Annotated in this window: 39 protein-coding genes and 8 pseudogenes (1 of these 47 cut by a window edge); 32 read left to right on the forward strand and 15 right to left on the reverse strand. The window is 57.7% G+C overall.

Annotated features, from left to right (window positions below; translation table 11 throughout):
* The 7 genes from AC0L2V_RS18290 to AC0L2V_RS18320 form a co-directional block, all read left to right on the forward strand.
* A protein-coding gene (locus AC0L2V_RS18290; RefSeq protein WP_473520805.1) for an isopenicillin N synthase family dioxygenase crosses the window boundary here: on the forward strand, nt 1–624 show its 3' portion. 306 nt of this gene lie to the left of the window's left edge; 624 of the gene's 930 nt are visible here — the last part of the coding sequence; the start codon falls outside the window, past its left edge; the stop codon is at nt 622–624.
* A gap of 271 nt (nt 625–895) precedes the next feature.
* Nucleotides 896–1,315, forward strand: a complete 420-nt coding sequence (locus AC0L2V_RS18295) for a DUF2267 domain-containing protein (protein ID WP_473520806.1) — start codon at nt 896–898, stop codon at nt 1,313–1,315.
* Between the two features lie 161 nt (nt 1,316–1,476).
* Nucleotides 1,477–2,973: an aldehyde dehydrogenase family protein gene (locus tag AC0L2V_RS18300; RefSeq protein WP_473520807.1), complete on the forward strand. Its 1,497-nt coding sequence runs from the start codon at nt 1,477–1,479 to the stop codon at nt 2,971–2,973.
* Nucleotides 2,974–3,640: 667 nt separating this feature from the next.
* The gene (locus AC0L2V_RS18305) at nt 3,641–4,930 is read left to right on the forward strand and encodes an ATP-grasp domain-containing protein (protein WP_473520808.1); all 1,290 of its coding nucleotides are present in this window, start codon (nt 3,641–3,643) and stop codon (nt 4,928–4,930) included.
* Nucleotides 4,931–5,806: 876 nt separating this feature from the next.
* Complete coding sequence (locus AC0L2V_RS18310) at nt 5,807–7,087, forward strand: NAD(P)/FAD-dependent oxidoreductase (protein WP_473520809.1); 1,281 nt, start codon at nt 5,807–5,809, stop codon at nt 7,085–7,087.
* 56 nt (nt 7,088–7,143) lie between these two features.
* Nucleotides 7,144–8,829 carry a GMC family oxidoreductase gene (locus AC0L2V_RS18315; RefSeq protein ID WP_473520810.1) on the forward strand — a complete coding sequence of 562 codons (1,686 nt, stop codon included), beginning with the start codon at nt 7,144–7,146 and terminating at the stop codon, nt 8,827–8,829.
* 350 nt (nt 8,830–9,179) lie between these two features.
* Nucleotides 9,180–10,343 (forward strand): M20 aminoacylase family protein, encoded by a 1,164-nt coding sequence (locus AC0L2V_RS18320; RefSeq protein WP_473520811.1) that lies wholly within the window; start codon nt 9,180–9,182, stop codon nt 10,341–10,343.
* A 482-nt stretch (nt 10,344–10,825) separates the two neighbouring features.
* Here the strand turns inward: AC0L2V_RS18320 and AC0L2V_RS18325 are convergent, their stop codons facing one another.
* Nucleotides 10,826–13,315: a GcvT family protein gene (locus AC0L2V_RS18325; protein WP_473520812.1), complete on the reverse strand. Its 2,490-nt coding sequence runs from the start codon at nt 13,313–13,315 to the stop codon at nt 10,826–10,828.
* Nucleotides 13,316–14,249: 934 nt separating this feature from the next.
* On the opposite strand from AC0L2V_RS18325, the pseudogene AC0L2V_RS18330 reads away from it, so the two are divergent.
* The 10 genes and pseudogenes from AC0L2V_RS18330 to AC0L2V_RS18375 all read left to right on the forward strand — a co-directional run.
* A pseudogene (locus AC0L2V_RS18330) lies at nt 14,250–14,309 on the forward strand (hypothetical protein); the annotation flags it as partial.
* A 49-nt stretch (nt 14,310–14,358) separates the two neighbouring features.
* Nucleotides 14,359–15,363 (forward strand): M24 family metallopeptidase, encoded by a 1,005-nt coding sequence (locus AC0L2V_RS18335; RefSeq protein WP_473520813.1) that lies wholly within the window; start codon nt 14,359–14,361, stop codon nt 15,361–15,363.
* A 45-nt stretch (nt 15,364–15,408) separates the two neighbouring features.
* Entirely contained in the window at nt 15,409–15,774 is a 366-nt protein-coding gene (locus AC0L2V_RS18340; protein ID WP_473520814.1) for a hypothetical protein, read from the forward strand.
* Nucleotides 15,756–16,007, forward strand: a complete 252-nt coding sequence (locus AC0L2V_RS18345; protein ID WP_473520815.1) for a transporter substrate-binding domain-containing protein — start codon at nt 15,756–15,758, stop codon at nt 16,005–16,007. The genes AC0L2V_RS18340 and AC0L2V_RS18345 overlap by 19 nt, the downstream gene beginning before the upstream one ends.
* The gene (locus tag AC0L2V_RS18350) at nt 15,946–16,839 is read left to right on the forward strand and encodes an ABC transporter permease subunit (RefSeq protein WP_473520816.1); all 894 of its coding nucleotides are present in this window, start codon (nt 15,946–15,948) and stop codon (nt 16,837–16,839) included. The genes AC0L2V_RS18345 and AC0L2V_RS18350 overlap by 62 nt, the downstream gene beginning before the upstream one ends.
* Nucleotides 16,799–17,056: a hypothetical protein gene (locus AC0L2V_RS18355; RefSeq protein WP_473520817.1), complete on the forward strand. Its 258-nt coding sequence runs from the start codon at nt 16,799–16,801 to the stop codon at nt 17,054–17,056. The genes AC0L2V_RS18350 and AC0L2V_RS18355 overlap by 41 nt, the downstream gene beginning before the upstream one ends.
* A 141-nt stretch (nt 17,057–17,197) precedes the next feature.
* Nucleotides 17,198–17,725, forward strand: a complete 528-nt coding sequence (locus tag AC0L2V_RS18360) for an amino acid ABC transporter permease (protein WP_473520818.1) — start codon at nt 17,198–17,200, stop codon at nt 17,723–17,725.
* Nucleotides 17,722–18,532, forward strand: a pseudogene (gene ehuA / locus AC0L2V_RS18365) (ectoine/hydroxyectoine ABC transporter ATP-binding protein EhuA). Before AC0L2V_RS18360 ends, ehuA begins: the two are co-directional and overlap by 4 nt.
* 478 nt (nt 18,533–19,010) lie before the next feature.
* A pseudogene (locus AC0L2V_RS18370) lies at nt 19,011–19,385 on the forward strand (helix-turn-helix domain-containing protein); the annotation flags it as partial.
* Between the two features lie 175 nt (nt 19,386–19,560).
* Complete coding sequence (locus AC0L2V_RS18375; RefSeq protein WP_473520858.1) at nt 19,561–19,719, forward strand: hypothetical protein; 159 nt, start codon at nt 19,561–19,563, stop codon at nt 19,717–19,719.
* 245 nt (nt 19,720–19,964) lie between these two features.
* On the opposite strand, the gene AC0L2V_RS18380 is transcribed toward AC0L2V_RS18375, so the two are convergent.
* From AC0L2V_RS18380 to AC0L2V_RS18395, 4 genes are all read right to left on the reverse strand, one after another.
* A complete protein-coding gene (locus AC0L2V_RS18380) occupies nt 19,965–21,143 on the reverse strand; it encodes a M24 family metallopeptidase (RefSeq protein ID WP_473520819.1) in 1,179 nt (392 codons plus the stop codon).
* A gap of 139 nt (nt 21,144–21,282) precedes the next feature.
* Nucleotides 21,283–22,464: a GlxA family transcriptional regulator gene (locus AC0L2V_RS18385; RefSeq protein ID WP_473520820.1), complete on the reverse strand. Its 1,182-nt coding sequence runs from the start codon at nt 22,462–22,464 to the stop codon at nt 21,283–21,285.
* Nucleotides 22,465–22,494: 30 nt separating this feature from the next.
* The gene (locus AC0L2V_RS18390) at nt 22,495–23,898 is read right to left on the reverse strand and encodes an aminotransferase (protein ID WP_473520821.1); all 1,404 of its coding nucleotides are present in this window, start codon (nt 23,896–23,898) and stop codon (nt 22,495–22,497) included.
* A 12-nt stretch (nt 23,899–23,910) separates the two neighbouring features.
* Nucleotides 23,911–25,389, reverse strand: a complete 1,479-nt coding sequence (locus AC0L2V_RS18395) for an NAD-dependent succinate-semialdehyde dehydrogenase (RefSeq protein WP_473520822.1) — start codon at nt 25,387–25,389, stop codon at nt 23,911–23,913.
* Nucleotides 25,390–26,050: 661 nt separating this feature from the next.
* On the opposite strand from AC0L2V_RS18395, the gene AC0L2V_RS18400 reads away from it, so the two are divergent.
* The 6 genes from AC0L2V_RS18400 to AC0L2V_RS18425 all read left to right on the forward strand — a co-directional run bounded on the left by AC0L2V_RS18400 (nt 26,051) and on the right by AC0L2V_RS18425 (nt 36,318).
* Entirely contained in the window at nt 26,051–27,013 is a 963-nt protein-coding gene (locus AC0L2V_RS18400) for an HpcH/HpaI aldolase/citrate lyase family protein (protein WP_473520823.1), read from the forward strand.
* A 17-nt stretch (nt 27,014–27,030) separates the two neighbouring features.
* Nucleotides 27,031–28,215, forward strand: coding sequence for a malate--CoA ligase subunit beta (locus AC0L2V_RS18405; RefSeq protein ID WP_473520824.1), 1,185 nt, complete (start codon nt 27,031–27,033; stop codon nt 28,213–28,215).
* A gap of 12 nt (nt 28,216–28,227) precedes the next feature.
* A complete protein-coding gene (gene sucD, locus AC0L2V_RS18410) occupies nt 28,228–29,127 on the forward strand; it encodes a succinate--CoA ligase subunit alpha (RefSeq protein ID WP_473520825.1) in 900 nt (299 codons plus the stop codon).
* 732 nt (nt 29,128–29,859) lie between these two features.
* Nucleotides 29,860–31,041, forward strand: a complete 1,182-nt coding sequence (locus tag AC0L2V_RS18415) for a M24 family metallopeptidase (RefSeq protein WP_473520826.1) — start codon at nt 29,860–29,862, stop codon at nt 31,039–31,041.
* A gap of 1,151 nt (nt 31,042–32,192) precedes the next feature.
* Complete coding sequence (locus AC0L2V_RS18420; RefSeq protein WP_473520827.1) at nt 32,193–34,667, forward strand: GcvT family protein; 2,475 nt, start codon at nt 32,193–32,195, stop codon at nt 34,665–34,667.
* Between the two features lie 205 nt (nt 34,668–34,872).
* A complete protein-coding gene (locus AC0L2V_RS18425; RefSeq protein WP_473520828.1) occupies nt 34,873–36,318 on the forward strand; it encodes an aspartate ammonia-lyase in 1,446 nt (481 codons plus the stop codon).
* Between the two features lie 270 nt (nt 36,319–36,588).
* Here the strand turns inward: AC0L2V_RS18425 and purF are convergent, their stop codons facing one another.
* From purF to AC0L2V_RS18440, 3 genes are all read right to left on the reverse strand, one after another.
* A complete protein-coding gene (gene purF, locus AC0L2V_RS18430; RefSeq protein WP_473520829.1) occupies nt 36,589–38,058 on the reverse strand; it encodes an amidophosphoribosyltransferase in 1,470 nt (489 codons plus the stop codon).
* 274 nt (nt 38,059–38,332) lie between these two features.
* Nucleotides 38,333–39,478, reverse strand: a complete 1,146-nt coding sequence (locus tag AC0L2V_RS18435; protein WP_473520830.1) for a M20 family metallopeptidase — start codon at nt 39,476–39,478, stop codon at nt 38,333–38,335.
* Nucleotides 39,479–39,516: 38 nt separating this feature from the next.
* Complete coding sequence (locus AC0L2V_RS18440; protein ID WP_473520831.1) at nt 39,517–40,710, reverse strand: aminotransferase class V-fold PLP-dependent enzyme; 1,194 nt, start codon at nt 40,708–40,710, stop codon at nt 39,517–39,519.
* Nucleotides 40,711–40,991: 281 nt separating this feature from the next.
* Between AC0L2V_RS18440 and AC0L2V_RS18445 the strand changes: the two genes are divergently transcribed.
* A complete protein-coding gene (locus tag AC0L2V_RS18445) occupies nt 40,992–41,453 on the forward strand; it encodes an Lrp/AsnC family transcriptional regulator (protein ID WP_473520832.1) in 462 nt (153 codons plus the stop codon).
* A 489-nt stretch (nt 41,454–41,942) separates the two neighbouring features.
* Here the strand turns inward: AC0L2V_RS18445 and AC0L2V_RS18450 are convergent.
* A pseudogene (locus AC0L2V_RS18450) lies at nt 41,943–42,201 on the reverse strand (integrase core domain-containing protein); the annotation flags it as partial.
* Between the two features lie 1,793 nt (nt 42,202–43,994).
* Between AC0L2V_RS18450 and AC0L2V_RS18455 the strand changes: the two are divergent.
* The 4 genes from AC0L2V_RS18455 (at nt 43,995) to AC0L2V_RS18470 (ending at nt 49,675) form a co-directional block, all read left to right on the forward strand.
* A complete protein-coding gene (locus tag AC0L2V_RS18455; RefSeq protein ID WP_473520833.1) occupies nt 43,995–44,558 on the forward strand; it encodes a GNAT family N-acetyltransferase in 564 nt (187 codons plus the stop codon).
* A 246-nt stretch (nt 44,559–44,804) separates the two neighbouring features.
* Nucleotides 44,805–46,388 (forward strand): ABC transporter substrate-binding protein, encoded by a 1,584-nt coding sequence (locus tag AC0L2V_RS18460; protein ID WP_473520834.1) that lies wholly within the window; start codon nt 44,805–44,807, stop codon nt 46,386–46,388.
* A 934-nt stretch (nt 46,389–47,322) separates the two neighbouring features.
* Nucleotides 47,323–48,084, forward strand: coding sequence for an SDR family NAD(P)-dependent oxidoreductase (locus tag AC0L2V_RS18465; protein ID WP_473520835.1), 762 nt, complete (start codon nt 47,323–47,325; stop codon nt 48,082–48,084).
* A 211-nt stretch (nt 48,085–48,295) separates the two neighbouring features.
* Nucleotides 48,296–49,675, forward strand: coding sequence for an MmgE/PrpD family protein (locus tag AC0L2V_RS18470; RefSeq protein ID WP_473520836.1), 1,380 nt, complete (start codon nt 48,296–48,298; stop codon nt 49,673–49,675).
* A 14-nt stretch (nt 49,676–49,689) separates the two neighbouring features.
* Here the strand turns inward: AC0L2V_RS18470 and AC0L2V_RS18475 are convergent.
* The 3 pseudogenes from AC0L2V_RS18475 to AC0L2V_RS18485 form a co-directional block, all read right to left on the reverse strand.
* Nucleotides 49,690–49,902 (reverse strand): annotated as a pseudogene (locus AC0L2V_RS18475) (IS256 family transposase); the annotation flags it as partial.
* A 152-nt stretch (nt 49,903–50,054) separates the two neighbouring features.
* Nucleotides 50,055–50,165, reverse strand: a pseudogene (locus tag AC0L2V_RS18480) (transposase); the annotation flags it as partial.
* A gap of 92 nt (nt 50,166–50,257) precedes the next feature.
* A pseudogene (locus AC0L2V_RS18485) lies at nt 50,258–50,449 on the reverse strand (transposase); the annotation flags it as partial.
* Between the two features lie 50 nt (nt 50,450–50,499).
* On the opposite strand from AC0L2V_RS18485, the gene AC0L2V_RS18490 reads away from it, so the two are divergent.
* Nucleotides 50,500–50,859: an integrase core domain-containing protein gene (locus AC0L2V_RS18490; RefSeq protein WP_473520837.1), complete on the forward strand. Its 360-nt coding sequence runs from the start codon at nt 50,500–50,502 to the stop codon at nt 50,857–50,859.
* Nucleotides 50,860–50,882: 23 nt separating this feature from the next.
* Here the strand turns inward: AC0L2V_RS18490 and AC0L2V_RS18495 are convergent, their stop codons facing one another.
* From AC0L2V_RS18495 to AC0L2V_RS18505, 3 genes and pseudogenes are all read right to left on the reverse strand, one after another.
* The gene (locus AC0L2V_RS18495; RefSeq protein ID WP_473520838.1) at nt 50,883–52,052 is read right to left on the reverse strand and encodes a M24 family metallopeptidase; all 1,170 of its coding nucleotides are present in this window, start codon (nt 52,050–52,052) and stop codon (nt 50,883–50,885) included.
* A 486-nt stretch (nt 52,053–52,538) separates the two neighbouring features.
* Nucleotides 52,539–53,414 carry a TauD/TfdA dioxygenase family protein gene (locus tag AC0L2V_RS18500; protein ID WP_473520839.1) on the reverse strand — a complete coding sequence of 292 codons (876 nt, stop codon included), beginning with the start codon at nt 53,412–53,414 and terminating at the stop codon, nt 52,539–52,541.
* 382 nt (nt 53,415–53,796) lie between these two features.
* A pseudogene (locus AC0L2V_RS18505) lies at nt 53,797–53,932 on the reverse strand (IS630 family transposase); the annotation flags it as partial.
* 49 nt (nt 53,933–53,981) lie between these two features.
* On the opposite strand from AC0L2V_RS18505, the gene AC0L2V_RS18510 reads away from it, so the two are divergent.
* The 3 genes from AC0L2V_RS18510 to AC0L2V_RS18520 all read left to right on the forward strand — a co-directional run bounded on the left by AC0L2V_RS18510 (nt 53,982) and on the right by AC0L2V_RS18520 (nt 57,361).
* On the forward strand, nt 53,982–54,152 hold the full coding sequence (locus AC0L2V_RS18510) for a transposase (RefSeq protein ID WP_473520855.1): 171 nt from the start codon (nt 53,982–53,984) through the stop codon (nt 54,150–54,152).
* Nucleotides 54,153–54,512: 360 nt separating this feature from the next.
* A complete protein-coding gene (locus tag AC0L2V_RS18515; RefSeq protein WP_473520840.1) occupies nt 54,513–55,913 on the forward strand; it encodes an MmgE/PrpD family protein in 1,401 nt (466 codons plus the stop codon).
* A 53-nt stretch (nt 55,914–55,966) separates the two neighbouring features.
* Nucleotides 55,967–57,361 carry an MmgE/PrpD family protein gene (locus tag AC0L2V_RS18520; protein WP_473520841.1) on the forward strand — a complete coding sequence of 465 codons (1,395 nt, stop codon included), beginning with the start codon at nt 55,967–55,969 and terminating at the stop codon, nt 57,359–57,361.
* Nucleotides 57,362–57,671: the final 310 nt, after the last annotated feature.

Consider the following 57,671-nt stretch of genomic DNA (forward strand, 5'->3'; position numbering starts at 1 on the left):
TTCGATCTCGGAATCGACAACGAAGGCGACCGCCGTCCGTTTGGCGGGAGCACGCTGTTTCCAGATGAGGCTTTGGCTCCTGGTTTCGCGCGAAGCCTGCTTGCCTTGCAGGCTACCGTGCTCCGCGAAGTCGTCCCGCAGCTCGGAACCGCGCTTGCCGACTTGATCGGTTTGGAACAGGGCTGGTTCCAACGGTATTTCAGCCCGCCGACTCTCGAGCAACGCGTAATTCGGTATCCAGCTCGCGGCGGCACGTGCGCCAAGCACACCGATGGTGGCTTCTTCACGCTGCTGCTACAGGAGGAACTCCCCACCCGGTCGTTGCAGGTGTGGTTGCGCGGGCGCTGGATGCCAGTGCCGAGCCTGCCCGACAGTCTCGTAGTCAATTTGGGCGATATGCTTCAGGCCTTGAGCGACGACCGGTTCAAGAGTACGCCGCATCAGGTCGTGCACAACGGTCTGACCGACCGAATTTCGCTTCCCTTCTTTATCTATCCGGACGTCGACGCGCGCCTGACTTCGCGGGAAGGGCGCCACGCCTTCAGTGTCGCGGAAATGATGCTGCGCAATTACGAGTCAGTCGAAACCGGGAATGGCGCCGGACGGGCGCGAGAATTGCAGTAAGTGTCCGGTGCTCTCAGGCTGCGTAAACTCATGGCGACTACCTCGGGGTGAGACACTGGGAGAACTCACGCAAATTTTGTCCGTTCCGCGTCGCGCGTATAGCGCGGCTGTAGTGCGCCTCCTCGGCCATCGGCCTTCAGGGACTCGAATAAGCTTCCGGGCGGAAGCCGTCTTTTGCACCTTGCTTGCATCGCTCAGTCCCGTGACGAGATGGTCTGGTTCAAAGCCGAGAGCGACTTTGATCCAAGAACCTGGAAGGACAGGAACGTAGATGGACGTGATCCACAATCTCGACTACGCGTTGCAGGCAACCCAGAATTGGGTCAGCGATTTGGCGTGGAGACTTCGTTGGCATGATCGCGAGCGGGTCTTCCGAGCCTTGATTGCGACGCTGCACGCCTTGCGCGACTGCTTGGGCCGCGATGAAGCCGTGTACATTGGTGCGCAGCTGCCAGCTTTACTGCGCGGCTTTTACTACGAGGGTTGGCATCCCGGCCGCCGCGCCATACCCAAAAAACGGAATTCGTTTCTCGACCGCATCCACGACGGCGTCCACCGCGACCGGGCAGTGGATCCGGAAGAGGTTGCCCGCTCGGTCCTAAGCCAATTGTCGGACCGGTTGTCTGCAGCAGAGATCGACGAAGCCAAGGCGGCCACTCCAAGAGCGCTGCGTGACCTCTGGCCAGTCTGAGAAACGTCTGCGCCAGGAACGTGGACATGGAACCATTGCTGACAGCCTTTCCACGAAACGGCTCGATCCATTCGCAATCCTGCCTAGGCAAAATTCGGTTTCCTTGGGCGACATCTACGTCCGCAGTAGTGCACTTATGTGAGATTTCCATAGGAACTAAAATGGCTCCTACCGAAGTGATCAAGAATTTCATCGATGGGGAGTGGAGAGATTGTTCGTCCGGCAAACGGATCGAGGTTGATGACCCTTCAAACGGGGAGACGATAGCGGTTATCGCAGCGGCAGGACCTGAAGAAGTGCATCTCGCCGTTGCTGCCGCTGACCGCGTCTTCCGCGACCGCGTTTTGATTAACATGCACCCATACGACCGTGGCCGCATGCTTTTCCGCGTCGCGGATGCACTTGAGGCACGCAGCGACGAGGTCGCGATCGTCAACTGCATGGAGACTGGGAAGGCGTTGGACCTTGCCAATGGCGAGGTTCGCACGGCCGTCAGATACCTGCGGTACTACGCTGGCTTGGCGGATAAGCTCGAAGGTCGCTCTATTCCGCGGGGGGCGGATCTTGTCGACTACACGGTCAGAAGCCCCTTCGGAGTGTCAGCCCAGATCGTTCCTTGGAACGGCCCCCTCGAATTGACGGCCCGTTCGCTAGCTTGCGCCATTGCAACTGGTAACTCAGTGGTAGTGAAGTCTCCCGAACTGGCTCCTTTATCAGGCATCGAACTTGCTCGTGCCTGTGAGACTGCGAGCCTGCCTGCCGGAGCCGTGAATGTGCTCACTGGGTACGGCCAGACTGCAGGTCAGGCGCTGATCGATCATCCGGATGTTCGCCACATCGTCTTTACGGGTTCCATGGCAACCGGGCGAACGGTGCTCAAGGCCGCAGCGGAGCGCATCGTACCCTGCATCATGGAACTGGGCGGCAAATCAGCCGCTGTCGTTTATTCCGATGCCGATCTCGATGCCCTCGTGGAAGCGGTGCGTATCGGAACGTATCTAAATGCTGGCCAGAATTGCAACAACCTAACAAGATTGCTTGTAGAACGTTCAATCGCTGATGAAACGGTAGAAAGAGTGAAGGCTTGCGTCGAAGGACTCTCAATTGGGCCAGGACGCGAAAACTGCGACATCACCCCGCTGATCTCTCAAAAGCAGAGAGAGGGAGTCGAGAGAGCCTGCCAGATGGCCCTGTCGCAAGGGGCACGGCTTGTGACCGGTGGAGCTGCACTTTCGGAGCGAAGCGGCTATTTCATGGCGCCGACTGTATTTGCCGACGTCGCGCCTGATAGGAGTCTTTTCCAGAAAGAAGTATTCGGTCCGGTTCTTGCTGTTACTGCTTTCGATGAGCCGGCAAAAGGGATCGAACTGGCCAACGATACGGATCAAGGTTTGGCAGCGGGCGTTTTCACCCGGGATATCGACCGGGCTCTTTGGAGCGCGGATCGCCTCTGGGCTGGCCAAGTGTACGTGAATGGTTGGTACGTCGGCGGCGTAGAAACGCCGTTCGGCGGAGTGAAGCGGTCTGGCTACGGCAGGGAGAAAGGTCAGGAAGCACTTGATGGCTACGTGCAAACCAGAAATATTGGAATCCGGATCTCACAACAGCAGACCGTCATTGCCAGTCGCCCACCCCCCGTTGGGAAGTCTCGCGGGTGAGCTGGGCCATCAGGCCGGCTGGGAGCTTTCACACGGCAGCGTCGCGCCACAGCGGTTTGCGCTTTAGGCCGCAGACTCATAAGCCCGCAACCATACGCGAACTGAAGCGAGTTTGATCGCTGCGAGAAGTTTCGCGGATCGCGGTCCTATTGGGTCGCTACTCTGAAATGTTTGACCTTGTTGAAGTAGCGCTCGACGAGGTTGACTGTTTGTAGACCCATGCGCTGAAGGGAGAAGCTGCGGGTTCGGTTCTTCTTCGGCGGGATGTTGGCCCAGGCTCCTTTCTCTGCGGCGATGCCGCGAATGGCGTCGCTGTCGTAAGCACGGTCGGCGAGCAGGATCGCATCGGCTGGACGGCGTCGAGCATGGCGAGGGCGGGCTTGCCGTCATGCGCCTGTCCGGACGAGATCGATTGGGGCCCTTCGGCATCGACAAGCGCATGGATCTCGGTGGTGAGCCCGCCGCGGGAATGTCCCATGCAACTATCGTCATCGCCCCCAGGCGACCAAAATTGTAATAGATCATTTACACGACTTAACAAAACCTTCGCGAAATCAGATCTCTGAGAATGGTAGCTTGCCCACAAGGCTGACGGCAGGCCGAATAGCAAGTCGACGCCTGGTTACCTCTCAGGCCGTCGCACAGCATATTGCGGAGGTCGACGGTAATGGCAAAAAAAGCTCTCATTCTGGTGGAAGGCAATAGGAGTATTGGCCGGCTATACGTTAGAGCGGCCAAGCGTCTTGGTCTTCATCCCATTACATTCTCAGCTGATCCAACCCAGTACGACTATCTTACGGCGGACGGTACAGAGGCAATCAGTGTCGATACCGACGATCTCGATGCTCTGATCTGCGAATGTTCCCGGCTGCGCGCAACCTATGACATTGCTGGCATCACTGGCTTTACAGGTCTTGATGAGTTGGCCTACGCCACGGTAGGTAAGCTATGCCGGTCCTTCGATCTGCCAGGACCGAACCCCAGAGCCATTGAACGGTGCTGCGACAAGTTCACTCAACGTCAGCTCCTCGCAGAGGCCGGCGTTCCAATGCCGGCTTATCGCTTAGCAGCCAATGCCGCGGACGTCGAAAGCTGTGCCGCGGAGATTAACCTCCCGGTCATTCTTAAGCCTGCCGTGGGCAGCGGCAGCAGCGGTGTCCTACTGTGCCGCAACGTTGATGAACTAACTAAACATACGACCCATCTGTTGGGTGGGAAGCACAAATGGCGGTCTTCGCCGAGAATACTGGTGGAAGAATTCGCCCAGGGCCCCTATTACTGGGCTGATATAATGGGAGATGAGGTCATTGGAATTGGCGGCGCTGATTTCGGCAGCCCACCGCATTTTGTTCATCGTGGGTGCACCTATCCAGCCGTGCTTACTGACGACGAGCAGCAGCGTGTCGCCGAAGTGTCGCTGACCTGTTTGCAAGCTCTCGACCTTGGCTGGGGACCATCGAACATTGGATTCCGCTGGACAATGCGTGGCCCAGTCGTCATTGAGGTCAATCCGCGTCTTGCTGGCGCGCCCGGTCCTCAAATGGTTAAGTTAGCTTATGGTGTAGATCTCGTCACCGAGCACATCAAAGTTGTTATCGGCGAAGAATGGGACTTGCGAAGAACCCGTTCGCATGTTGCGGGCGCGCGGTTCCTCCTCCCTGAAGGTGATGGCATCCTCGACTGGATTGATGGCGAGAGTCGAGCGGCTGCCGTGGAAGGTGTCGCCGAGGTCAAACTGCATGTTCAACCCAAGACCCCTATCATCAGGGAAGGCGACTACCGAGATACGATGGGACACGTCATCGCCGCTTCCCCGAGCCGCCCTCAGACCGGCGCGATACTTCGGCATGCGGTGGCCTTGATTGATTGGTCGATCAAGTCGGTTTCTGCCCCTGGCGAACAGGAACAACCCGTGGCCGCCTTAACGCCGACGGCGTGCGGTGAGGGTGACAGATAAAGGTGTCTTTCGCCGAGTGTCGGTGCAGTCGAGAGCAGTAGACGGGAGCACCTCGTCAACTGGCCGTCCGTGAGCAATCCCGTCCAGCCTGATTTTGCGAGTTGGGGCGCCTTGGGAGCGCAAACCGAGCGGTATGGTTGCAGCTTTTGAATGACGTGCCGGGCACGGTGTTCGGCCGCGAACTCGCGCGCCATATCCGCGGCGATCGGCCGCTCGACAGATGTTCTTGCTCGTGTCTTCGGCGCGGAGCGCGCCATCAGAGAAGGCTACTATGAGCTAGGTGCGCAAATCGCGGATCGCCGACGTGCTGTTCTTCGGGGGGCGGGGCAAAAGGCTCGCGACCGCGGCCAAGCGCAACTACGGGACAAACGCACTATGCGAACTGGGGAAAGCGTCATTGTAGTTGCAGCCGCGCCTGCTCGATTGCAGGAGTTAATTTCGTATATGGCCGCATTTACGGGGATTGCCTCAGCTGTTCGGGGATGGCGGCTCGCCCGCATCACGCCTCACGTTCCGGGAGCAGAGGCCGCTAGCTGCCGGCGTCATTGCCTCCTGAGCGCGTCGTCAGAATTACTGCGCGCGTGTCTCGCCGGTTTTAGGCGCATCTCGCCGCGCAAAGCCGATTTCCTGCGTGCAGGCGAGACAATTTGCGTTATTCGCGTACTTACATGCGCTACAGTACCAAGCGCCTTTGAGCGGTTCGATCTTCTTCTTGTAAGCTTGTAACCCGCCGTGATGCGGCTGGTGTTGCAAAGAATAACACAACTACGCCTCCTCCCAAGGCGCACCTGCCCGGCAGCGAGCTCGGTCTCCTGCCGGGCTTGGTGAGTGTCTGCGCATAGAGGCAGCGTTGAGCCCTTAATGAGAACGGAAAGAATGCTGAACGATCGACGGTCGCATGGGCTATGGGAGCGGACAGCTCCGCCGCCGCCTGCAACGGAGAAGCTGGTAGGCGACGTCGTCGCGGATGTGGCGATCGTCGGTGCCGGCTACACTGGGCTCTCCACTGGGCTGCACCTTGCCGAGCGGGGCTTGAACGCTGTGGTGATCGAGTCTGCCGAGATTGGTTTTGGCGCCGCCGGGCGCAGCACCGGGTTGGTAAATGCCGGCCTCTGGGTGATGCCATCGACCCTCAAGGAAACGCTCGGCCCAGTCTATGGTGGCCGTTTGCTTGATTTGCTGCGCGATTCCCCACGCACCGTCTTCGAGATCGTCGACAAACACGAGATGCCGTGCGAGCTGAAGCGGGCCGGCACGATCCACTGCGGAGCCGATAAGAAGGGCGTCGCCCAAATCGAAGAGCGAGCGCGGCAGTGGCAGGCGCTCGACGCCCCGGTTCACATCCTTGATGCCGGCGAGACGCGTGCCAAGACAGGCAGCTCGGCCTTCGCCGCAGGTCTCCTCGACCTCCGTGCAGGGACGATCCAGCCGCTCGCCTATGTGCGCGGCCTGGCTGGCGCGGCGATTGCCGCCGGCGCGACCGTTTTCACCGCGAGCCCGGTCGAGCGCATCGAGCGCGAGGGCGGCGTCTGGCGGCTTGCCACGCAAAGTGGAAACGTCCGGGCCAAGTGGGCCGTTGTTTCGACTGACACCTACACCTCACGCATTCTTCCCGAGCTGCGCCGCGAACAAGTGGTGCTGCCGTTCTTCCATGTTGCGACTGCGCCGCTAAGTCACAGAATTCGCCACACGATCCTGCCCGAAGGGCACGGCGCGTGGGATACCCGGACCGTGCTGACAGCTTTTCGCACAGACAATGCCGGCCGCGTCATCGTCGGCAGCGTCGGCGCGCTCCGCGGTACCGGAATCGCGATCCATCGTAACTGGGCGAGGCGGCGTATCCGGGCGCTCTTCCCGCAGATCGGTGACGTGGAGTTGGAGCACGAGTGGTATGGTCGGATCGGCATGACGAACGACCATCTGCCTCGCCTTCACCTCCCGGCGGAGAACATGATCGCACTGACGGGTTTCAACGGGCGAGGCATCGCGCCGGGCACAGTGTTCGGCCGCGAGCTCGCACGCCATGTCAGCGGCGAGCTGCCGCTCGACGGGATGTTCCTGCCCGTATCTTCGGCGCGGAGCGCGCCCTTTCGAGCAATCAGAGAAGGCTACTATGAGCTAGGTGCGCAGATCGCGCATTTGCCGCCGGGGCGCTGATCCGATGAGCTCTCGGCTGTAGAGGTTGGCTTGCGAGCGCAGATGGGGAGGAATTGTTGCTGTTTGACTATATAATTGTAGGTGGTGGCTCATCCGGCTGCGTCATGGCGAACAGATTGTCGGCTAAAGGCAGTTACGTCTTGCTCATTGAGGCTGGGCCTGACTTTCCCCCGAACGAAATTCCTGATGACATTGTCGACGGTAACCCCACGCGCGCTTACTACAATCAGCGGTATCAATGGCCATCGCTTACTGCAGCTGTGGTGCGAAATAGCAACAGACGTGTGCACTATGAGCAGGCTCGTGTAGTGGGTGGAGGCTCAAGTATCAATGCTCAGGTCGCTAACCGGGGTGGGCCTGCAGATTATGATGAGTGGGCGTCTGGGGGGGCAACGGGCTGGAACTGGGAAGGCGTCCTGCCATATTTCCGCCGACTCGAATGCGATCTGGATTTTCGCGACCACTTTCATGGCAACAGCGGGCCGCTGCCGATTAGCCGTGCCGATAAAGGAGAGTGGTCTGGGTTCGTCAACGCGGTGTCGACGGCTCTCGAAGATGAGAACATCCCCTTCCGGCCAGACTTTAATGGTGAGTTCCGGGACGGCCACTCGGTTGTCCCACTCACAAACATCAATCGTCGCCGTGTATCAGCTGCGATGGCGTATTTACCAGAGAGCGTCCGCGCTCGGCCAAATCTCAGAATTTTGTCAGAGACTACGGTCGTAAGGCTAACCATTGCAGGGCGTCAAATAACCGGCGTGGATATTGAGAGTAAGACGGGTCGCCAATCCTACAATGCTACAGTGGTCGTCCTCTGTGCTGGTGCTATTCACTCGCCCGCGATACTGATGCGATCCGGTATTGGTCCGCGAAAAGTTTTGTCAGGGGTCGGCATTCAAGTCGTGGCGGATGTCGAAGGGGTCGGAAAAAATCTGCAGGAGCATGCCGGGGTCGCCATCTCGGCGTACTTGAAACCGGCGGATCGCATGATCCCGACCGCGACCGGATATATCCAGATGCATGCCCGGTATTCATCCGGTCACAACGGCTGCCCACCTACCGATATGGCCATCTCGGTTCTGGCGAAATCTGCCTGGCATCCTGTTGGCAAACGCTTGGGGACGCTCAATTTCTGGGTTAACCGCGTCTATTCGACAGGAACTGTCTCGCTCAAGAGTTCCTCTCATCTTGTTGAGCCAGAGGTGAATTTCGACATGTTGAGCGACGAACGCGACGCTAAGCGATTAAAAAACGCGTTTCGATTCGTTGCGAGACTGATTGGCCACAAGGCTTTGACGCATACGGCGCTTGACCCCTTTCCTTCTACCTGGACTGGACGAGCAAAGCGAATCGGCAAGTACAACCGTTTAAATTACGGTCTCACCTCCTTTCTCGCGGCCCTTATGGATAGTTCCTCTTCGCTTCGGCGAAGCCTGATCAAGTTCGCCATCACTGATGGGTGCAGCATCGCCGACCTTCTCAATAGTGACGAACTGCTCGATCGTTTTGTGCGACAAAACGTTTTTGGAAACTTTCATCCCACTTCAACTTGCAGGATGGGATCTGCTCATGATCCGAACAGCGTGACCGATCCGAGTGGCCGCGTTCATGGACTATCGGGTTTAAGAGTCGCCGATGCTTCAGTGATGCCATTCTGCCCACGCGCAAACACGAACATCCCAACGATTATGGTTGCCGAGAAAATGTCTGACGCCATACTTCGTGACTGCGGGAAGCAATGAAGTTGTCGTGTGTCAAGCAGGTAATCAAGTTCCAGCGGCCGCAAAGCACCTCGGCAACTTCAGCGCGCTATCAATCTGGCTAGTCGGAACCTGTCAAGTAGCCAAATACTAGCCGACGGCCGATTATGTAGATGTCCGTCACTCACGTGAAATGCGAGGAGTTGGACCCCATCTCGAAGCGAGATGGGGTCAATACACACAATGCATTTGACTGTGGAGGTTCAAGCCTGGAAGCGTTCCAGCGACAGAACACGCGACGCGGAACCGTGCATCTAGAGTGCCGAGCCCGGGTGCGCGGAGGAGGCGGGCAGATCCGAAGCGCGGGTCTGCTCCTGGTGCAGGAGACAAGAATGCGCAGCGTCGATGATTTCCGGAATATTCATGAGGAGGCTATCGCTTGGCGCCGTCACCTCCACCAGAATCCGGAACTCGGATACAACGTGCACAACACCGCCCGCTTCGTCGCTGAAAAGCTTGCTTCCTTCGGGATAAACCATATCGAGACTGGCATAGCCGAAACCGGTGTCGTTGCGGTTATTCAAGGCGCCGGCGGGGATGGACCGACGATTGGCCTGCGCGCGGATATGGACGCACTGCCGATCATCGAGGCTACGGGCAAGCCCTGGACGTCTCAGATCGGGGGGAAGATGCACGCCTGCGGTCATGACGGCCATACCGCCATGCTGCTGGGGGCCGCTAAGCATCTCTCCGCCACTCGGAACTTCAAAGGTTCGGTTGCACTCATTTTCCAGCCCGCCGAGGAAGACGGGCAGGGTGCCGGCCGAATGGTGCAAGAAGGCTTGATGGACAGGTTCAATATCTCCCAAGTCTTCGGTATGCACAACATGCCAGGCATTGACGTGGGCAGGTTCGGTATTCGCGACGGATCGATCATGGCGGCCCTCGACGAGTTTGACATTACTGTCACGGGCCGGGGCGGACACGCTGCAACGCCTCATTTAACCATAGATCCAGTGGTAGTCGGAGCACAGATTATCACGGCGCTCCAGACCTTGGTTTCCCGGAACCTCGATCCGACGGAAGCGCTCGTTGTGTCCGTGCCGAAATTCACCGGAAGTGAATCCTACCACATCATACCTGAGTCCGTGACGCTGGGCGGAACGGTTAGGAGCCTGTCGCCAGAATTGCGTGATTTTGCTGAAACGCAAATCAAGGTCTGCGCTGAAAATATCGCGGCAGCTTTCGGGGCTAAAGTGGAATATCGGCATAGGCGTCTCGAGCCGTTGACGTTCAACCATACTGCGGCGACCGAATTGGCCGCCGCAGCCGCGCGCGCTCTTGTAGGGCGAGAGGCGGTCAACGAGCAGGTCAAGCCGGTGATGGTCTCGGAGGACTTCTCTTACATGTTGCAGGCGCGACCTGGCGCGTTCCTGTTCCTCGGCAACGGACCTACCGCGGGCCTGCACAATCCGACCTACGATTTCGATGACAATGCACTCCCTTACGGGATCGGCTACTGGGTCAACTTGGTGGAAGGCGGCTTGGCCGGTTAGCGCTGCTTAGTCTCGTCCAGCGCGATCATCAGATAGCTACGCAGCGTTGTTAGCTTAGCTTACTGGCCGCCATCGTGAGGCATGACAATCCAGCTCCGTCCTCAAACTGAGCAATCTGGGTGCCGTGCAAAATTCCAGAAAGTGGCCAGTTGCCGCCATGCACCTGGCCGAGGCATGGTCAGCGAGCGACCCGAAACCGGATCATGGTTCGCGAGACGAGCCCGTGAGCTGCCGTTCGACCTATGCAAGCCAGAGCACACTGCTGCCGTTCGGGCCGGTGAGTACTTTACTTTGGCGGTAACGTACGTCGTGTCCGGCCTATCCGGATCCGCTGTCGGCCAACGTTAAGCTGGCCTGTAGCACAACAACGTCCGTGCCGAGAGGCGCGTGCAGGCATCTTTATCCGCGACCCGATGCAACGCGCGCCAGTCGACCAGAAGCGCAGCTAAGTCGTCCAAGATTGCGCAGTCTTAGTCTGAGGCCTAGAGGAGCTCCTTTGCAACCAGCTCCTCCACAGCACGCCACTCGCCTCTCACGCGGCTGCGTCCGGCGTCATAGAATGGCCGCAGAGAAGCTATGGCGGAATAGCGTTCACCAGCGATCTCGATTTCGAATGACCCTCCGGACAGCCAATCAGCTGTCACCCCTCCTTCCGCCGTGAGATACCCCATGCCGATACCACAGCCCACAGTGTGGCCAAATCCGGCTGAGCGAAGGTAACCGACAAGGCTGCTGTTACGCCAGACAGGCTCTGTTCCGAACATCAACGATTTGGCATTTGGGGCAGCGAACTGGACCAGCCGCCGGCGCAGAGGTTTGCCCCGCTGGGCCTCCAGTGCAGCGCGTCCAATGAAATTGTCAGGCTTGTCCCAGGCGACGGTAAACCCCAGTCCCGATTCCAATGGGGTGTCCTCATCACCGACGTCTGCACCCCAGTCACGGTAGCCCGCTTCCAGGCGCAGCGTGTTGAGAGCAACATATCCGGCGTGGCCTAGGCCGAGATCGGCACCGGCGGCCACCAGAGCGTCGTAGACCCCAAGTGCTTGTTCGGTCGGGATGTGAAGTTCCCACCCCAACTCGCCGACAAAAGTCATCCGGAACGCGAGCGCGAGGCTGTAGCCGACCTCGATTTCACGAGCCGTTGCGAAGGGAAAAGCCTCGTTAGAAAAATCCGCAGGACTGACGCGCTGCAGTAACTCACGCGATCGTGGACCCATCACGGACAGGGTGGTGTATCCGGATGAGACATCTGCAACCGAGACGTGGCCGGCTCCCTTGGCATGCAATCGCAGCCAGGAGAGGTCACGGGTCCGTTGGATAGCCGCTGTTACGACAAGAAATTCCTCCTCACCTAACCGTGCGATGGTGACGTCAGACTCCATACCGCCTCGCTCATTGAGCCAGGGCGTATAGACGACGCGGCCGACCGCCACGTCCACGTCGTTCGTGGATAAGCGCTGTAGCAGCGCAAGGGCATTTGACCCCTGTACCAAAACATGCGCAAAGGAGGTTTGGTCGAAGAGAGTGACCCCGGCGCGGGTGGCCCTATGCTCCGCGCCGCTCCGCTCGAACCATTCGTCCCGGCCGAAAGTTGCATGGTTTTCTTTCGACGATCCAGGCGCGCCAAACCATTGGACGCGTTCCCACCCGGCGCTTTCACCGAAATTCGCGCCGACTACGGCCAGGCGGTCGTGTAGGGGCGACGTGCGAACGTTGCGTGCCGTCTTCGCTGACTTATGCGGCAGATGAAGTGCCCAGAGGTTGCCTACCGCCTCCACCGTGCGATCGTACAGATACCGCCTGTTGCGCTGGAAGGGCATTGATCGGCGGACGTCCATTTCCCAGCAGTCTCCAGCCGGCAAGCCTGTCGACATCCATTCTGCCATGACCTTGCCCGCACCACCCGAGGATTCGATACCGCAGGAATTGAATCCAGAGGCGACATACAGACCTTGAATTTCAGGTGATGGCCCGAGGTGGAACCGGTTATCAGGCGTGAAGCTCTCAGGGCCATTGAAATTCAGCTGAAGGCCAACATTTGCCAGGACGGGCATGCGCTCGATGGCCGCAGAGAGATATGGTTCGATGTGGTCGAAATCTTCGGGCAAGGAATCGAAACTGAAATCCTGCGGTATGCCGTTCATGCCCCAAGGTTTGCCTTTAGCCTCGAAGAACCCCACGAGCAGTTTGCCGGCGTCCGCTTTTGCATAGACGCGCGCGTCCATGTCGCGGATCGTCGGCAAATCATGGGGTAGCTCGGGAATTGCCTCGGTGACTACATAGAAATGCTCGGCCGCCTGCAACGGCACCGACCAGTTAAGTTCAGCAGCCACATTCCGCGTCCACAGGCCGGTGCAGATGACCGCGTGTTCAGCACGGACCGTTCCTTGACTGGTCTCCACGCCGACAAAACGGCCCTTCTCGACGAGGATGCGTGTGACAGGTGTCCGCTCAAGGATCGTTGCTCCACCCTGCCGCGCCCCAGTTGCGAAAGCACGGGCGGTATCGATAGCGTTGGTCATCCCGTCGGAAGCGATCCATGCCGCCCCAAGGACATCACTGACATCGAGCAATGGAACGCGGCGTTGGGCTTCCGCAGCGCTTATCATCTCCACGTCCAGGCCAAACGAGCGGCCCATCGAAGACCCGCGCTTAAGCTCTTCAAGGCGGTCCTGGGTCGCGGCGACAGTAATGGAGCCGGTTTGCCGAAAACCAGTTGCCTGACCGGTTAGATTTTCGAGGTCCCTGAACAGATCCGCAGAGTATTGAGCGAGCTTTGCCATGGTCTCGTTGGCGCGGAGTTGCGTCACCAGGCCCGCAGCATGCCAGGTCGTGCCGCATGTCAGTTGGTCGCGCTCCAGAAGCAGAACGTCCCGGTGGCCGAGACGTGTCAGGTGATAAGCTATCGAGAGGCCGATAATGCCGCCTCCGATGACAACGTATTCGACATGCGATGGTACTTTGCTGGCCATTTGAAACCTGTTGGAGCTTGGGCGAAAACGCGGGCTAAGGCGGACTGGTCGTGGCCAATAAAATATTGTCGGATATGCTCTGATTTCCGCTGATCTGCATACCAGGAGTGCAGTATTTCTGCGCCGCAAGGCGGCCCAATGCAGCGTGACTCCAGCAGAATGCACTACGGTAATGTGGCGATGCTTGGAGCGCCGCCGACCGACGCTACAATATAATCGTGATGGTGACTCTGGCGTCGGAAAGCGGCGAGATCGGCACCGGAGATTGCGGGCGGGTTACACATAAGCGGTGAAAGGTCGTAGGCGACCTCGGCCATGGTCTTCGCCTGGTAAGCGCTACGCCTCGAGAAGCGCCTCCTGACCGCCGCCAGGGGCAAGCGCTTTTCCTCCTGCCCAGCACGTGCGGGAAGGGGTCATAAGGACGCCGCCGTCCTTATAAATATCGGGCCCTTGGGCAGCGGTTCCCGGCATGCCGGCTGTTTCGCGCCGCCACGATTGTCGTAAACGCCGGTGCCCAAGCCGAAGACTGATTCCACATGAACACCATGGGGCATAGATGGCCCAGTACGTCAGATGTCATGGGCGTCCCTAATCGAATCCAGCGGCATTCTTCAACGCGCAATTTCTTGTACGCAGGCCCCGGCATCTCGAAGCGAGATGATGCCGATATAAACACTGCATTTGACTGAGAATGCCTTGAGACAAATCCTCGCCTGAGCACCCGCAACACAAGCAAAACTGGGATTGCGGGATGCCACAGTGAGAATGGGCATCAAGATTTCCGGGCGTCGCCTGCGGTTGTCCTGGGCCGCACGAGCTTGGGCGAACTCAAAAGCGCACATGCTCAATTTCGAGGAGGATCATAAGCATGAGCTACCAAAAACCTTTTCTGCGTGAGGAGTTCGACCGGCGCGTTCAGGACACGAAGAAGCGGATGCAAAAAGCTGGTCTTGATCTCCTCATCTGCCAGGATCCAGCCAATATGTACTGGCTTACGGGCTACGACAGTTGGTCCTTCTACACGCCACAGGCAGTTCTAGTCCATGTCAACGCAGGATATGCCTCTTTGGTTCGGGCGCCCGATCGACGCAAAATCGGCTACCGTTACAACAAACCTGCCAGCCGAGAACATCTTCGGATTCGCGGAGACTTTGGTTCACCATCCGGAAAATCATCCTTTCGATGATTTGTGCGGGCTCATCAATTCCAAAGGCTGGGGTTCCGACCGCATCGGCGTCGAGCTCGACACTCACTACTATACCGCGCGGGCTCATCAGCACCTCGTTAGAGGCCTGCCCAATGCGAAGATCTCGGACAGCCGGGAACTTGTAAACTGGGCGAGGCTCGTCAAGTCAGAAGCCGAGCTTGTCTATATGCGAGAGGCGGGCCGTATCATCAGCAGAACAATGCGAGAGGCGATTGCGAAGCTCAAGCCGGGGGTTCGCGACTATGAGGTCGTAGGGGACATTTACCGCAATCAGATCTTGGGTGAGGGCAAGTTCGGCGACTACACTGGTCTGTGTCCCCTAATCCAGATTGGTGAGGGGACGAGCACTTGCCACCTCACATGGACGGGCCAGGCGATCCCCGAGTCAGCCCTAGTCGTGATGGAGCTCGGCGCGGCACGTCGCCACTATAACGCGCCCCTGACCCGCACAATTCACGTCGGACAGCCGCCACAAGAAATCTCGCGTCTGGCGTCCGTGATCGTTGAAGGCGGCGATCTCGCACTCGAAGCGGCCAAGCCGGGCGTGGCGGTGGAAGAGGTAGCCGCCGTGTTCCAACGCACACTGAAAAGGAATGGCTACAGCAAAGACAGCCGCGTCGGCTACTCAATCGGTGTTGGTTACCCGCCGGACTGGGGCGAACGCACTATCAGCATCCGCGCGGGTGAAACAACGCTATTGCAGGAAGGAATGTGCTTCCACTTCCAGTCCGGAGTGTGGCTCGACGATTTTGGCGCAGCGATCTCAGAACCTTTCGTGGTCGGAGCGAAAGGTGGCCAGCGCTTCTGCGATGTGGAGCGCCGCTTGGTCGTTATCGACTGATTATTAGCCCATTGGCTTTTCGAATGACGCCTTGGTGTCCGGACTATGCGGCAATCGCCCAACACCGGTTTGTTACTCAACGAAATAGGAGATCAGCTTCTGCAAAAAAGACGCTTCTACAAAGCTGGAAACGCCCATCCCGGGCTGCTGGATAATTCAACAATAAGAAGGGAACGAGAAATGAAGATCAGACTTTCATACATTGCGGCTGGCTTGGGCCTTGCCGTCGCGCTTGCCGCTTTTCAGGTCCAAGCAGGAGAACTAACCGACCGAGTCGCCAGCGGCAAGTCCATCCGGATCGGCTTCGCGAACGAAGAGCCGTTCGCCTTTCCGGACAGTAATGGTCACCCGGTAGGATTTGTAAACGCGATTGCTCTCGGCGTGCTTAGCAGATGGGCTACGAAAGTGTAGAGACCGTCGTGACAGATTGGGGCGGACTTATACCCGGACTGCAGTCTGGACGGTTCGATATGGCTACGGGGGGTCTGTACATCCTTAAATCGAGTTGCCAGAGCGTTACATTTTCCGAGCCTTTGGCGAAAGTGACAGATGCGCTTATCGTCAAAGCTGGCAATCCTAAAGGTGCACAATTATGCAGATATTGCAGCCAAGGGCGCGACTATGGTGACCGGCATAGGATATAGCAATATAGAGCAAGCAAAAAAGGCAGGAGTTCCGGAAGCTCAAATCATGCAAGTGCCGGGACAGACAGAAATTCTTGCAGCGGTCGAGGCGGGACGAGCAGATGCCGGGGCATCGGGATACCTCTTGTCTCGATCTGTGGCTGGCAAATCGGGTGGAAAACTTGAGGTGACAGACCCGGATGCGATGCCGGAATCATCTCAAAACTGGGTGAGCATAGCCTTCCGAGAGTCGGACAAGGACTTTGTGGAGAAGTTCAATGAGGCTCAGAAAAAATACATCGATACTCCCGAGATGATGAAGGCTGTCGAGGCCTATGGCTACGACGCAAAGCTGCTACCAAATGGCAAGAGTGCGGAGTGGGTTGCGCAAACCGCTGACGCAGGATGGCGAATGTCAATCTTGGAGTTTCTTCAAGGCTATGGCCAGGCGCTCTTACAGGGGACCTTGGTCACATGCGCGCAATTCTTGCTTGCTACACTGGTCGCTGTAGCTGCCGCTGGGGCCGCCGGCATCGGCAAACTGTCGAGCAAGTGGCTTATCCGGAGTATTAGCGTTGTTTACATAGAAATCTTCCGCGGAACGTCGCTGCTAGTGCAGCTATATTGGATTTTCTTCGTGTTGCCGCTGTTTGGTATAACGCTTCCGAATTTCACCGCCGGCTACATATCCGTCGGCCTCAATATCGATGCCTATGGCGCCGAGATTGTGCGTGGCGCCATTGAGTCAGTTCCGCGCGGACAATGGAAGCGGGAACCGCGCTGTCGATGCCGCAAGGATGCGCAGGATCATATTGCCGCAAGCGCTGGCGATCATGCTTCCGCCTTGGGGTAATCTCCTGATCGAGCTTCTCAAGGGAACCGCCCTGGTGTCCCTCATCTCGGTCGCCGATCTCATGTTCCAGACACGCCAGATCAACGCCTCGACCTATCTGTCGGCACAGGCGTTTGGAACAGCTTTGATTATCTACTACATCCTCGCCAGGTTCCTCATAACCCCGACGATGCGCTGGGCGGAACGCTTGGTTGCCCGGGGGCTTGGAAGGGCATGACATTCAACTGGCGCTGGGACTTTACGTGGGAGATTTGCCACAGTTGCTGTGGGCTACCCTCAACACGTTGATTGCGGCCGGGGTCGGGTATGCAATTGCTCTGGTCGGCGGCCTGCTGCTCGCTCTTGCGCAACGCACAAAGTGGCCCGCACTGACATTTGTCGTCAGGAGCTGATTGAATTTATCCGGTCCACGCCCTTGGTCCTGCAGATTTTCTTTGTTTTCTATATCGGACCCCAGTTCGGGATTTTCCTGTCGCCCTGGATATCCGGCATCATTGCGATCGGTCTGCACTATTCGGCCTATCTCTCAGAGGTTTACCGCGCAGGCCTCAATTCCGTGGCTCCCGGCCAATGGGAAGTGTGCCGTGCGCTGAACATGTCCCCCCGCGTCACCTATGTACGCATCATTATCCCGCAGGCGCTTGCGCCTGCGGTGCCCGGCCTCGGCAACTACCTGGTGGGCATCCTCAAGGACACGCCCATGCTATCGGTAATTGGTGTCATGGAGCTAATGCACACGGCCAACGCGTTAGGGTCCGAGAAACTACAGGTATCTGGAACCTTTTACATTGGTTGGCCTGATTTTCCTCTTGATCTCGATTCCGACGGCCGGACTCGTCAGGATGTTCGAACGACGGCTGCGGGTGAGACTAGGACTGTAAAATGAGCAATACTGACTATCCCCTCGAACTGCCGGAGCATGACCGCCCCATGGTCCGGTTCATGAACGTCAGCAAGAGCTACGGAAGGCTCAACGTCATCAGCCACCTCGATTTTGACGTGGCCGAAGGAGAGATGGTTACCATTATAGGGCCCTCAGGGTCCGGGAAGACCACGGTGTTGCGAGCCCTTATGACGCTCGAAACTATCAATGGCGGCGTGATATACGTCGACGGCAAGCCGCTGACACACATGCCCCGCGATGGGATCCTTGTGCCGGCAGACGAGCGATACCAGCGGAAGATTCGCTCCTCGATCGGGATGTGTTTCCAGCACTTCAACCTGTTTCCGCAGTGACCGCGATCCAGAACTGTATGGAAGGCCCAGTCCAGGTACTGGGGCTTTCGAGGAAAGAGGCGCTTGAGCGATCCGAAGAGCTCCTGAAAATGGTGGGTATGATCGACAAGCGCGACCAGCATCTTCCCGTCTATCTGGGGGGCAACAACAGCGCGTGGCGATAGCCCGCGCGTTGGCGATGCGGCCCAAGGTGATGCTTTTCGACGAAGTCACTTCCGCCCTCGACCCCGAAGTCATCGGCGAGGTAACACAGGTCATTCGAAAGCTGGTCGCCGAGCACAATCTAACCATGATCATGGTCACCCATCAGATGGGATTTGCTCGCGACATCTCTGACCGCGTCTGCTTCTTTTATGGCGGCTCGATAGAAGAGCAGGCGCCCCCGCAGACGTTGTTCACCAGCCCACAGCGCGACCGCACCAAGCAGTTCCTTTCGGCCGTCAAGGAAGCGGTTTGAAAGATCCGTGTTGAGTCTTCGTCCCCAATTCCGTGGCCTTGACCCGCATAGCGACTACGGCCGTGGAGCGTTCCCACGTTACTTTTAAGCACGTCCCGATCGGTCAACCGAAGTTTTGGCGCTAGAGGCTTGGTGGATCTAGGCGCCGTTCCTCTCGTTGCCGGAAGTCTTGCTGGCCGATGACCCGTCGTCTGGGACTAGCGCTTTGCGCGACCTCCGTCGCGAAAGGACCGCTGCTGTCCTCTTGCTGGGGCAATAGTCGGTCTTATGAAAGCCAACAGACCTCCGCCTCAGAGCTGGCTACGGCGGATACGCCTTACTCTGGCGTCTAAGTGCATCCGATTGTGAGACCATCTTGTCGTAAGATGAATCCGTTCGGCAAACTAGATTTGACTTGGAACCTCCGAGCAGTGAACCTACTGATATTCAGTTCTTGCCTAGCTTCGCATTATCAAGACTAACTAAGACGGCAGCTTGAATGACAGCACCCCTTTCCAAGAGCCTGCGCGAGCGCATCGTATTTGCGATTGAAGCTGGCGAGAGCTGCCGGTCGGTCGCGGCTCGTTTTGGGATTGCAGTTTCTTCCGCCGTTAAATGGTCGCAGCGCTATCGAATGAGCGGTTCTATCGAACCTCGCAAGATGGGTGGCCACCGAAAGCGCGTTCTTGAACCTCACCGGGCTTTCATTCAGGAGCGAATTGACAAGGCACCGCATTTGACACTGCATCGGTTGAAAGCCGAGCTTGAGGCACATGGTGTGAAGGTCTCACATGACACCGTTTGGCAATTCCTGCGCCGTGAGGGGCTAAGTTTCCAAAGATGGACAAGCCCCGCGCCAACTTCGCGGGGCGACGCCAAAGCCGAGCCCGAGCACACGCCGCATACTTGAGGGGGCATGCCGATTGGGACCCGCAGAGTCATTCTTCTCATGATGGGCTTCTCATGATGGGTGAGCTTGATAGCGCTCTCAGGCTCTCTTGATTATGCTGTATCGCTGGACGGACCGCCTCTGTCGTCGTGGCGCTCCCATGAAGAACCCGGCCCATACCGCATCGCTAGATTCCAAGGACAAGCTTCATCCAAATCTGGATCAAACATCTGGCGTCGGTTGCCAGAACCTGGGCGTCGCACTTCCCAAGCTGATCGAACCCGCCGCTACGCCGGTCGTCGCGTGGGCGCAGGCTTAGACTAGATGCGCACGGGCGCTGGAAGAAGCTGAATGTACGCCAGAGGCCCGGTACGGGCAGCCGCCACGGCTTAGACGCTACTACCGAAGCCGGTGACGGGCCTCATGCCGCTGAACCGGCTTCTTCGAACACTGATTTCGCTGGGCTGGCGCATCGCTCTCTTTGTTCGACTGTGCCGAATTGCGATGGAGTTGGCGGCGTTCGTCATCGGCGTTCCAGCGCGGGATCCATCAGTTCATTGCCGATCAATGTTTGACATGGATCTCACGCGGGAAGCTGGTCAGAGTCTCGCAGCCGTCAGCGGTGACGAGGATGGTTTCGCTCACTTCGATCCCCCAGCCGTCCATCCACATGCCGAGGATCGAATGAAGGACATTGCCCGGCTTCAGGATCGTCTTATCGCCCTGGCGCAGGCTGATCGTGTGCTCGCCCCAGTCTGGCGGATAGGCCGCGCCGATCGAATAGCCAATGCGGGATTCCTTCTTTAGGCCGTAGCGCTGGATGACCTTGCGCCAGCTCGCCTCGACGTCTTCCGCCAAGACGCCAGGCCTGATCGTCGCAAGTACGGCCTCCATGCCTTCGAGAACCGCCTTGCCGGTGTCGCCGACCTTGGCTGGCATGGCGCCCAGCTGAAGCGTCCGCGCCAGACCGGCGGCATAGCGGCGAACGACGCCGGCCAGCTCGAGCGCGACGGTTTCGTTGTGGCCAAAGCGACGATCGCTCCACATGATATGCGGCGCCGATGCATTTTCGCCGCCCAGTATGGTCGGCGGCAGGGCGGTGATGTCGCCGGCGAAGTCCGGCGAGCCAGCTACCTGAGCGGCCTGGATTTTGGCGATGGCTTCGCACTCGCGCACACCTGGCGCTATCACCTCATAGGCGGCGGTGACCGCCGCCTCAGCAAGACGCGAGGCCTTGCGTAGGTAGCCGATCTCGGCTTCCGATTTGACGCTGCGGGTCCAGTTCACCAGAAGGTCAGCATCGTGGAACATTGCGTTGGGCAGCCCAGCGGTCAGCCGCGCATGCGCCTTGGCGGAATAGTAGTAGGCTTCGAGCTCGATGCCGATATTGCCGCGCCCCCACCCCTTCCTGTCGATCCAGGCGGCAATCCAGTCCATCGGATGACGGTCGGTGCGCTGGACATGATCCTCGGGAAAGCCGACGACGTTCTCGGGCTTCATCCAAGCCGTCAGCAGCCCGCCGGCGGCATCCATGGCGCGACCGATCCAGACCGGCTCCTCGTCGGCGAGCGGGACCAGGACCATTTGCGGCGTGTAAAACGACCAGCCGTCATAGCCGGTGATGTAGTGCTGATTGGCGACGTCGTTGACGATCAGAAGATCGAGGTTGCGGCGCGCCATTTCGGCGCGAATAGCGGAAAGCCTGCTCCGGTATTCGTCGGGGTGGAATGGTAATGGTATCATGTTGAGAAAATCCTCTTTTATCGCGCCGGGTCGACCCAGAGCGAGCCCGGTTTCGAACCTGACAATCGACAAGAGCTCATCGACGTGAGCCCATCACCAACAACAGCGCCATAACCGATCCTCAGAGAACAACGCTCTGCTAGTGGCAGTTAGGCACTCTTTCGTAACTTAGCCTCCGATCGATTTTCCTGATTCTATTATCTTCCGGCACGCTCGACCGTGTCTTTTTTCGTTGGTGAACTGGTAGTCGTGATTGATGCGGCGGGCACCCGTAGGCATCGCGGTACGCTTTTGAGAAGTGCGATGCCGAGATAAAGCCGCAAGCCATCGCTATCTCAACGACCGGCAGGCGGGAACTGACGAGCAGCAGATGCGCCCGTTCGAGACGAAGATCCAAATAGTAGCGGCTTGGAGAACATCCCAGTTCCCGCCTAAACAGCCGCTCGATTTGACGTCGGGAAAGGCCGGCTGAGGCCACAAGTTCGTCTAGTAGCAATGGCTCCGTGAGGTTTGCCTCCATCTGCTCGATTATCTTGATGACCGCCCGATGGTTTAGTTGCACTCGTGAATGGAGTGGCAAACGTTGGCGGTCACCCGCTGAACGCGTCCTAAACGCGATAGCTTTTTCACAAATACGATTGACGACTATCGTCCCATGGTGACGGTCAACCAAATCAAGAAACATGTCGAAGGGGGCGTCTCCCCCGGCGCAGGTGTACAGGTCTCCATCCCGCTCAAAGGCGGTTTGAGTGGCTGACACACCCAGAAAGCGCTCGGAGAATATAGGAAACTGTTCCCAGTGAACTGCGCAACGCCGCCCTTCTGCAACACCGGCACGAGCAAGCACAATCGTGCCGCTACTTATGCCTACGAGGCAACTGCGGTGGTTTCTGCACTCTCGTAACCAGGCTTCAAGCTGTTTGTGCGAGTTAGGAGCATTACGGCCGCCGACGACGACGACGGTCGGTGCTGAGATTGATCGACGAGTTCTTTCACGTTCGAACGACAACGACGATTCAGCGCATACCAACAACCTGCAACTTGAGACCACAGGCTCCCCGTCGTCCGAAACGACCTGCCAGCTATACACATCCCGCCCCAACACTTCGTTGGCGAGCCTCAGCGCTTCTACTGCCGACGAGAACGCCTGGAGCGAAAAGGCCGGTAGAAGGTAAAAGCAAAAATTTCGGCAGGTCGACTGTGAGTCTAGCATCCGGGAGTTCCTTCTCGCTAGCCTGATTTCTCGTTGCGGCCAACCAAAACTGGGCGACCGTCGCCACCGGTGACTACTAAGCAGGCTGTGCCTGGCTCGGGCAGACATTCAGGGTATTGCAGGCTCGCGTCGCCAGCCTCAGATGCTAAGACCTTCTCTCGTGAGTTCATCAATAACGACGCGCACTGCAGTCTCTGCGATACCAACGATTTCCTCCACTTCAGCCTTTGTTGCTACCAAAGGTGGAGCGAAGCCCAGAATGTCACCATGCGGCATCGCGCGGACGATCAGGCCGCGGTCGCGTGCTGCCTTCGAGATGCGTGCACCGACCTTCAGCGACGGATCGAAACGTTCCTTCTTGCCACGATCGGCAACGAATTCGATTGCAGCCATTAGACCGACGCCGCGCACTTCACCGACGATCGGCAACTGCGCGAACTTCTCGTGCAATAGTGCCTGGAAGAATGCACCAACCTCCCGAGCATTGCCGGGGAGATCTTCCCTCTCGACAATGTCGAGAACTGCATTAGCCGCGGCGGCTCCGATGGGATGACCAGAGTAGGTGTAGCCGTGCGAGAATGCGCCGACCTTGTCGGCCCCATCCTCCAGGACTTTATACACCTTCTCACCGACGATTGCCGCTGACAGCGGGAAGTAGGCCGACGTCAAACCTTTAGCGACCGTGATGAGGTCTGGCTCGATCCCATAGAGCTGCGAGCCGAACATGGACCCGGTGCGGCCGAACCCTGTGATGACCTCATCGGCAATGAGCAGCACATCATGCTTTTTGAGGACCGTCTGTATCGCTTCCCAATAACCTACCGGCGGCGGCGTGATGCCGCCGGTGCCGAGGACGGGCTCGCCAATGAAGGCGCCGACATTGTCCGGGCCGAGCCGTTCGATTAGCTCATCCAATTCCTTGGCGCGTCGTGCTGAAAATTCGCCTTCAGACTCGCCCGCGTTTGCACCCCAGTAGTGATGCGGAACACCGGTGTGAACGATCTGCGGGAGTGGCAGGTCCATGTGGTCATGATAGAAGCTCATGCCCGTCATCGAGCCCGACACTACGCTGCAGCCGTGATAGCCGCGTTCACGCGAGATGATCTTCTTCTTGGTCGGCTTGCCGCGGAGATTATTATAATACCAGACGAGCTTGGCCTGGGTCTCGTTTGCGTCCGACCCGGACATGCCGTAGAACACCTTGCTCATTTTACCCGGCACCATCTTCACGAGGCGATCGGAAAGGATTGCGAGCTCGTCGGTCGTGTGGGCAGCGTAGGAATGATAGTAGGCCAGACGGAAAGCCTGGCGGGAAATCGCTTCGGCGACTTCGGTGCGGCCGTATCCGACATTGACGCAATAAAGGCCGGCGAAACCGTCGATCAGCTGGTTGCCATGTGCATCTTGAATGCGGAGGCCTTTGCCTGTCTCAATGATGGTCGGCTCACCGAGCTTGCCGGTGGCAAAATCCTTGAGCTGTGTGAAAGGATGCAGGACAGCATTTCTATCCTTTTCGCTGATATTCTTGATGTTGATGCTCATGCGTCTGTCCCTTTAGCTTGCAGTATTACCGATGCACACGTATTTGGGTTCGAGATATTCGGCGAGACCATGCCTTGAGCCCTCGCGGCCGAGCCCGGATTGTTTCCATCCACCAAAAGGTATGGGAGCGCCGGTGAATTTCGGGGTATTGACGGCGACCATGCCGTACTCCAACTGATCAGTTAGGCGCATGGCGCGGCTCAGATCTTTTGTGTAAACGTAAGCCGCAAGGCCCATTTCAGAGTTGTTGGCTCGCGCAAGCACTTCCGCCTCCTCATCGAACGGAAGGACTGCCGCCACCGGCCCAAAGGTCTCTTCCTTCGCGACCAGCATGTCGTCCGTGACATCGGCGAGAACAGTCGGGGTAACGAAATTGCCCCGGAGAAGACTATCCTGTCCGCCAACAACGATGCGAGCTCCGGAACAAAGAGCTTGGGACACCTGCCGTCTGCACTTTTCGGCGACGGATGGTCTGGTCATCGGGCCAATATCGACACCGGGTTCGAATCCGTGCCCTACCTTCAGTTTACCGGTGGCTTTCGCGAATTCTTCCACGAAGCACTCATAGTTTCCTCGCTGAACATAGATCCTATTGGCTGCCAGGCAGTCCTGACCGGATGTGGCAAATTTGGCTGCTATGCATCCAGCCACGGCTGTCTCCAAGGGGGCATCATCGAAAATGATAAAAGGAGCATTGCCGCCGAGTTCAAGTGAAGCCTTCTTCACAGTTTTTGCCGACTGCTTGAGCAGGATCCGACCAACCTCGGTCGAGCCCGTGAAGGAGAATGCGCGCACATCGCTATGATCCAATAGCCGTTTTGCCAGTGGGGCAGCCTCTCCCGTGATCACCTGAAACACGCCAGCGGGGATGCCTGCCTCCTCGGCAAGGCGGGCAAGCGCCAGAGCTGACAAGGGCGTTTCCGGGGCTGGCTTGACAATCATCGTGCAGCCGGCAGCTAGCGCGGCTCCTGCTTTTCTGGTGATCATCGCCGACGGAAAGTTCCAAGGCGTGATAGCGACCGTCACTCCAACCGGCTGCATCTGGACAGACAGCCGGCCGCCCTCAAGATGGCTCGGGATGGTCTCGCCATATGCCCGCTCGCCCTCCGCTGCAAACCAGTCAAGAAAGCTGGCGGCATATGAAATCTCGCCGTGCGCCTCGGTCAATGGTTTGCCTTGTTCGGCGGTCATGATCACGGCAAGGTCTTCCGCATTCTCGCGCATACCTGCGGCCCATTTCCGCAGACATGCGCCCCGTTCCGAAGGAAGAACATTGCGCCATTGTTGAAACGCAGTCCGCGCGAAGCTGACCGCGTCATCTACATCAGACACCTCACAGGCAGCCACCTGAGCCAAGTCCTGGCCAGTAGCCGGGTCAACCACCAAGATCGTCTCAGCCTTGGAGAGCCAAGCTCCATTCACATAGGCGCACTTTTGGAGGAGGTCCTGCCTTTTGAGCTCCTTTAACGCGGCAGTTGCTGTACCTTTCATCACTAACCTCACGATCGACAGTTCGTTTCCGGCAAAATAGCCGCGTAACTGCGGCGATTGGCAGCGCGATCGAGGGCCACCAGGACGTTCTCCTGCGAATAAACGCATGCGACTGAGTTTTTTCGCCGTTTGATCTCTGTCGGCTTATGGGCAAGTTCAGCAAGGAAAGATGACATTGTCACCTGCGGCCACCCACGATCACACTCAGCCTTCGAGAGGCGGCGAACGGTAAGTTGCAGTCGGCCACGCCAAGCGGGCCTCGTGCGAGCTGTCACTTCGGCTTCGCAGTACTACCTCACGATTGTAGTGGGCTCCGAAAGGTGGGGAAGTGTGATTGCAAGATCGGTGACTTGGGGGGAGATCTTGTGCTTGGCTCGTCACTGCGGTTTACGAAAACAGATTCGGGCAAATCTCAAAATCACACTAAATCAAAAATCTTCTTGCCGAAGATATTTTCTACTGCGCTCCCAATTGGTGGCAACCGCTTCCCAGGCGACGAAAGAACTAGGGAAGAGGATTTGCTGCGCGAGGGGCGGCAAGAATGCAGATCTTGTGCGGCATCACGAACTGGGCAGCACAACCGCAGCGTCCAAGGCGTGCTAGCTTGTGACGAACACAAAAGGACTTGGAAAAGCAACAGCCCGATGCTGGGGAGCCCACGATGAGCCACACGATCAACCACCTGAAGAAACTACGGCTGCAGCGCAGCGAGTTGGCCGTTCCCGGCTCCAGCCCGGAGATGATCGACAAGGCGGCGAACAGCGCCGCCGACTTTGTCTTCCTCGACATCGAGGACGCGGTCGCGCCGCCCGACAAGGAGCGCGCCCGCAAGAACATCATCCAGGCGTTGAACGACATCGACTGGCGCGCCAGGGGCAAGGCGGTCTCGGTGCGCATCAACGGCCTCGACACCCATTACATGTACCGCGACGTGGTCGACGTGATGGAGCAGGCGGGCGACCGGCTTGACACCATCCTGGTGCCGAAGGTTGGCGTACCGGACGACCTCTATATGGTCGAGGCGTTGGTCAACCAGATTGAGATGGCCAAGGGGTTTAAGGCACACGTCGGTCTCGAAGCGCTCATCGAGACGGCGCTCGGCATGGCCAATGTCGAGGCGATCGCCGCCACGGCGGGCCGGCTCGAAGCTATGCATTTCGGCGTCGCCGACTATGCGGCCAGCAACAAGGCTCGCACTGTCAACATCGGTGGCCTCAACCCCGATTATCCCGGTGACCAGTGGCATTTCGCTTTGTCGCGCATGACGGTCGCCTGCCGCGCCTATGGTCTGCGCGCCATCGACGGACCGTTCGGGGATTTCTCCGACCCCGAAGGCTACAAGGGGGCCGCAAGGCGCGCGGCAGCGCTTGGCATCGAAGGCAAATGGGCGATCCATCCCTCGCAGATCGCTTTGGCCAACGACGTGTTCTCGCCGCCGGAAAAGGAGGTCACGCGTGCCAGGCGCATCCTTGAAGTGCTCAAGGAAGCCGAGGCTCTGGGAAAAGGCGCTGCGGCGCTCGACGGCAAGATGATCGACGCGGCTTCCGAACGCATGGCGCGCAACGTGCTGGCGGTTAACGAGGCGATCGAGCGCGCCGGCCAGGCGCATATGGCGGCGCAGTAGACATACCGGAGGACATGATGGACATCCACGAATACCAGGCCAAGGAACTGCTCGCCCGTCACGGCGTGCATGTGCCGCGCGGCGGGCTGGCCTACAGTCCGGAGCAGGCGACATACCGCGCCAGCGAGATCGGCGGGGGCAAATGGGTAGTCAAGGCGCAGATCCATTCCGGTGCGCGGGGGAAGGCCGGCGGCATCCGCATCTGCTCGTCCGACCAGGAACTGTCAGATGCCGCCGAGGCGATGCTGGGCAGGAAGCTGGTGACGCATCAGACGGGGCCGCGCGGCAAGCTGGTGTCGCGGCTCTATGTCGAAGAGACCGTCGACATTGGCCAGGAAATCTATCTCGCCTTTGTTCTCGACCGGAAAGCCGAGCGGGTGATGATCGTGGCGTCTGCGGCCGGCGGCATGGAGATTGAAGAGATCGCCGAAAAGCAGCCAGATTCAATCATTCGCGCGACGGTCGATCCTGGCGCGGGGATGCAGCACTATCAGGCGCGCGAGATCGCCTTCGCGCTTGGTCTCGAAAACAACCTGATCGGCAAGGCGACCGAAACCCTGCTTGGTTGCTACCGCGTGTTTCGCGACTACGACGCCTCGATGCTGGAGATCAATCCGCTGGCCGTCACGCGTGACGGCAATCTGATGGCACTGGATGCCAAGATGTCGTTCGATGAGAATGCGCTGTTTCGTCGTCCCCAAATATCCGAATTGCGCGACAAGTCGCAGGAGGATCCGCGTGAAACCTTCGCCAGCGACCGTGGCCTGTCCTATGTCGGTCTGGATGGCAATATCGGCTGCATCATCAACGGCGCCGGCCTCGCCATGGCGACGATGGACATGATCAAGATCGCCGGCGGCGAGCCGGCAAACTTCCTCGACATCGGCGGCGGCGCTTCGCCCGAACGTGTCGCGAAATCGTTCCGCGCCGTGCTTGGCGACAAGAATGTCGAGGCCATCCTGGTCAACATCTTCGCCGGCATCAACCGCTGCGACTGGGTGGCCGAGGGCGTCGTCAAGGCAATCCGCGAAGTCGGCGTCAACGTCCCGTTGGTGGTGCGGTTGGCCGGCACCAAGGTCGAGGAAGGACGCCGCATCCTGGCCGATTCCGGCGAGGCGGTGATCGTGGCCGAAACACTGGCCGAAGCCGCCGACAAGGCCGTTGCCGCCTGGCGGTCCGCCACAATGAAAAAAGCAGGCTGAGAGGACGAAAGAATGGCAATTCTGCTCAACCGGGATACCCGCGCAATCGTGCAGGGATTTACCGGCAAGATCGGCACTTTTCACGCCGAAGACATGAAGCGTTACGGCACCAATGTGGTCGGCGGCGTCACACCCGGCAAGGGCGGCCAGACACATCTCGGCCTGCCGGTGTTTAATACCGTCAAAGGGGCGGTGCGCGAAACCGGAGCCGATGCGAGCATCGTCTTCGTGCCGCCACCCTTCGCAGCCGATTCGATCATGGAGGCGGCGGACGCCGGCATCAAGTTCTGCGTCTGCATCACCGACGGTATTCCCTCGCAGGACATGATGCGGGTGAAGCGATACATGCGCCGCTACCGCTTCGAGGACCGCATGCGGCTGATCGGGCCGAACTGCGCCGGCATCATCACGCCCGGCCAGGCGCTGATGGGCATCATGCCCGGCAGCATCTATCTGCCCGGCCGCATCGGCATCGTCGGCCGCTCCGGCACGCTGGGCTACGAGGCGGCATCACAGATGAAGGCGCTGGGTATCGGCGTGTCCACCAGCGTCGGCATCGGCGGAGACCCGATCAACGGCTCGTCCTTCAAGGACATCCTGGAACTGTTCGAGCAGGACGACGAGACTGACGCCGTGGTCATGATCGGCGAAATCGGCGGCCCCCAGGAAGCGGGAGCCGCGCTCTGGGCGCGCGATAATATGCGCAAGCCCCTGATCGCCTACATCGCCGGGCTGTCCGCACCGAAAGGCCGCCGTATGGGCCATGCCGGCGCAATCATCTCGGCCTTCGGCGAGTCTGCTCAAGAGAAGGTCGAGATCTTGAAAGAGGCCGGGGTGATCATCGTGCCGACGCCGGCTTCCTTCGGCGAGGTCGTGGCCGGCGTGATGGCGGATCGGACGAAGGCAGCATAGCGCAACATGCCTCAATTTGAGGATCGGGTAAAAGGAGCCGCTTCGTCGCATCCAAGACGACGAAGCCTGCAGATAGCGCGACTTTCGGCGACGCTTCGGTCAAATTGATGTCGTGGCCCCGCGTGTTGCGAAAGCCAAGTAGCGGTCTTTAGCGGATTGAACAGTTGAATAAATGAAACCACGTAGTCGTGGGTCAGCACGTCACCGCTACCTGTCATGCCAAGCGGGCTCCGGCGTGGAGGTGGGGCAGTAGATCGGTCTTGGGCTGCTCAAATCGAGGATTGTCTCCGCAGCCAATGCCACTACAGGGGGCCATGCGCAACGCCGCTCTGCCTAGACGGTTTCACGACGCCCTTTGGGCACCATATTTGCACGGCATGGGCCGTCCCAAGTGGTCCATCTGGTCTGAAGACGCCAGCCTGCCCGTCCTGCAGCGTTCTCTAGAAGAGCCCCGCCCTCGGCGTCGCTCTTCCGTGGAGATCAAACGGCGGATCACATGTCCACGGCTATTTGGCTCCAACAAAAGGCTGCACTCAACCCCGGACCTGCGCCGAGCCCTTTCATAGGGGGAGGTGAAGCTGCGCATGCAGGCCAAATAACGCAGGTTTTCTGCGATTGGACGAAGAGGTCCGCGCGAAGCAAGCATCTGAAGCATGCTAGGTTGGAACCAGCACGGATTGGGCAGGAATGCTTGGTCCGGTCAGCCAACCTAGGTGCAGAGGACGACTACAAATGGACTTTGAGAAACCCTTTCAGCCGGCGGAGTATCGACGCCGTGTCCAAGACGTGAAGAGACGGATGGAGGAAGCAGGATTCGACCTGCTAATCTGCCAAGATCCCGCGAATATGTGTTGGCTGACGGGTTACGACGCCTGGTCCTTCTATACGCCTCAAGTGGTTCTATTGCATCTGAAGTCTGACTCGCCGGTGTGGATCGGACGGCTGGTTGACGTAAACGGCGCTCGTGCGACGACGAACCTGGCTGCTGAGGATATCATCAACTTCTCCGATGACCGGCTCCATCACGTGGAACTGCATCCCTACGACGAAGTAAGCGACATCATAAAATCACGCGGATGGGGATCCGATCGCATTGGGGTTGAGCTCGATGCGCACTTCTACACCGCTCGGGCGCACCAGCACCTCGTGGCGGGTCTTCCAAACGCCAAGTTCTCTGACAGCCGCGGCCTCGTTAATTGGGCCCGACTCGTCAAATCCGACGCCGAACTAGTCTACATGAGGGAAGCGGGCCGGATTGTCAGCCACACCATGCGCCAGGCGATCAATAATCTGAAGCCAGGAGTTCCTGAATACGAAATCGTCGCTCAGATTTATGCCGATCAGACAAGAGGCGTTGATGGGAAATACGGTGATTATACAAGCCTCTGTCCATTGATACAGGTTGACGAGAAGACGAACGCTCCACACCTCACATGGTCGGACAAGCCCCTGCCCAAGTCGGGGCTCGTTCTCCTTGAGATTGGAGCGGCCAGGCGCCATTATCACGCGCCTCTGACGCGTACGGTCTACATGGGAAAGCCACCTAAGGAGGCCCAGCACCTCGCCAATGCCATTATCGAAGGTGGCGACGCTGTTCTCGAAATGGCAAAGCCGGGTGTAATCGTCGACGAATTGAACACCGTTTGGCTAAGCGTTCTGAACCGCCACGGCTATGTCAAAAAAGGTCGTTCCGGCTACTCAATCGGCATGAATTTTCCGCCAGACTGGGGCGAGCGTACTGTGAGCATTCGCGCCGGCGAAAAGACGGTGCTACAGGCGGGAATGTGCTTCCATTTCCAATCAGGGGTGAGGCCTCCTGCCTTCGGAGCCGCAATCTCAGAGTCGTTTGTTGTTACCGAAAAGGGTGGCGAGCGGCTAGCCGACGTCGCACGAGAGTTGATTGTCGTAGACTAACTGAAGCTTTTAGGATTCTCCACTCAGCGGATTGGGAAGGTGGCCGAAGTGCTTCGCTTCCCAATCCGTTAACTTTTCATCTTACCCGGAAGAACGCTGAGTTTACCCGTCGGGCAACTATCAGTATTCCAGCCACTCATAACCCATTCTATGCCACAGATCTTCCCCAATCGACGCGAGATCGCGCCCACTGAAGGGTGTAGCTGAGGACTTGGTCGCCGCGCACTCTCTGGCCGGTTCATCAGCGCCGCTGCCTTCAGGCCAATGAGCGGATCGTGGCTCATCTGGCCTAGCAAGCTCCTTCATCGCCATGTGTGGATGCAGCTTCGCATGGCGCTGCCGTGATGGCGACGAGCTGGGACCTTCACCGGACCTGGTCAGCAGCGGCCCTATTGGTTGTTCCCGCCACCTCCTGCACGACGGCCGTCAGCTGCTCACAGGAGCCCTCCGCAGCTTGGGAGGCGCAGCTCGATGGTGCCGACGCGGGTCTCACACTCGCGCTCGGGACAGCCGTTGCGCCGCGCAGTGCGCAACGGACTTTTCTCGCCCGGGGGCAGGGCGGCATCCACCTCCTGCTTCCTCGGCCGCTCGGCGGCAAGGCGACCATGTCGCGCAGGATGTCGGCGTTGGGGTCTTCTCTCCGAGCGTGCCCAGGTTCACCTGTGGTTCCTCAAGCATTTTGTATCGGCGACCTACATGGTCCAGCCGCAAAGCCGCTCGCTCGCTAAAGCGCTGTCGAGGGCTGTCGCGAAGGACGCGGCTATCACTTGGCCCGAGTAGGCACGTGACCTGTCCCTATCCCAGCTGTCCGGGCCAAGGGCCGCTATCTGATAGACGGGGCAATTTACCATCCAGGCGCTCGGAATGCTGTGCAAGTGTTCGCAATGTGACCAACTCTGATTGGGTCAGCGTTGCCCTTTCACTCGCGCAATAATTCAGCGTCGAACTGAAGAATACGCAGAACGACATCGCTGTTGCGGCACATTTAGCGCGATCAGCGCGAGCCTCGCCCCTTAGTCTGCTGGAAAGTGACTGACTCATGAAGATAAGGCCGGAAATGCGCGGAAGCGGCCTGCATAAGCTCAAGATGGCCGAACTCGTCGAAACACCTTGCCGCTGCCAGTTCCGTGTGAAACCGAACAAGGATACATATGATTACGAATCCGCCTTTCCGTCCTCGCGAAACACCGACTCGCCACCACGAGATCCTCATAGTTGGTGGAGGGATCGCGGGAGCAAGTGTTGCCTTTCACCTTGCAAGGAACGGTAAGAAGGACGTCGCACTCTTGGAGCGCAACAGTCTTACGTCCGGTACAACTTGGCACGCTGCGGGTTTGATCATGCAGACGCGTGGGACACACGCACTGACGGAGATCGCAAAATACAATGCTGAACTTTACTCCGCGCTGGAGGCCGAGACTGGCCAAGCAACCGGATTCAAGCGAAATGGCACGCTTGGGGTCGCCAGAACCAAGGAACGCCTACACGAAACTGCACGCAACGCCTCGATTGCCAAAAGTTTTGGCCTTGAGGCAAATATGATCTCGCCGAGCGAGGCGAAAAAGCTCTATCCGGCGCTCAACGCGTCAATCATCGAAGGCGCAGTCTTTATCCCTGGTGACGGCCAAACCAATCCTGTCGACACATGCATGGCGTTAGCTCTTGGCGCCAAAAAGAACGGCGTAAAAATTGTCGAAGACGCAGAAGTCACAGACCTCTGGCGCACAGCAGACGGGCACTACCAAGTTCGGACTAATGAGGGAGTTGTTGAAGCTGAAACTCTCGTACTTGCGTGCGGGCTTTGGACCCGAGAACTTGCGTCGAAGTTAGGTGCGCGAATTCCGATATACGCGGCAGAGCACTTTTATGTAGTGACCGAAGCGATGGATTTTGTGACGCCCACCTTGCCAGTGCTACGCGACACCGACGGGCATGTGTATCTGAAAGAAGATACAGGAAAGCTCCTGGTTGGTGCATTCGAGCCTTGGGGAAAACCTTTGCCGATGAGGAAACTTCCGAAGGAGACCGCGTACATCGAGCTTCCTGAAGACTGGGATCACTTTGAGCTACCGATGACCAAAGCGATAGAGGTTGTTCCTGATCTTGCGAACTGCGGCATTGCCAAGTTTTTCAATGGTCCTGAAAGTTTCACTCCCGACCTTCTGTTTATGATTGGTGAAGTTCCTGGATTGAAGAATCTCTTCGTTTCCACCGGTTATAATTCAGAGGGCATCGAATACGGCGCAGGAGCCGGACGAGCTCTGGCGGAGTGGATCATCGCCGGCGAGCCTCAAATGGACATCAGCTTTGTCGATGTCGCCCGATTTCATCCCTTCCAGATCAATAAACGGTATTTGCACGATCGCACAGCCGAAGTGTTAGGTCTTCACTATAAGATGCACTGGCCGGCTTACCAGCCTGAGACATCCCGAGGTGTTCGCAAAAGCGCTCTTCACGACCGTTGGGCTAGGCTGGGGGCTAGCTTTGGCGAAGGAATGGGATGGGAGCGTCCCATGTGGTTCGCGGGGGAGGGGGAATCGACTAAAAACGTCTACTCCTACGACGAGCCGAACTGGTTCAAATATACCAGTCAGGAGTGCAAGGCTGCCCGCAACAATGCCATCTTGTTGGACCAAAGCTCGTTCGGCAAACACTTGGTTCAGGGTCGCGATGCCTGCCGTTTCCTTCAGTGGCTTTGCGCCGGCAACGTGGATGTACCGGTGGGAAAGCTGGTATATACCCACATGCTCAATGAAAAGGGTGGGATAGAGACAGACATCACTGTAAACCGATTGTCGCAGACAGAGTTCCTAATCATCTCGTCAGCGACCGTCCATCCTCGGGATAAGTCCTGGATAACAAAACACATTACTGACGAATGGAATGTCACGGTCACCGATCTCACGTCTGGGTACGCGGTGCTGTCATTGCAAGGCCCGCGATCGCGCGAGATCCTATCGCAGGTAACCGACACAGACCTGGCGAATTCGGCGTTCCCATTCGCTACCAGTCAGGAAATCGATATCGGATATGCTCGTGTGATAGCCAACAGGCTGACTTATGTCGGAGAACTTGGCTGGGAGCTTCATATTCCAACTGAGATGGCACAGCACGTGTTTGATGTTGTTTGGGAGGCCGGCCAGGCGTTTGGCCTCAAGGCTGCAGGGTACCACGCGCTTGAACATCTGCGGTCCGAGCGCGCCTACCGAGAATACCAGCTCGATCTAACGCCAGTTGATACTTTGCTTGAAGCGGGGTTGGGATTTACGGTGGACTGGAATAAAGAAGGCGGATTTATGGGAAAAGAGGCGTTGACGTTCCAAAAAATTGCGGGGCCGCTTAAAAAACGCCTGGTATCTTTCAAGCTTCGCGATCCGAAACCTGTTCTCTTTCATGATGAGCTTATCCGTTGCGACGGGAGGATTGTCGGATATATTTCGTCTGGCGTGAAGAGTTTTACGATCGGAACGTCAATCGGAATGGGATATGTAAACCACCCCGCTGGTGTTACGAAGGACCTGATCGAAAACAGTCGATGGGAAATCGAGATCGCCGGCAAATTCTATGAATGTGACGCGTCGCTCCGGGCGTTTTTCGATCCAAACGGCGATCGGGCTAAGCAATAGGTCGTGCGCCACCATAGAGGCGGAGCAAGCTGGTTCTCTTCTGTTCCCCCGGACGGATCCGCTCCGCAACTACGGAGGCCCACTTTTGTACCGCTCGGCCGCAGAGGCTGCCCACGACGAGGCTTCGATGAGCTGCGAGTTAGAGGCTTCCAACTGCCTTGCGCCTCCGAGCCAACTGCGCCAGCGCAATGACTGAGGTAATCGTGTGACGAAGGCCCCACAAATAGAGCGCATCGAGAAAGATCCGCTTGGCCCTGTAGCCATCCCGGTCGATGCCTATTATGGCCCACAGACGGCCCGGGGCATCGCTAACTTTCCGATTTCGGGTATCCGGATCAGCCATTTTCCGAACTTCATCAAGGCGCTTGCCTACGTGAAAATGGCAGCGGCGCGCGCCAACGCCGCGCTAGGCGATCTGGACAAGCAAAAGGCCGATGTCATCTGCCAAGTCTGTGCAGAAATCGCGGCGGGCAGACATCTTGGCGAGTTTCCGCTCGATGTGTTTCAGGGCGGCGCCGGCACCTCGACCAACATGAACATCAATGAAGTGATCGCCAACCGCGGCTTGGAGATCATGGGACTGCCACGCGGACAATACGACCAACTGCACCCCAATAACGACGTCAACTTCGCACAATCGACAAACGATGTTTATCCGACAGCGATCCGTCTTGCGATCCTTCTTTCACGCGGGGCATTGCAGCGAGCTTTGGAGCAACTCGCGAGTGAGTTGGAGGCCAAGGCGGAGACGTTTTCGGACTTGATCAAGCTTGGTCGCACGCAGTTGCAAGACGCAGTCCCGATGACGCTTGGTCAGGAGTTTCAGGCTTTCGCGACGACACTGCGGGAAGATGTGGCCCGCCTCGGTGAAATTGGCACTTTCTTCCATGAAATCAACCTCGGCGGCACCGCGATTGGCACCGGCATCAATACGAACCCCGGCTATCAGGCGGCAGCTGTCGCAGAGTTGCGCGCGATCTCCGGCCTGCCCGTCGTCCCGGCCGGAAATCTGATCGAAGCCTGCTGGGATACCGGTGCCTTCGTGCTCTTCTCGGGAATGCTGAAGCGGACGGCCACGAAACTCTCGAAGATCTGCAACGATCTGCGGCTGCTTTCCAGCGGCCCGCGTGGCGGCTTCAACGAAATCAATTTGCCAGCGCTTCAGCCCGGCTCCTCGATCATGCCCGGAAAGGTCAATCCTGTAGTGCCGGAGGTGGTCAATCAGGTCGCCTTCCAGATCATCGGTTACGATCTCACGATCACACTCTCCTCCGAAGCGGGACAGCTGCAGCTGAACGTCATGGAGCCGGTGATCGCCTACAACATGCTGCACTCGCTTGAGCTTCTGACCAATGCCGTCGATGTTCTGCGCACGAAGTGCGTCGTGGGCATTACCGCCAATGCAGAGACTTGCCGCAGACATCTCGAAGCCAGCACCGCCGTGGCAACAGCTCTGACGCCCGCGATCGGGTATGATCGGGCGGCGGAGCTTGCAAAGCTTGTCCTGTCCTCCGGTAAAACGATCCGCGAAGTCCTGGCCGAGCAGCCGGACCTGTCCGAGGAGCTAATCGCGCACACCGCCGATCCGCACGTTTTGACCGCCCCACGCGATCGCGATCGGCTTCACAACAGCGGCCAGAAGATTAACTGATCCTGCGCAGCGGCGCTGATGCTCGGGCACCGACGCTCCATCTGTCGGCGAGCCGTGTTCGAACGTACACGGACCAGGGATCGCTCAGAGATGTTGCGGGTCTTCAGGCTGAAGGGTGGAACTCCCGCTGTTGGCCTGCAGACGGGTTCCGGCCGAGTTCACGTAACAGGCCAGGTTTGCCCTTTTGGCTGACCACCCTTCACCTACCGAGCAGGCTGCGCATCGGGGTCCATACCGACCCACGAAGCCGCTCCATATGGCTAGCCAGATTCACTGTCCGCCGGCGGCGAAAGCCGACAGAGCCCGGACGTGGTTTCGCGCCTTTTGGTCGAGCAGGCGGGTCGGATACTCGGCAGTGAAGCAGGCGTCGCAGAATTGAGGCTGTTTGTTCTCGCGGGCCGCTTCGCCGAGAGCTCGATAAAGCCCGTCGATCGACAAAAAGCCGAGCGAATCGACCCCAATAAATTTAACCATTTCCTCGATCGACATGCGCGACGCTAAAAGTTTCGCCGTCTCGGGCGTGTCAACGCCGTAGAAGCATGAGGAGCGCGTCGGCGGCGAAGCCACGCGCATATGCACTTCCTTCGCGCCGGCATCGCGCAGCAACTGCACGATCTTTTGGCTGGTTGTGCCTCGCACGACGGAATCGTCGACCAGCACGATACGCTTATCCTCGATCATCCGGCGGTTGGCATTGTGCTTCAGCTTGACGCCCATGTGGCGGATGGAATCGGTTGGCTGGATGAAGGTGCGGCCGACATAGTGGTTGCGGATGATGCCGAGCTCGAAGGGCAGGCCGGCGGCTTGGGCGAAGCCGATCGCGGCCGGCGTGCCGCCGTCAAGCACAGGCACAACGATATCGGCATCGACCGGGTTCTCGATGGCGAGCTCGGTGCCAATCTTCTTTCGCACTTCATAGACGTTGCGGCCCTCGACCGACGAATCCGGACGAGAGAAATAGACATACTCGAAAATGCAGAACCGCGGTTTCTGCGTTTCGAACGGGAACAGGCTCTCCACTCCCTCAGCGGTGACGATGATCATCTCGCCAGGCTTCAGGTCTCGAACAAAGCGCGCACCGATGATGTCGAGCGCGCAGGTCTCTGAGGCCAGGATCCAGGCGCCGTCAAGTTCGCCTAGTACCAGCGGCCGGATCCCGAGCGCGTCGCGGCAGCCGATCATTTTTGTGGAGGAGAGCGCTACCAACGAGAATGCGCCCTCCAGTTGGCGAACCGCATCTACGAAGCGCGAATTGACGTCCTTCCCGCTGCTGGTTGCGATGAGATGCAGGATCGTTTCGGTGTCCGAGGTCGACGAGAAGATCGAACCCTGCTTCTGCAGCGTCCGCTGCAGAGTCATCGCATTGGTGATGTTGCCGTTGTGGGCGATGGCAAAGCCGCCGTCGGCCAACTCGGCGAGGAAAGGCTGTACGTTGCTCAGCCCGGGTCCGCCCGCGGTGGCGTAGCGGGTGTGGCCGATGGCGAGTGTGCCCTTCAGCCGGTCGAGGACCGGCTGCTTGGTAAAGGTGTCGCCGATCAGGCCGACATGACGTTCGACGTGGAACTGGGTGCCGTCATAGGAGACAATGCCCGCCGCCTCCTGGCCCCGGTGCTGCAGGGCATGCAAGCCGAGGGTGACGATAGTGGCCGCATCCAACGGGCCAAAGACTCCGAATATGCCGCATTCATCATGAAAATGATCATCGGCCTCCGCAGAGAAGAGTTTGTCTGCCTCAAACATTTGTCATGATCATCATCGGAAGCACAAGAGAGATAAGCTGTCGTCTTTGCCTGAATCGGACCATGACGGCGCGGATGTCGGCTGCGAAAGCCCCCAGCCGAATTCGTCCCATGCCGGCCTCTTGCCGCATCGGAGGTCAGAGATGATCATCCGGCAACGGCGGGATCAAATGTAAGTGGCTTGGTAGGGCTTGAAAGTCCACCGTAAGGCACGTGGTCCCGCGAAGCCGACGTCATCGCGGGATCCTATTCTTGCGTGATTGTGCCAGTGGTCGCTAGTAGGTAAGCATGATCTTTTGGTAGATGTCGACCGCTTTGGCCAACTGATCAATCTCCACGTACTCATTGGCAGTATGGGCCTGATCAATACTCCCAGGTCCTAGAATAACGCAGGGAATACCTCCCAACGACAGCTGACTCGCATCCGTCCCATATGGAACTCCGCGGTGCTGTCCCGTTCCGGCAACTTCAGCACAGGCCTTTGCCGCCACCGCGGCGATTTTTGTGGCTTCCGCACTCGGGGGAGCTGGATCTTCCAGAGCGGGTAGCAGCGAGCGCACCTTGATCTTATCGGGACCCTGGCGCAGGCCCTCCAGGATGTTTTCCACCTCCTGTAGCGCATCTGCCGGTCGCTCTCCCGGTATGAGCCGCCGGTCGATCCAGACCCGGCAGGATGGCGGTACCGTCGCCAATTCCGTACCCCCTTCGATGAGTGTGATCGTGAGGGTCGGGGGGCTGACCAGGGGGTGCACGCGTTGGGACAGAGTCTCATTAATCTTGTCTAGCGCCAAGATAACCTTGGCCATTCCTGTGATCGCGTTCACTCCGAGATGGGGCTTTGAGCTGTGAGCGGGCACACCCTCCACTTCAACCTGCCAGCGGACCGATCCTTTATGTGCAACGACAAGCTCCAAGTCAGTGGGCTCACCGACCACTGCGGCCTCGTAGGATACACCTGATTGAGCGATTTTTCGCGCCCCCTTCTTTCGGTATTCTTCGTCGACGCTTGCACCTAGGACAATCGTGTATCGTGGCTTACGGTCCCCCAGGGTGCTGAGAGCCATGAGCATTGCCGCGAGCGGGCCCTTATCGTCACAACTTCCTCGCCCATAAATCCGACCATCCCGTTCCTCCGGCGAAAAAGGATCTGCCTCCCAATTATCAACCGGCACTGTGTCCATGTGGGATATGAACAGGACACGCTTATCGGGCTCCTGCCCTGGAACCCAGGTGAAGAAGTTGGCGCGGCCGTCGGTTACCTCCTGATACTGAAAGGGCAGATTTCGCTCTCGGCAAAAGGCCTCCAGGAACTCAGCGACCTTTTGTTCACCGCTCCCCTTTGCCGACGCTGAAGGGTTGATGCTCTCAATTTTGATGAGTTGTTTGAGTAGCTCTACCGTTTGTGTGCTGATGGACGCCATGAATATTCCTATCCCTCCTAGAGAATGCAAGCTTGCGGCTATGCCAGCCAGTTCTTTGCCAGGCCGACAACTCGGTCAGCCTCGTCTGCTGTATTGTATAAATGTAGCGAGAAGCGCAGCATTCCCCGGCGGACCGAGACGATCACCTGGTTTTTTAATAAGTGCTCGTGCAGCGATTGAATTCGGCTATCGGCTTTTCCCGAACCAAATGCTGGATCTCCGAGAGCAACAATACTTCCGGTGTGATCCCCTGGCGTTCCGCCGCAGACAGGAAGCCCGAGGTCTAGGAGGCCCGACGCCAGTCGCCTTGCAACCGATGTAACGCTGTGTTCAATAGCGGGCGTGCCGATTTCCATTAGCTGTCCGATGGATGCGTGGACTGCTATGACGCCGGGAAAATTGAAATGGCCGATTTCAAAACGGGGCGCGCCGGCGCGCAATTTTACCGAATCGAATATTGGAGCCGACTCTGGTGCGTCACCCAAATCGACGCTAAAGCGGGCGAGGTAGGCAGGGCTTAGGCGATCCGCCCATTCCCGGCGGCAATATAGAAATCCCAACCCATAGAGGCCCATCAACCCCTTGTAAGATGATGCCACCAAACCGTCGACGCGAAGCAGTTTGACATCGGTATGGAGGATGCCAACCGATTGGGAGGCGTCGGCCAAAAGAAAGGCGCCAAGACGCTTGCAAGCCTCGGCTATCGGCTCCATCACTGTCTTGAAGCCTGGCACCATTGTGACAGTCGATACTGTAACGATACGGGTGCGCGAGTCGATTTGATCGATAGTAGCGTCGCAGGGGATTGCGCCGTTGTCAGTTTCGACAATCCGCAACTCGACTCCGTGCTTGTCCCTGAGTTGCAGCCAAGGCAAGATGTTGTTTGCGTGCTCCAATTGGCGGCACAGGACAACGTTGTCTCCCGGCTTCCAAGCAATCGCGTTTCCGATTATGTTAATGCCTTCTGATGCATTCTTTGTAACAGCGATTTCGTCCTTTTCGGCCCCAATGAATTGAGCAAATCTGGAGCGTGTTTGCTCGACAAGCTGCATCATTCCTTCTTCGTCATTCAAGCCGTTCAGTCTATTATCAAGGTGCTGATCCATGGACGTGCGGGTGGTTCTGGATATGAGTCCCTGATTTGCAACATCCATGTAAATGGCGCTTTTGGTGGCTGGAAATTCCCGCCGGAGGACGTCCAAAGGAAGAAAGTGGCTAGTCATGCTCGTCATCAGATCCGTGTTCGTGGGTAAAGAGCGCAAACCTACTCAGGACGCCCATTTCTTCAGTTGTGAGCAACGAAATGCCTTGATTGAGAAGCCGTCGAGCTACCTTGCGGGCGATCCATACCATTCGGCCGAACTTATAAGGACAAGAGGTTCACCACCGGGAGGCAAATGCCTTTCGCTGATCGGATCATTTTATGGCTTGATCCTTGTGGAACTCAGGCTAATATTGTGCGAGTCAAGCAGTTTTTCTGCGCAAATATCTCTTTTTTTGCAGTGATCGTGAAATGGACCTGGATCGAGTTGATCGCAAGCTTCTCAACGCAGTGCAGCGCGACAATCGCCTGACGACGGCTGAGCTGGGTGAACTTGCGGGCCTTTCTGCGACCGCTTGTCAGCGGCGACTGAAGCGACTGCGTGATGAAGGTGTAATCGAGGCTGACGTTGCCATAGTCTCGCCACGAGCCGTGGGTCGTCCCATGCTCATGCTGGCGTCGATCAGTCTCGAGCGTGAGCGGGTAGATATCATTGATCGGTTCAAGCAGGCGGTTCGGCGCACGCCTGAGATCATGAGTGCGTACTATGTAACGGGTGAAGCCGATTTCGTTCTCTTGATCTCTGTCCAGGACATGGCCGAGTATGAGGCATTTACCCGCCGATTCTTTCATGAGTCTGATATCAAAGCAGTCAAGACGATGGTCGTAATGGATCGGATCAAGGCGTCATTGGCTCTGCCTATTGAAGAATAAGTGCAGTATGCGCCCGCATCCAGTTCTGCGCTGGCATTTTGCGGTCTCAAGCGCAGGACCTGATAACCATCGCGGCTCTTCTGGTAGTATGCGATCTAGGGCGGCGGTGCGTCTTATGTTGACGCCTTGGATCAGATTGACCGCAAAGCTCGTCTGTCGGCTGGCAGCATCGATGACTTCGCTTTTGTCGGCTTCACTTGTAGGGCTTTGCCAACCGCGCCGGGATCAGTGCCCACCTGCGAAGATCGTCGGGGGCACAGCCTCTGCGATCGGATGTCTCCGCTGCCGATCAGCATTGACACCGCCTGTTTGAGTGCATCAGCATGACGTTGGCTGGGTCCACTACCACGTATTCGCGGCTGTGAGACGTGCCATAATCACTCCTCCTTATCTGGATCACTCAGTGCACTGGGACGGGAACTCTCGTAATTGGGCAGCATTGGGCGGTCGGGTAACGCGAGGTGAGGTGCAACGGCCCTGCGGCGCCAACTAGCTATTTGGTCCCGGCAGTTGCTGGAGGGAAGGAGTTTGAAGCGTTCCGGTTGTGACGCCCACGCTTTGCAGATGAATTTGTAGGGTGTGAGACCCTGACGGTCCTGAGCCTGCGGGCGAAGTTGTAGGCGGCGACGAAGTCGGCGAGATGGGTGCGGAGTTGGTCGCGGCTCTCGTAGTAGAAGCGCTTGGCGATGGCGTCCTTGATGGTCCGGTTTCATCCTCTCGACCTGACCGTGGTCCACGGATGCCTGGCCTTGGTCGTCGGATGCTCCATGTGGTTCTGGCCAGGCGTATTCGAAGGCGCGGAAGATCTCGCCATTGGCGGTGCCTCCTTGATCAGCGGCACCGCCGAGCCATCAGCACCAGGGGTGGTGAACTGGCCCTTGTCGGTAAGCACGGTGTGGCTAATGTAGGGGGGCCGCGATCAACCGCAGCAGAGACGGTGCATTACATGCGAGGCCATCCGGAAAGCCCCATGGCGGAAGACGAGTTTCGTCCAAATTTAGGGACTTGCAAGATCTGTGCTGAGTCCCGCCAACGCCGCCCGACCCCCTGTGACGATTGAGCAGTTAGACGGCTCTCCGCGTTCTCATGTCGGCCCTCGCGTGACTTCATTACTGGACGGCCGGCAAACGTTCTTTCAAACCAGAGATCGTCGCTTCACGAACGAACTTGCAGCGGGAGGATCGGGATGGCCGCAGGCGCCGGTGAACCCTTCGCTGGCTTTCAATTACCCACATCGCCATTCTGCCGTGATTCTATCCGTGACGCCGAACCACGGAGGGTTGCGAGACAAGACCAACAGCAGCGAAGCAGCTTGGCAGGAGGAAGAGCTTTCTGCGGCGCCCCTTCCCGAAAGCGTCTGGCCTGTCGCCTGCGACGGTTGCTGGATCCGATGTCAACTGCGCGGGCAAGTCAGTCATGGCGGCCTGCGGCGACTAGGCGTCGGCGAAGGCTCGACCGCTTCTTCGACAATTCGCGTGTGCCCCCGGCCATTTCGCCGCGACCGCGGCGCGTGTTGCGCCGAGCGAAGGTCCGATCCTCTTCCCGCCGGACGCGACACATTGTATCTATAGCCGCGCGCAGCCGGGCACAATCGGCTTCACCAAAACCATCAACGGCGGCGCTGACCTTGTGCGGGGTGCTGATGCATTCGAGTATGCACCCCCCGTCGGACGGCGCCGAAGTTCTGGATACGAACGAAGTTCAAAGAAACGCACGCGCTCAAGCGCCACATCAATCCGACGCGCGTGCCAATCGAGACGAAGGAGAATTACCGCTGGCTGGAGAACCTACGCCAGTCCTTGCGCTCGTTGGCGCGCCCGAGCGCTGCGTGCATGCGGGTGACCGAGAGAGCGACACCTACGAGCTTTATTGCACCGCGTAGGATTCTGCGACCAGCTTCCGAGCGAACGCGGCTGGTCGACCATGCGCGACGCCGGAGTCAGGTGCCGAACGGAAATTCCTTAAGGAATCGACCGTCGGCGCCAGCGCCTATCCTCAATGAGTACCGTCTGCGAGGCGCCGAGACCTGCAAGGCAAATGCAGGAGAAAAGTACGACGACATCGACCCTGCGCAAGGTTTTGGCCTAAGTGTCGGACACCCGACACACAAACCTGCTGCACCTTGCTTTGGTGATATTTTTCCTCTGGCACGTTTGATGCAAGGGACCTTCCGAGCGCATCAGCGGAGTCTTCCTATGACCAAGCCCACCGAAAAATGCTTTCCCCGCCTTCATGAGCACACCCATCGCTGGTCGGCATGCCGGTCGAAGATCGGCGCATCGTGGACGAAGCGGGTGGCTGTCTTGGGGAGGGACGGCTTGGAAAACATCTCGCTGACCGCGAGGCGGTCATCCAGGCGGGGCAGACATATCACGGGGCCGGACCCACGGGCTTCACACAGTACTAAAGACGAACGCGCAAACAAAGTGTCACAACTCGGGCAGTACCGACGTCGAGAATGCCTGCGGGGATGGTAAGCCCCCAAGGCGCCGCGCCCAGCGCTTGATCGGTAACCGTGTGGAGCAAAGGACAAGAGCTCTCATGTACATCCTAGAAACGCCACGCCTTTTCCTAAGGCCGCCGTCGCTTAGCGACGAGCTTCTTCTACATGGACTTCATAGCGATCCGTTCGTGGTGAACGCCAAGGATGGAGTCTGCCCGACGAGAGAGCAGTCGAAAGCTGCACTTCATCAGTTCATCAACCATTGGCAGCACAATCGTTTCGGCTTATGGATGGTGTTCGCCAAGGATCAAGGCCAAGCGAAAAAATTCGCTGGCTATTGCGGATTAATGTGCAGCGGCCCGTATCTGCCCGAGGGTCCGAATGACGTCCAAATAGTAACGTGCCTCCACCTAGCGACCTCGGGAAAGGGGATTGCGACCGAGGCAGGCAGGGCAGTAGTCCAGTTTGCTTTCGAGCGTTTAAAGGTTGAGAAAGTGACTGGATGGATTCGTCCAGCAAACACGCGCTCATTTCGAAAAAATTTGAAGATTGGATTTTCACATGTAGGTACCCGAATGTTAATGGAGATAACTCCAGCATCCGCCGTAAAAATCGACAATTTACTTGTTTTAGATTGTGCGCAACCAGACCTGGCAAATTGATACTCCTAATGACCAACCGCATTGGTCGGTGCCCTGTTGGGTGCTTAGCTGTCAGGCGTCCCAAGTTCCACGACTGAGGCGGGCGGGCATGGCTCGACGACACTGCGTGTTTCCGTACGTTCCGGACATCGATTTCTCTAAGACGGACAGCAATGGAGTGCATCCTTACTGTGTAACAGAGAAATTGCGGGACAATTCCATGCTCGTAATTTCAAATGGGTATTTCCGTTGGTGAGGAAAACTTACATGTCGCAGGAACTCGAGTCTCTAAGCCGCCGCTTCGCAGCGGGCGGGTTGAGCCGACGTGAATTTCTCGGCCGTGCGACGGCGCTCGGCGTCGGTACCACCTTCGCCAACTCGCTTCTTGCGGGCGCCGCGATGGCGCAAACACCGAAAAGGGGCGGCATCCTGAAAGCCGGCCTCGCAGGCGGCGCGGCAACGGACAGCCTCGATCCGGCGAAATTCATTGAGGTTATGTCCTACTTCTGCAAATGCTGGGGCGAGTACCTTGTCGCGCTGACGTCGAACGGCGGCCTGGAGCCTCGCATTGCTGAGGAGATCGGCTCATCCAAAGACGCCAAAGTCTGGACCTTCAAGATCCGTCAGGACGTCGAATTCCACAACGGCAAGACCGTGACGGCAGAAGATGTTGTGGCGACGCTGGAGCGCCATTCCAACAAAAAATCGGAGTCCGGTGCCCTGGGCATCTTAGCAGGCATTGAGAGTCTCAAGGCCGATGGGCGCGACGCCGTCATCACCCTTAAGAATGCGAATGCCGAGTTCCCTTACCTCATGGCAGACTATCATCTCGTGATCCAGCCCAATGGCGGTAAGGACAATCCGGCCGAAGGCATCAGTGCGGGTCCTTACAAGGTCACCGTAAACCAGCCCGGCGTGCGCCATGGGGGCGAGCGCTTCGCTAATTTCTGGCATGCCGACAAGGAAGGCTTCGCCGATCAGGTCGAGATCGTCGTCATCAATGACCCCACAGCCCGCATTTCCGCGCTGCAGGGCGGCCAGGTGCATATGATCAACAGGGTCGAGCCCAAGGTCGTCGATCTCATCAAGCGAGTGCCCAACCTGAAGGTCGAGGCCCTGGCGGGTTCCGGCCAAAACGTGTTCAACATGTTATGCGACACTGCGCCCTTTGATAACAACGATCTGAGGATGGCGCTCAAGCTGGCGGTGGATCGTCAGGAGATGGTCGACAAGATCCTCCGCGGCTACGGCACGGTCGGCAACGACATCCCGGTCAATGAGTCCCAACCCCTCTTCCCGGAGGGTATCGAGCAGCGCACCTTTGATCCGGATAAAGCCAAGTTCCACTATCAGAAGTCGGGCCACAGCGGGCCGATAGTACTCAGAACCTCCGATGTTGCCTTCCCCGGCGCTGTGGACGCCGCGCAGCTTCTCCAGCAGAGCGCGGCAAAGGCCGGTATCACCATCGACGTCAAGCGCGAACCGGGCGATGGCTACTGGTCCGATGTCTGGAACAAGCAGCCCTTCTGCGCTTCCAACTGGGGCGCGCGATCGACGCAGGGCATGATGTACTCGACCGCCTATCTGTCGACGGCGCCCTGGAACGACACCCACTTCCACAATGAGAAATTCGACAAGCTGCTCACCGAAGCGCTCGGCGAGCTCGATCAGGACAAGCGGAAGAATCTCTATCGAGAGATGGCCATCATTGTTCGCGATGAAGGGGGGACGGTCGTGCCGATGTTCAACCAGTCCATTGACGCAATTTCCGATAAGGTTGGCGGCTATGTCGGACGGGTCCAGTCACTGATGGACGCCTACGCCTTCTCGCAATGCTGGCTCGAGGCATGATCCGAGCCGCCCGGCTATTTCGCCCAGCGTGAAACTAATTGCCCATCCGGTGGACGTTTGCTCCTCGCCCTCCGGTTCTGATATATTTTGGGAGCACGTTGATTCAACGGGAACGGAGCCCAATCGGTTTTCGGCCAAAAACAAACGCCGGAGGCTTCGCCCTCAGGGTCGGATAGGCCCGTTCGGGCTGCTGCGGGATGTAGTGCCCAAGGTCCGGGTAGACTGCGCAATCGACCTGTCACGAACAGGCTTCGCTCTTCTGACGGCTGATCGGCAGAGCGTCTAAGTTGTGGTGCTGGCGGCCGCGCTATCGTGCGTGGTGCGTGCGAGGTGGTGGCAGATCATGCACATTTGCAACTATCGGCAGCAACCCGACAGCAGAAGGAAGGCCCAACGATTTACGCCGGGTGCCGATTGCACCCGGGCGAATTCTTGTGCATAGTTCGTTCCCCACGACGAACGCTCTCCTCCTGCAATTGAAGGCGTCTGCAACCTGGCCGGAACCAACGGCGGTGTCGCTCCTGTTGTTTCGTGCCGAGAAATCATACACTACCTCGACGCCGAATCATTACCATCCACCGGCTGCTAGCGATCGGATGAAAAGTAACGATCAACTTACGGGACCAGCCTGTCCCTTTCGAATGCCATGGGCTTTCCACTCTCTCCGCCAGTCGCTGCCGTTATTCGTTTCGAGCAAAGATACGCCGATTTCCTGCTCTGATTGCGGCTGATTTGCCGGATCAGTCCGGCCCGCTGATGTAGTATTCAGCTCGTCTAGCGGCCGGGGCCGCTTTGTCGTCACCAAGGGCCACACTCGTAACAGGAGCAGCATCCCAATGTCGTATAAACTAGAATATTTCGGCCGTTCCGTCGCTGCGAGCCGGCTGAGCCGACTTGGATTTCTTGGCCGTAGCGATTGTGCAAGGGGTAGAGTATGACGCTGGATTTAAAAGGCCGAACGGCAATCGTCACTGGATCGGGCCAAAATATCGGAAGGGCAATTGCTCTAACTCTGGCTCGCGCTGGCGCGAATATCGTTGTTAACGGGCTTCACGACAAAAATAAGATCGAAGCTGTGGCAGCGGAGATCCGCGCGCTCGGTGTGGATTCTTATGCGGTCCTTGCAGACGCAGCCGATCCAGACGCTATTGCCTATGTCGTAAATGACGCGGCCAAGCGCTTTGGGTCGATCGACATCGCAGTATCAAACGTCGGAATCAGACCCCATCAGGCATTCACAGATATATCTATCGGGGATTGGCAAAAGGTTATCAATACTAACCTGAACTCTGCTTTCTACCTTGCGAGAGCCGTTGTACCATACATGCGCAAGAAAAAATTTGGTCGGATTGTTCATCTTTCGGGAGCCGAAGGGGTGATCCCAATGGCAAACCGCGCGCACGTCAATGTGGCGAAAGCAGGTATGACCATCTTGGCAAAAACAATTGCACTCGAGTTGGGCCCTGAGGGAATTACAGCCAATTGCATTTGCCCTGGGTGGATTGATACTGATCGAGACATCAAAAACTACCCGGATCTTCAAAACATATATCGGCATACACGAGAAACAACGCCGTTGCGACGCCTCGGTACTGTAGAAGATATCGCAAACGCCTGCTTGTACCTGGTATCCGGAATGGCTGAGTATGTCACCGGCAATACTATTTACGTCGATGGCGGTGAGTCTATGCTATAGTTCGCTGTTACAGGGATAAAGGCCTTTTGTGCGGGATTAGCCGGACGTCGTGACAGACGTCTAAGGAAGAGGGCGGAACTCAGCCAAGCCCCAACTTTAGCTACACGGTTTCACTCCAAGCGCGACCAAAAAGGCTCTCCAGGACACGATAGCTCCTGACGGGCCGGGTCACATAAGATAATGGATAGCGCATGTTCGAAAGGAGCCGCAAATGAGCGTAACACTTGAGCTTGCCGAAATAGCGCTTGCGGGAAATTTTGAAGAACTGCCGGATGATATCGCACTTCGGGCAAAACATTTAATCATTGACGCTTTTGCTTGTGTGATTGGAGGGTTTAGTAGTCCCACAGGACGCATTTGCCGTGATTTCGCTCGCGAGTTGCAAGGGGAGGCACAGGCGACAATTTTGGGGGAGAGCACGCGTGTACCATTGCGGGGAGCGATAATCGCCAATCAGGCCATGATGCGTTTCCTCGACTACAACGATACCGTCGATATTCCGCTCACGGAGGGGGTGCTTGCCGGCGGGCATCCAAGCGGTTCCTTGCCTACTGCTATCGCTGTCAGTGAATTAGCCGGCTCCTCTGGCAAGCAATTCCTTGAAGCTCTGGTCGCCGGGTATCAAGTCTACGGCTGCATGCTCGAAGCGTTCACGACTTCGCTCGAGGCTCGAGGGTTTCATCATGGCTCAGTTCATCCTTATATGGGCGCGGCCATTGCCGGTCGTCTTATGGGGTTGGATGCCGAACAAATTGCAAACGCTATGGGTATTGCAGGCAGTCTAGCAGTTGGCTTGGATATTCTTGACGCCGATGGAGAAGAATATGTAATGACAAAGAATATCGCCGATGGCGTACTTTCAGAAATGGGATTGTTTGCGTGCAAATTGGCGGCCAAAGGATTTACAGGCCCAGGACGAATCATCGAAGGGAATAAGGGCTTCGCTCATTCAGTCCTCGGCAGCACAAAGAATTATGCGCCAAAGTCCATGGGCGGGCGGTGGTTTATTTCGAGGGTTGAGATTAAAAATGTGCCAGCCGAATCCACAACGCTGGGCCATTTGAAGGCGACAACGACTTTAGTTCGTCAAAATAATCTTACCCCCAGTGACATAGAGACGATCACGATCCGCACCAACAAGCGAACGGTCATACACACCGGAGATCCGGTCAAGAAATATCCGAAGAATAAGGAAAATGCGGATCATAGCTCTTATTTTCTTACAGCAATGGCCGTTCTGCACGGAGATATTACTCCGAAAGTCTATCAAGAGAGCAACTTTACCGATCCGCTAGTGCGGAATTTGATCGACCGCGTGCAACTTGAACATGGCCCTGAGTTCGACGGCAATCCGCCGGCCGCAGAAGTACGAATACGGACGCAAGATGGACGAGAGCTGTACCAACTCGTAGGCTCTCACGAGGTAAAAGGAGATCCGAGTGATTTGACGCAAGAATTGCGCAAGAAATTTTTGCTTTGTGCGGAAGGAAAACTTACGGGAGATCAAGTGGACCGTATTATCGAACGATGTCTTGAGATTGAGGGTGCTGGACGGTTCTCAAGTATACTTCCGTTACTTAGAATCAGGTGACCGCAATCAACGCTCTCTCCGCACAGCCGTGAGACCTGGCTCTTGAAGGTGCCGCTCATGCCCATCGCCTCGACCAGATCGTCGGCCGAGCGCATCGAGATGTCCTGGACGGAGGCTTCCTGAATGACGGCGGTCAGCGCCTTCGAGGAAAACATTGGAATTCCTGAGCTTCGGATGCGGATAGTCTGAGCCCGCGTCTCGCGCGTCTCCCGGTCGCGCTCCCGGTAGCATGCGCTTGGGAAGATCGAAGAGGTCGACGACCGCGCCGACCGCATTTCACAAAACCTTGATGGTTCTCTCGGCCTTTGCTCGCAGCAGCGCCTTGAGCTTGAAGCGCAGTATGAAGCATTATGCCGGCACGCCTTTCGGTGAAAAAGACGCCAAGACGGCATGTCCCGGCGGACGAGTTTTGCCGAGGCGTGAGGCCCAGCCAAGCGGCAAACTCGCGCCCGGAGCGGAACATGGAGGGATCGGGTATGGTCGCGGCAATGCGGTCGCTGTGATCGGTTGTGTGCGTCAAGCTCTTTTGTAAATGCCAACCGTTTTGCCCATGTAGTTCATGCCTTCCTCACATCTCCGACGTCCCGGTCGATAGCCGAGCCGCTCTGGCGTGCGCTCGCGCTTCGAAAGCACCCGGCGTCTCTTCCTCTCTTCCATCTCGGCCTCTAGCACTTCCTGCATCACCGCACGGGTCATCTCGTGCAATCCATCCGGGTTCGAAAGCAAAATGTCTTTGACGGCGGCGCTGGTCGATTTACCTTCTATCTTGGTCATGGTGGCGTTCCTTCCAGGGAATCGGTGACGTTGAACATCACCAGCCTGCCATGACCGCCTCTTTCGGCGAATTTGCAGAACTCTCAGGACACCACCCTGTGATCGGTCCGATATCGGGGATCGAGGCGAGTAACCGTAAGCACGAGTGCCGCAACGACACGCTGTTCTCGACGCTATCCGAGGGCCGCAGCGCCACCGCCTCTTGGAAGAAAGGTTACAATCACCATGAACCACACTCGGCCGTCTGCGACATGCCGCCAGCCGAGTTCCGAATGAAATCCACGCTGGAAACAGGCCGCATGAGATCGGAGCAAGGAACCCAGGACTCTCCCTCAAGCCATAAGAGAACAGGATCTCAGGTCACTTTCATTGCTTCAACTCGCCAACCTACTCGCCCGGGTATTCATTAGATTCAAAATGATCCCCGACTCAGCTAAATCTCAAAGATTTTTCGGGGCGCAGTGGTCAGTACTTCAACGCCGGAGCCGGTCACGCGGAACGTCTCGCTGATGACGTATCCGAAATCCTCGTCGATCCAGTTGCCCAGCATAAGGTGGAACATCATGTTCGGCTTCAACTCGGTCATGTCGCCAGGCTTAAGGCTGGCGGTCGGTTCGAGCCACCCGATCCCGTGGGCATATCCGCAACGCGTCTCGCTCCCGAGGCCCTGTTTCTCGATGGTGCGAATATAGGCCGTGGCGACGTCACTGCAGGTCACCCCTGGCCGGACTGCCCCAAGGGCAGCTTCGAGACCGGCGACTTGGATTTCGTGGACGCGACGCAGGCGATCGGAGGGCGCGCCGATCGAGTAGGTTCGCATGAGGCCGGCACAATAGCCATGGCGCACACCACTGAGTTCAAGGTTTACCTGCGATCCCTTTCTGAAGACATCCTCGCTCCAAGGAATATGGCAGGTACCCGTCCGAGGTGAGGAACATAAGCAGATGGGATAAAAATTCGTCCCGGACTTGCCGTTTGCACCCCGAATCAAGGTTCCCACGATTTCCGCGCTCGCGTCGGCTTCACGAACACCGGGACGTATCACCTCGCCGGCACGAAGGATTGCCGCATCCGAGATCGCAGCCGCCTCCCGCACGACAGCTATTTCGAGATCAGACTTAACAAGCCGGAGCCAGGTTACCACCTTGGTGCAATCAACAATCTTGGCATCTGGCAGTCGCCTCCTGAACTTCTCCGCGGTCTCTGCGGAAAGATTTAACAGCTCGATCCCTATTCGCCGATTTCCAAGGCCGATTTCTTCCAAGTAATCGATCACCGCATCGTATCCATCCATTTCAGGATTCGCTATGAGCGCTTCGGGGTAGGAGATAATTTTGTTGCGCTCCATGAAACACTGGTGAATGGCGGCCGCCGCTTCGCAGCGGCGCAGAACGAACATCGGCTCCTCTTCGTGCATCGAAACCACAAGTCCCTGCGGGGTGTACCCCGAAAGGGCGGTATATCCGGTGAGATAAGTATTGTTATTTAGGTCCACCACGACGAGAGCATCAATATCACGACGCGCCATCTCCGACTTCACTGCTGCAAGTCGGCGCATGTATTCCGTTCTGGGGAATGCTTGCGGTCCTCTTCCAATTGCCATGGTTTGACTCCACTTGACTATTCTGGCCGAATGATTAATGCCGCATTCTTGTCGCGGCACAGCCGGCGCCTACAAGCTCCGGCACGTCTAGCTAAAAAGCATGCAAGTTTATGATAGTTGGTGAAGAGCAGATTGAAGCAAGCATCTCGACTTGGCGCTCGAATATCCGCTTGGACAGATCCGCACTCCAACCACATGCGCAAGCTCGGTCACTTCTTCTCGCACGGTGTGGCAGCGTCACGATCTGGAGACGATGAAGAAGCGGCTGAAGGGGCTGGAGGCGAGGTCGCGCAAGAGCGCCTCTTGGCCCCAGGCAAGTACTAGGCGGCCCTGGAGAAGGCCAAGCTGTAGGCGCAGGTGAGTTCGCGAGTGAATGCCATCGGCGGGAGGCCGGAACACCGTCTATCACGGTAACACGAAAGAGGGGCGGGCGCTTTTTTCCAGCAGGCCTCCTTTGATACCTGTCCCAAAGCAAACCCGCCAAGCTCACGATTTCTCATCACTCTCGACAAATTTGAATCGGGCAACGCTGTACCGGCCGTCGACACTGACGGGTACCTCGCCCTCGACGGTCGCTCGGCGTGCCACGCGGCGCTGGTTGCCGTAATCCGTCGTCGCGCAATGCATCGTCGCTCGGTTGTCCCAGATAGCAACATCACCCTGCTTCCACTTCCAGCGCACCGTGTTTTCCTGCGCGGCGATGTGAGATTCAAATAGATCGAATAGCCTCTCGCCGTCATATTTCGAGACGCCAAGGAAATGTGCTACGTAACAGCCGAGCACCAGCGTGCGCTCGCCGGTCTCGGGATGGACGCGTACGACGGGGTGCTCGGTCTCGATTCTTGGTCCGGTAAGGGGCTCGGCAAAGGGCCTTCTAGAAGCTCCGGGGAACTTGTGAACAGCCCAGAGGTCGTCGGCAAGCCGTTGCAGCGGCAGCGGCAAATCGAGATATGCGGCCGCCGTGTTTGACCATACTGTGTCGCCGCCGACCGGGGGGATCACAACGCCTCGCAGCAGGGAAATCTTGGGATAGGCTTGCATGCAGGACCAATCGATGTGCCAAATGTCAGAATGGGTCCCCCGTGCGGAATCGACCTCGAGGATCGGCATCGTTCCCTCCGGGTATGGCGAAGGCTTGCCGAAACGAAGAGCAAACCGCTCCTGCTCGGCGTCGTCGAGATGACCCTGGTCGCGAAAGAAGATGACCTTGTGCTCAAGCATCAAGCCGTTTATCGCAGCGATGGCTTGGTCCGGCAAATCGGCCGATAGCTTGAAGCCCCTGATTTCAGCGCCGATGCGCGCCGTGCATTTAACGACATCCGTAGGTGGAATCACATCATTGATCGAGTCCATTTCACTCATATTGGCATTCTCCAAAGTGGCGGCCCAGACGAAGTATTCAACGTGGCAATGTGGGTAGTGATACCATGTCGCCAATGGCTACCGTACCCACCTGTGTTAGGGGGTTGATCTCACCCCCCGTCCCGCTAGAAGATCAAGGTTGAGGGCATACCTAGCTGGTTTAAACCCAGGTGCACGCATTCCGGACAGTTCTCGATATTGTCAGAGGGCTAACCTGCCATGAATTTTTTATGAGCAACCACTTTGCAGAATGAATCTGCCCCGCAGATTTGCCGTGTCAGGAGCTAGAGCGCAGGCTGAACGAGGGCCCGTTGTCTGGCTTGCGGGGTGATCAGCGCGATCCGACCAGTATGCCCTGCCGAGACGCTAGAGCATGTCGTATTTAATCCGGTTCATATCCTGCGGCGTTGAAGTAGCTGGCAATTCGGCTGGTGTGAAGAGGTCCACGACCGTGCCGACCGCGTCCCAGAGAGCCTTGATGGTCCTCTCGGCCTTGCTCGCAGCAGCGCCTTTAGCCTGAAGCGGCTCATGACCATTCCCGGCTTCGACATGACCGTCGCGCTGGCGATGAAGGCGGCGATCGGCGACGTGTCGCGCTTCGACGATCCGCGGAAGCTCGTGAGCTATCTCGGGTTGAACCCAAGCGTCCGACAGTCCGGGCCAGGTCCGGCCTACCATGGGCGGATCACCAAGCAGGGCCGTGGTCATGCGCGGCATTGCTCGTCGAGGCGCCCTTGAATTTCGTCTTCGCCGTTTTGTCGCCCACGACATCCGGCAGCCGACCGTGCGACGGCGTGCAGACAAGTCAGCACGAGGCGTGCCTGAACGAACAGCCGGTGTCCGTTGCGCTCGGCAATCTTCTACACTTCAGTAATCAGGTTTGCGCGCGAGCGGTAGAAAAAACGCAGCTTTCCTGCTCGAAACGGGCATGGTTTATGCAAAGCGCATCCTGATTGGCCCTACATCTAAACAGCGCTGACAGCTTCGGCTTTGTTGTGGGGATTGACCGACACGAGGTCATCTATCGGCTGCCAGTGTCGTGGCTAGACGATCGACCTGCTCGCGCATAAGGGCTCTCGATCCAGATCGCTTGGAGGTATGGCAGTGGATGTAACAACGCAACTCATCATGCATGTTCTCAATTCCAGGCTCGAGGCGATACCCGAGAAGGCGATAGAACGTGCCAAGCTCTCAATCCTTGACACGATCGCGTGCGCGATCGGCGGATCGAATGATCCTATCGCCCGCTTCTCTCGCGACTTGGGTGCGTTGTCGGGCGGCAAGCCAGAATGTACGGTCTGGATTTCCGGAGAGAAGCTCCCCGCCAGCTTGGCGGCCTTGGTCAATGCGACGACGGCCAGAGCCCTTGATTTTGATGAGACCTATGAGCTCTGTATCAACGGTTGCCACGCAAGCGCCTATGATGTGCCGCCAGCGCTGGCACTGGCCGAACGTGACCCTTCCATCACCGGGGGCGAATTGCTGTCGGCTGTCGCCACCGCTATCGACCTGCATATTCGTCTGGCCCGCAGCGTCACCACCAACGCCATAGAGACAGGACGCGACAATATGGTCGCGGTCTGGGGCGCAACTGCGGTCAGCAGCAAGTTGCTGAGGCTTGACGAAGAAAAAACCCGAAATGCGTTCGGAATCGCTTACGCGCACGCTGCTGGAGAATTGCAGATGTACGAAGAGGCTGCTCACACCGTCTCGCTGCAGCAGGGGTTGCGGGCACGTGCTGGACTGGAGTCAGCCCTATCAGCAATGGTGGGCTTCAACGGACCGCGGGAGCCGTTTTTTGGGAGGTACGGCTTTTACAAGGCCTTCGAACCCGCCTACGATCTTGACTTGCTCATGGACAAACTCGGGAATGAGTATGTGAACGCTTCCATCAGCTTCAAGCCGTGGCCGGCCTGTAAATGCGTACATCCTGCGATCGACGGGCTTCTGCAATTGCGGCAGAGGTACAAATTCGCTGGGGAGGATATTGTCTCAATCGAGCTCGGATTGAATCGTCTTGCTGAGGATTTTGTAGCCCAGCCGCGCGATCAAAAATGGGATCCGAAAGATCCGGTCGTAGCGCGCTTTAGCCTGCCTTACGCCACAGCTGTCGCGGCCCAGCGCGGCGAACTTGCAATTCGCGATTTCCTTCCCGATGCGCTTGGGGATCGGGCCGTTCGTAGGATCATGGCGGTCACTAAAATTGAAGTTGATCCAGAGATCGAACGCACGCACGGCCTCTATTCCAATTCGCCGGTGACGGTCAAAGTGAGGCTAAAAGGCGGAGCGGAACATTTCATTCGTGTCGACAAAGCATTCGGACACCCCGAAAAGCCGGCTTCGCTGGCCGATGGTGTGCAGAAATTAAAAGCTTGTGCCGAAATGTCCATGTTCCCGTTTTCCGAGAAACAACTCGGGGCGATCGGAGACTTCATCAACCACCTCGATCAGCAGCCCACGTTGGCTCCGCTATTCGAGCTGTTAGTGGGCGGCAGATAGTCTCCGGCGAATCTAATCACTGACACGAGCTGATCTCGAAATAGGCAACCCTTATGAACTCGAATGTTAACGGTGCTGTCTCTCTGTCTATGGCGATAGGAGGATTTGCCAGCGGGCTTGAATTTGGCGCCCTGTCGCCAACCGATATTACAACTCTGAAATTCGGGATCATGGACTGCTTGGCCTGCGCGATTGCGGGTGCAAGGGAGCCGGTAACCCGAATGGTGCTCGACACTATAGTGCCCAAAGTCGGTGGGGATAAAAAAGCAACAGTTCTTGCCCATTCCATTCAAATCTCTGCGCTCGGCGCGGCGCTAGCCAACGGCGTGATGGCACACGCTTGCGATTTTGACGACGTAAGCGACCCGATGTGCGGGCATCCTACGGCCCCCGCACTCCCGGCGATTTTGGCGGCTGCCGAACTGACAGATCGTTCGGGCAGAGATGTCCTTCTTGCCTATGCCGTTGCCATTGAAGTGATGACAAAGCTCGGCCGCGTTGCTGGTTACGAGCTTTATCAGTCCGGTTGGCACGCCACCGCAGCACTCGGGGTGTTTGGCGCTGCCGCCGGAGCTGCGAAGATATTAGGACTCGACGCTGAACACACAGCTACCGCCATCGGCATTGCCGCCTCCCGTGTGGCCGGTATACGTGCGAATATCGGCTCGATGGTAAAGCCGATGCATTGCGGTTTTGCAGCGAGGGACGGCTTGGAGGCGGCGCTTTTAGCTGCAGCAGGAGCCACGGCAAGTCCCAATGCGCTCGACGGCCCCAACGGCTTTCTTACCACGTACATATCGCAGCGCGGGCGATCCACCGACGTCGCTCCGCTCCTCGGCAATCCCTTTGATATCCGAGAGCCAGGTATTGTTTTCAAAAAGTATCCGTCCTGCCTGGATACCCATTCGGCCATCGATGCTATTCTCGAATTGCGCAACAGCCATAACATCCACCCTGAACACGTAAGGTCCATTCGATGTGTCCTTGCTCCGGGAGTGGGTGGTGACCTGGCGTACCATGCTCCTCAATCACCTACGGAGGGCAAGTTCAGTATCGAGTTTTGTTCCGCGGTCGCGCTGGCCCGGGGGCGTGTATCGCTTGCCGAATTCTCCCAAGAAGTGGTCGATGATCCAGTCATCCAGCGGCTGATCCACATTTCAAGGCTTCAATTCGATCCCGAACTGACCCGCCCCAACCCGAGAAGCTTCTGCGCTGCCGCCCGGGTTGAAATCTCGCTTGAGGACGGATGGGTGTTGGATAAAACCGTGCAGTACATGCGCGGCCATCCGGAGAACCCGATGGCGGAAGATGAGTTTGTGTCCAAATTCAAGGACTGCGCGATATCCGTGCTGAGTCCCGCCAACACCGCCCGCGCGCTCGCGACGATTAAGCAAATGGACCAGTTGTCGGATTTAAGCATTCTCATGTCAGCTCTCGCCGCAGACTGAAGACATAGCTGCTGCGGTAAGCCGTGTTTGATCGGCCTGGAGTCAACATCGGGGGATAAACCCTCTCCGGAGCCGCTAGGTCTCCAGTACCATTGCCACATCGCTAGATGGCTAAGAACCTTCGATGATGCGCGGTCGTTACAAGCTTTCCCGACCAGCAACCCTCGCATTCCTTAGTTCTTGAAGCAATCAAGGCCGGAGCTTTCTTCCATAGAGACAGAGCTAGCTGTGAGCCTCAATAGGTTGTCCCGATCTAAGCCGATGCTACTGATGGGTGGTTTTGATCCTAGGCTGCCGTGAGGCCTGTGCC

It is taken from the genome of Mesorhizobium sp. WSM4814 (assembly GCF_055811595.1).

Coding starts and splice junctions, on each gene's coding strand:
- AC0L2V_RS18295 (WP_473520806.1), top strand. CDS start 896: ATGGACGTGATCCACAATCTCGACTACGCGTTGCAGGCAACCCAGAAT.
- AC0L2V_RS18300 (WP_473520807.1), top strand. CDS start 1,477: ATGGCTCCTACCGAAGTGATCAAGAATTTCATCGATGGGGAGTGGAGA.
- AC0L2V_RS18305 (WP_473520808.1), top strand. CDS start 3,641: ATGGCAAAAAAAGCTCTCATTCTGGTGGAAGGCAATAGGAGTATTGGC.
- AC0L2V_RS18310 (WP_473520809.1), top strand. CDS start 5,807: ATGCTGAACGATCGACGGTCGCATGGGCTATGGGAGCGGACAGCTCCG.
- AC0L2V_RS18320 (WP_473520811.1), top strand. CDS start 9,180: ATGCGCAGCGTCGATGATTTCCGGAATATTCATGAGGAGGCTATCGCT.
- AC0L2V_RS18325 (WP_473520812.1), bottom strand. CDS start 13,315: ATGGCCAGCAAAGTACCATCGCATGTCGAATACGTTGTCATCGGAGGC.
- AC0L2V_RS18335 (WP_473520813.1), top strand. CDS start 14,359: ATGTCAACGCAGGATATGCCTCTTTGGTTCGGGCGCCCGATCGACGCA.
- AC0L2V_RS18340 (WP_473520814.1), top strand. CDS start 15,409: ATGCGGCAATCGCCCAACACCGGTTTGTTACTCAACGAAATAGGAGAT.
- AC0L2V_RS18345 (WP_473520815.1), top strand. CDS start 15,756: ATGGGCTACGAAAGTGTAGAGACCGTCGTGACAGATTGGGGCGGACTT.
- AC0L2V_RS18375 (WP_473520858.1), top strand. CDS start 19,561: ATGAAGAACCCGGCCCATACCGCATCGCTAGATTCCAAGGACAAGCTT.
- AC0L2V_RS18380 (WP_473520819.1), bottom strand. CDS start 21,143: ATGATACCATTACCATTCCACCCCGACGAATACCGGAGCAGGCTTTCC.
- AC0L2V_RS18385 (WP_473520820.1), bottom strand. CDS start 22,464: ATGTCTGCCCGAGCCAGGCACAGCCTGCTTAGTAGTCACCGGTGGCGA.
- AC0L2V_RS18390 (WP_473520821.1), bottom strand. CDS start 23,898: ATGAGCATCAACATCAAGAATATCAGCGAAAAGGATAGAAATGCTGTC.
- AC0L2V_RS18395 (WP_473520822.1), bottom strand. CDS start 25,389: ATGAAAGGTACAGCAACTGCCGCGTTAAAGGAGCTCAAAAGGCAGGAC.
- AC0L2V_RS18400 (WP_473520823.1), top strand. CDS start 26,051: ATGAGCCACACGATCAACCACCTGAAGAAACTACGGCTGCAGCGCAGC.
- AC0L2V_RS18405 (WP_473520824.1), top strand. CDS start 27,031: ATGGACATCCACGAATACCAGGCCAAGGAACTGCTCGCCCGTCACGGC.
- sucD (WP_473520825.1), top strand. CDS start 28,228: ATGGCAATTCTGCTCAACCGGGATACCCGCGCAATCGTGCAGGGATTT.
- AC0L2V_RS18415 (WP_473520826.1), top strand. CDS start 29,860: ATGGACTTTGAGAAACCCTTTCAGCCGGCGGAGTATCGACGCCGTGTC.
- AC0L2V_RS18420 (WP_473520827.1), top strand. CDS start 32,193: ATGATTACGAATCCGCCTTTCCGTCCTCGCGAAACACCGACTCGCCAC.
- purF (WP_473520829.1), bottom strand. CDS start 38,058: ATGTTTGAGGCAGACAAACTCTTCTCTGCGGAGGCCGATGATCATTTT.
- AC0L2V_RS18435 (WP_473520830.1), bottom strand. CDS start 39,478: ATGGCGTCCATCAGCACACAAACGGTAGAGCTACTCAAACAACTCATC.
- AC0L2V_RS18440 (WP_473520831.1), bottom strand. CDS start 40,710: ATGACGAGCATGACTAGCCACTTTCTTCCTTTGGACGTCCTCCGGCGG.
- AC0L2V_RS18445 (WP_473520832.1), top strand. CDS start 40,992: ATGGACCTGGATCGAGTTGATCGCAAGCTTCTCAACGCAGTGCAGCGC.
- AC0L2V_RS18455 (WP_473520833.1), top strand. CDS start 43,995: ATGTACATCCTAGAAACGCCACGCCTTTTCCTAAGGCCGCCGTCGCTT.
- AC0L2V_RS18460 (WP_473520834.1), top strand. CDS start 44,805: ATGTCGCAGGAACTCGAGTCTCTAAGCCGCCGCTTCGCAGCGGGCGGG.
- AC0L2V_RS18465 (WP_473520835.1), top strand. CDS start 47,323: ATGACGCTGGATTTAAAAGGCCGAACGGCAATCGTCACTGGATCGGGC.
- AC0L2V_RS18470 (WP_473520836.1), top strand. CDS start 48,296: ATGAGCGTAACACTTGAGCTTGCCGAAATAGCGCTTGCGGGAAATTTT.
- AC0L2V_RS18490 (WP_473520837.1), top strand. CDS start 50,500: ATGACCGCCTCTTTCGGCGAATTTGCAGAACTCTCAGGACACCACCCT.
- AC0L2V_RS18495 (WP_473520838.1), bottom strand. CDS start 52,052: ATGGCAATTGGAAGAGGACCGCAAGCATTCCCCAGAACGGAATACATG.
- AC0L2V_RS18500 (WP_473520839.1), bottom strand. CDS start 53,414: ATGAGTGAAATGGACTCGATCAATGATGTGATTCCACCTACGGATGTC.
- AC0L2V_RS18510 (WP_473520855.1), top strand. CDS start 53,982: ATGAAGGCGGCGATCGGCGACGTGTCGCGCTTCGACGATCCGCGGAAG.
- AC0L2V_RS18515 (WP_473520840.1), top strand. CDS start 54,513: ATGGCAGTGGATGTAACAACGCAACTCATCATGCATGTTCTCAATTCC.
- AC0L2V_RS18520 (WP_473520841.1), top strand. CDS start 55,967: ATGAACTCGAATGTTAACGGTGCTGTCTCTCTGTCTATGGCGATAGGA.